Source organism: Blautia argi, from assembly GCF_003287895.1.
Lineage (GTDB): Bacteria > Bacillota > Clostridia > Lachnospirales > Lachnospiraceae > Blautia > Blautia argi.
In genome coordinates this window covers 2,535,122-2,592,792 of sequence record NZ_CP030280.1, presented here as the reverse complement: position 1 = coordinate 2,592,792, position 57,671 = coordinate 2,535,122, and the positions used below count along the sequence as shown (strand labels likewise).

General features: G+C 41.9%; 50 protein-coding genes and 5 pseudogenes (2 of these 55 running past the window's edge). 49 read left to right on the top strand and 6 right to left on the bottom strand.

The genetic code is table 11. From position 1 onward, the window contains the following. The 3 genes in view from DQQ01_RS12545 to DQQ01_RS12535 are tightly spaced (at most 1 nt apart) and all read left to right on the top strand, a layout consistent with a single transcriptional unit that may run on beyond the window. Nucleotides 1-650: the 3' portion of a hypothetical protein gene (locus DQQ01_RS12545; RefSeq protein ID WP_111920318.1), read on the top strand. The gene continues 283 nt to the left of window position 1, outside the view; 650 of the gene's 933 nt are visible here — the last part of the coding sequence; its start codon lies beyond the left edge, outside the window; it ends in the stop codon at nt 648-650. Further along, nucleotides 638-1,618 (top strand): hypothetical protein, encoded by a 981-nt coding sequence (locus tag DQQ01_RS12540; protein WP_111920317.1) that lies wholly within the window; start codon nt 638-640, stop codon nt 1,616-1,618. The genes DQQ01_RS12545 and DQQ01_RS12540 overlap by 13 nt, the downstream gene beginning before the upstream one ends. Before the next feature lies 1 nt (nt 1,619). Then, the gene (locus tag DQQ01_RS12535; RefSeq protein WP_111920316.1) at nt 1,620-2,651 is read left to right on the top strand and encodes a hypothetical protein; all 1,032 of its coding nucleotides are present in this window, start codon (nt 1,620-1,622) and stop codon (nt 2,649-2,651) included. A 29-nt stretch (nt 2,652-2,680) separates the two neighbouring features. Here DQQ01_RS12535 and DQQ01_RS15925 read toward each other — a convergent pair whose 3' ends face one another. Next, nucleotides 2,681-2,908, bottom strand: a complete 228-nt coding sequence (locus DQQ01_RS15925; protein WP_162624313.1) for a hypothetical protein — start codon at nt 2,906-2,908, stop codon at nt 2,681-2,683. Between the two features lie 162 nt (nt 2,909-3,070). On the opposite strand from DQQ01_RS15925, the gene DQQ01_RS12530 reads away from it, so the two are divergent. From DQQ01_RS12530 to DQQ01_RS12500, 8 genes are all read left to right on the top strand, one after another. Then, complete coding sequence (locus tag DQQ01_RS12530; protein ID WP_111920315.1) at nt 3,071-3,442, top strand: hypothetical protein; 372 nt, start codon at nt 3,071-3,073, stop codon at nt 3,440-3,442. Next, complete coding sequence (locus tag DQQ01_RS16950) at nt 3,442-3,543, top strand: CD1375 family protein (RefSeq protein ID WP_278278145.1); 102 nt, start codon at nt 3,442-3,444, stop codon at nt 3,541-3,543. Before DQQ01_RS12530 ends, DQQ01_RS16950 begins: the two co-directional genes overlap by 1 nt. 82 nt (nt 3,544-3,625) lie before the next feature. Then, nucleotides 3,626-3,937, top strand: coding sequence for a branched-chain amino acid ABC transporter permease (locus DQQ01_RS12525; RefSeq protein ID WP_111920314.1), 312 nt, complete (start codon nt 3,626-3,628; stop codon nt 3,935-3,937). A 2-nt stretch (nt 3,938-3,939) separates the two neighbouring features. Further along, entirely contained in the window at nt 3,940-4,251 is a 312-nt protein-coding gene (locus DQQ01_RS12520; RefSeq protein WP_111920313.1) for a phage holin family protein, read from the top strand. 67 nt (nt 4,252-4,318) lie between these two features. Next, nucleotides 4,319-4,507 (top strand): type II toxin-antitoxin system HicA family toxin, encoded by a 189-nt coding sequence (locus DQQ01_RS12515; protein WP_111920312.1) that lies wholly within the window; start codon nt 4,319-4,321, stop codon nt 4,505-4,507. Nucleotides 4,508-4,542: 35 nt separating this feature from the next. After that, nucleotides 4,543-4,941 carry a type II toxin-antitoxin system HicB family antitoxin gene (locus DQQ01_RS12510; protein WP_111920311.1) on the top strand — a complete coding sequence of 133 codons (399 nt, stop codon included), beginning with the start codon at nt 4,543-4,545 and terminating at the stop codon, nt 4,939-4,941. 69 nt (nt 4,942-5,010) lie between these two features. Then, complete coding sequence (locus DQQ01_RS16945) at nt 5,011-6,033, top strand: GH25 family lysozyme (RefSeq protein ID WP_162624312.1); 1,023 nt, start codon at nt 5,011-5,013, stop codon at nt 6,031-6,033. A 76-nt stretch (nt 6,034-6,109) separates the two neighbouring features. Then, on the top strand, nt 6,110-6,817 hold the full coding sequence (locus tag DQQ01_RS12500; protein ID WP_111920310.1) for a BRO family protein: 708 nt from the start codon (nt 6,110-6,112) through the stop codon (nt 6,815-6,817). A gap of 451 nt (nt 6,818-7,268) precedes the next feature. Here the strand turns inward: DQQ01_RS12500 and DQQ01_RS12495 are convergent, their stop codons facing one another. Then, nucleotides 7,269-8,468 (bottom strand): coenzyme F420-0:L-glutamate ligase, encoded by a 1,200-nt coding sequence (locus DQQ01_RS12495; protein WP_111920941.1) that lies wholly within the window; start codon nt 8,466-8,468, stop codon nt 7,269-7,271. 273 nt (nt 8,469-8,741) lie between these two features. Between DQQ01_RS12495 and DQQ01_RS12490 the strand changes: the two genes are divergently transcribed. From DQQ01_RS12490 to DQQ01_RS12440, 10 genes are all read left to right on the top strand, one after another. Continuing rightward, nucleotides 8,742-10,433 carry a M14 family metallopeptidase gene (locus tag DQQ01_RS12490; RefSeq protein ID WP_111920309.1) on the top strand — a complete coding sequence of 564 codons (1,692 nt, stop codon included), beginning with the start codon at nt 8,742-8,744 and terminating at the stop codon, nt 10,431-10,433. 8 nt (nt 10,434-10,441) lie between these two features. Further along, nucleotides 10,442-11,386 carry an ABC transporter permease gene (locus DQQ01_RS12485; protein WP_111920308.1) on the top strand — a complete coding sequence of 315 codons (945 nt, stop codon included), beginning with the start codon at nt 10,442-10,444 and terminating at the stop codon, nt 11,384-11,386. Further along, nucleotides 11,383-12,249 (top strand): nickel transporter permease, encoded by an 867-nt coding sequence (gene nikC, locus DQQ01_RS12480; RefSeq protein WP_199797960.1) that lies wholly within the window; start codon nt 11,383-11,385, stop codon nt 12,247-12,249. Before DQQ01_RS12485 ends, nikC begins: the two co-directional genes overlap by 4 nt. 27 nt (nt 12,250-12,276) lie before the next feature. Further along, nucleotides 12,277-13,860 carry an ABC transporter substrate-binding protein gene (locus DQQ01_RS12475; RefSeq protein ID WP_111920307.1) on the top strand — a complete coding sequence of 528 codons (1,584 nt, stop codon included), beginning with the start codon at nt 12,277-12,279 and terminating at the stop codon, nt 13,858-13,860. A gap of 32 nt (nt 13,861-13,892) precedes the next feature. Further along, nucleotides 13,893-14,675, top strand: a complete 783-nt coding sequence (locus DQQ01_RS12470) for an ABC transporter ATP-binding protein (protein WP_111920306.1) — start codon at nt 13,893-13,895, stop codon at nt 14,673-14,675. Further along, nucleotides 14,676-15,434, top strand: a complete 759-nt coding sequence (locus DQQ01_RS12465) for an ABC transporter ATP-binding protein (protein WP_111920305.1) — start codon at nt 14,676-14,678, stop codon at nt 15,432-15,434. Between the two features lie 381 nt (nt 15,435-15,815). Next, the gene (locus tag DQQ01_RS12455) at nt 15,816-16,490 is read left to right on the top strand and encodes a response regulator transcription factor (protein ID WP_111920939.1); all 675 of its coding nucleotides are present in this window, start codon (nt 15,816-15,818) and stop codon (nt 16,488-16,490) included. Nucleotides 16,491-16,509: 19 nt separating this feature from the next. After that, nucleotides 16,510-17,517: a sensor histidine kinase gene (locus DQQ01_RS12450; protein WP_111920303.1), complete on the top strand. Its 1,008-nt coding sequence runs from the start codon at nt 16,510-16,512 to the stop codon at nt 17,515-17,517. Between the two features lie 137 nt (nt 17,518-17,654). Further along, nucleotides 17,655-18,419 carry an ABC transporter ATP-binding protein gene (locus DQQ01_RS12445; RefSeq protein ID WP_111920302.1) on the top strand — a complete coding sequence of 255 codons (765 nt, stop codon included), beginning with the start codon at nt 17,655-17,657 and terminating at the stop codon, nt 18,417-18,419. Then, on the top strand, nt 18,416-20,434 hold the full coding sequence (locus tag DQQ01_RS12440; RefSeq protein WP_111920301.1) for an ABC transporter permease: 2,019 nt from the start codon (nt 18,416-18,418) through the stop codon (nt 20,432-20,434). The genes DQQ01_RS12445 and DQQ01_RS12440 overlap by 4 nt, the downstream gene beginning before the upstream one ends. Here the strand turns inward: DQQ01_RS12440 and DQQ01_RS12435 are convergent. Next, nucleotides 20,431-21,249 (bottom strand): AraC family transcriptional regulator, encoded by an 819-nt coding sequence (locus DQQ01_RS12435; protein ID WP_111920300.1) that lies wholly within the window; start codon nt 21,247-21,249, stop codon nt 20,431-20,433. The two genes, DQQ01_RS12440 and DQQ01_RS12435, sit on opposite strands and share 4 nt — an antisense overlap. Nucleotides 21,250-21,500: 251 nt before the next feature. Here DQQ01_RS12435 and DQQ01_RS18225 point away from each other — a divergent pair. The 10 genes and pseudogenes from DQQ01_RS18225 to DQQ01_RS12380 all read left to right on the top strand — a co-directional run bounded on the left by DQQ01_RS18225 (nt 21,501) and on the right by DQQ01_RS12380 (nt 34,750). Beyond that, nucleotides 21,501-24,003, top strand: a pseudogene (locus DQQ01_RS18225) (glycoside hydrolase family 31 protein). Nucleotides 24,004-24,024: 21 nt separating this feature from the next. Beyond that, nucleotides 24,025-25,062, top strand: coding sequence for a TRAP transporter substrate-binding protein (locus DQQ01_RS12425; protein WP_111920938.1), 1,038 nt, complete (start codon nt 24,025-24,027; stop codon nt 25,060-25,062). Continuing rightward, nucleotides 25,062-25,565: a TRAP transporter small permease gene (locus DQQ01_RS12420; protein ID WP_111920299.1), complete on the top strand. Its 504-nt coding sequence runs from the start codon at nt 25,062-25,064 to the stop codon at nt 25,563-25,565. Before DQQ01_RS12425 ends, DQQ01_RS12420 begins: the two co-directional genes overlap by 1 nt. After that, nucleotides 25,562-26,863: a TRAP transporter large permease gene (locus tag DQQ01_RS12415; protein ID WP_111920298.1), complete on the top strand. Its 1,302-nt coding sequence runs from the start codon at nt 25,562-25,564 to the stop codon at nt 26,861-26,863. The genes DQQ01_RS12420 and DQQ01_RS12415 overlap by 4 nt, the downstream gene beginning before the upstream one ends. Before the next feature lie 12 nt (nt 26,864-26,875). Next, on the top strand, nt 26,876-29,389 hold the full coding sequence (locus DQQ01_RS12410) for a glycoside hydrolase family 31 protein (protein WP_111920297.1): 2,514 nt from the start codon (nt 26,876-26,878) through the stop codon (nt 29,387-29,389). Nucleotides 29,390-29,602: 213 nt separating this feature from the next. Then, the gene (locus DQQ01_RS12400) at nt 29,603-31,261 is read left to right on the top strand and encodes an ABC transporter substrate-binding protein (protein WP_111920295.1); all 1,659 of its coding nucleotides are present in this window, start codon (nt 29,603-29,605) and stop codon (nt 31,259-31,261) included. A gap of 90 nt (nt 31,262-31,351) precedes the next feature. Beyond that, nucleotides 31,352-32,344, top strand: coding sequence for an ABC transporter permease (locus tag DQQ01_RS12395; protein ID WP_111920936.1), 993 nt, complete (start codon nt 31,352-31,354; stop codon nt 32,342-32,344). 16 nt (nt 32,345-32,360) lie between these two features. Beyond that, nucleotides 32,361-33,197, top strand: a complete 837-nt coding sequence (locus tag DQQ01_RS12390) for an ABC transporter permease (RefSeq protein ID WP_111920937.1) — start codon at nt 32,361-32,363, stop codon at nt 33,195-33,197. 9 nt (nt 33,198-33,206) lie between these two features. After that, nucleotides 33,207-34,140: pseudogene (locus DQQ01_RS12385) on the top strand (ABC transporter ATP-binding protein). Continuing rightward, nucleotides 34,130-34,750: an ABC transporter ATP-binding protein gene (locus DQQ01_RS12380; protein WP_111920294.1), complete on the top strand. Its 621-nt coding sequence runs from the start codon at nt 34,130-34,132 to the stop codon at nt 34,748-34,750. The pseudogene DQQ01_RS12385 and the gene DQQ01_RS12380 overlap by 11 nt, the downstream one beginning before the upstream one ends. Before the next feature lie 13 nt (nt 34,751-34,763). Here the strand turns inward: DQQ01_RS12380 and DQQ01_RS12375 are convergent, their stop codons facing one another. Both DQQ01_RS12375 and DQQ01_RS12370 read right to left on the bottom strand, forming a co-directional pair. Further along, nucleotides 34,764-36,296 carry a response regulator transcription factor gene (locus DQQ01_RS12375; protein WP_111920293.1) on the bottom strand — a complete coding sequence of 511 codons (1,533 nt, stop codon included), beginning with the start codon at nt 36,294-36,296 and terminating at the stop codon, nt 34,764-34,766. A gap of 26 nt (nt 36,297-36,322) precedes the next feature. Continuing rightward, nucleotides 36,323-38,161 (bottom strand): sensor histidine kinase, encoded by a 1,839-nt coding sequence (locus tag DQQ01_RS12370; RefSeq protein ID WP_207657626.1) that lies wholly within the window; start codon nt 38,159-38,161, stop codon nt 36,323-36,325. 239 nt (nt 38,162-38,400) lie between these two features. Here DQQ01_RS12370 and DQQ01_RS12365 point away from each other — a divergent pair, with 239 nt between their 5' ends. From DQQ01_RS12365 to DQQ01_RS12330, 8 genes and pseudogenes are all read left to right on the top strand, one after another. Continuing rightward, nucleotides 38,401-39,714, top strand: coding sequence for an ABC transporter substrate-binding protein (locus tag DQQ01_RS12365; protein WP_111920292.1), 1,314 nt, complete (start codon nt 38,401-38,403; stop codon nt 39,712-39,714). 87 nt (nt 39,715-39,801) lie between these two features. Further along, nucleotides 39,802-40,927: pseudogene (locus DQQ01_RS12360) on the top strand (glycoside hydrolase family 88/105 protein). Continuing rightward, a pseudogene (locus DQQ01_RS12355) lies at nt 40,928-41,852 on the top strand (carbohydrate ABC transporter permease). A gap of 3 nt (nt 41,853-41,855) precedes the next feature. Beyond that, nucleotides 41,856-42,701 carry a carbohydrate ABC transporter permease gene (locus DQQ01_RS12350; RefSeq protein WP_111920291.1) on the top strand — a complete coding sequence of 282 codons (846 nt, stop codon included), beginning with the start codon at nt 41,856-41,858 and terminating at the stop codon, nt 42,699-42,701. A 16-nt stretch (nt 42,702-42,717) separates the two neighbouring features. Further along, a complete protein-coding gene (locus tag DQQ01_RS12345) occupies nt 42,718-43,752 on the top strand; it encodes a Gfo/Idh/MocA family protein (protein WP_162624309.1) in 1,035 nt (344 codons plus the stop codon). Continuing rightward, nucleotides 43,745-44,911, top strand: coding sequence for a Gfo/Idh/MocA family protein (locus DQQ01_RS12340; protein WP_111920289.1), 1,167 nt, complete (start codon nt 43,745-43,747; stop codon nt 44,909-44,911). The genes DQQ01_RS12345 and DQQ01_RS12340 overlap by 8 nt, the downstream gene beginning before the upstream one ends. 26 nt (nt 44,912-44,937) lie before the next feature. Continuing rightward, nucleotides 44,938-45,780, top strand: coding sequence for a sugar phosphate isomerase/epimerase family protein (locus DQQ01_RS12335; protein ID WP_111920288.1), 843 nt, complete (start codon nt 44,938-44,940; stop codon nt 45,778-45,780). 22 nt (nt 45,781-45,802) lie between these two features. After that, a complete protein-coding gene (locus tag DQQ01_RS12330; RefSeq protein WP_111920287.1) occupies nt 45,803-47,617 on the top strand; it encodes a glycoside hydrolase family 2 protein in 1,815 nt (604 codons plus the stop codon). Between the two features lie 154 nt (nt 47,618-47,771). Here DQQ01_RS12330 and DQQ01_RS12325 read toward each other — a convergent pair whose 3' ends face one another. Next, nucleotides 47,772-48,605: an HAD family hydrolase gene (locus DQQ01_RS12325; RefSeq protein WP_111920286.1), complete on the bottom strand. Its 834-nt coding sequence runs from the start codon at nt 48,603-48,605 to the stop codon at nt 47,772-47,774. Nucleotides 48,606-48,664: 59 nt separating this feature from the next. Between DQQ01_RS12325 and DQQ01_RS12320 the strand changes: the two genes are divergently transcribed. The 10 genes and pseudogenes from DQQ01_RS12320 to dnaK form a co-directional block, all read left to right on the top strand. Further along, nucleotides 48,665-49,633: a M14 family zinc carboxypeptidase gene (locus tag DQQ01_RS12320; RefSeq protein WP_111920285.1), complete on the top strand. Its 969-nt coding sequence runs from the start codon at nt 48,665-48,667 to the stop codon at nt 49,631-49,633. A gap of 276 nt (nt 49,634-49,909) precedes the next feature. Further along, nucleotides 49,910-50,416 carry an SEC-C metal-binding domain-containing protein gene (locus DQQ01_RS12315; RefSeq protein WP_111920284.1) on the top strand — a complete coding sequence of 169 codons (507 nt, stop codon included), beginning with the start codon at nt 49,910-49,912 and terminating at the stop codon, nt 50,414-50,416. Nucleotides 50,417-50,651: 235 nt separating this feature from the next. Further along, nucleotides 50,652-50,987, top strand: coding sequence for a hypothetical protein (locus DQQ01_RS12310; protein ID WP_111920283.1), 336 nt, complete (start codon nt 50,652-50,654; stop codon nt 50,985-50,987). Between the two features lie 9 nt (nt 50,988-50,996). Further along, on the top strand, nt 50,997-51,275 hold the full coding sequence (locus DQQ01_RS12305) for a hypothetical protein (RefSeq protein WP_111920282.1): 279 nt from the start codon (nt 50,997-50,999) through the stop codon (nt 51,273-51,275). A gap of 49 nt (nt 51,276-51,324) precedes the next feature. Further along, the gene (locus tag DQQ01_RS12300; protein WP_111920281.1) at nt 51,325-51,741 is read left to right on the top strand and encodes a hypothetical protein; all 417 of its coding nucleotides are present in this window, start codon (nt 51,325-51,327) and stop codon (nt 51,739-51,741) included. A 346-nt stretch (nt 51,742-52,087) separates the two neighbouring features. Then, nucleotides 52,088-52,927 (top strand): annotated as a pseudogene (locus DQQ01_RS12295) (PDDEXK nuclease domain-containing protein); the annotation flags it as partial. Nucleotides 52,928-52,957: 30 nt separating this feature from the next. Beyond that, on the top strand, nt 52,958-54,946 hold the full coding sequence (uvrB, locus tag DQQ01_RS12290) for an excinuclease ABC subunit UvrB (RefSeq protein WP_111920280.1): 1,989 nt from the start codon (nt 52,958-52,960) through the stop codon (nt 54,944-54,946). A 131-nt stretch (nt 54,947-55,077) separates the two neighbouring features. Then, on the top strand, nt 55,078-56,130 hold the full coding sequence (gene hrcA, locus DQQ01_RS12285; protein ID WP_111920279.1) for a heat-inducible transcriptional repressor HrcA: 1,053 nt from the start codon (nt 55,078-55,080) through the stop codon (nt 56,128-56,130). An 18-nt stretch (nt 56,131-56,148) separates the two neighbouring features. Next, entirely contained in the window at nt 56,149-56,781 is a 633-nt protein-coding gene (gene grpE, locus DQQ01_RS12280) for a nucleotide exchange factor GrpE (protein WP_111920278.1), read from the top strand. A gap of 125 nt (nt 56,782-56,906) precedes the next feature. Continuing rightward, nucleotides 56,907-57,671: the 5' portion of a molecular chaperone DnaK gene (gene dnaK, locus DQQ01_RS12275; RefSeq protein WP_111920277.1), read on the top strand. 1,113 nt of this gene lie beyond the right edge of the window; only the first 765 of its 1,878 coding nucleotides appear in the window; the start codon lies at nt 56,907-56,909; its stop codon lies off the right edge, out of view.

The following is a 57,671-nucleotide window of genomic DNA, read 5'->3' as shown; positions in this document are numbered from 1 at the left end:
ACCTTTCTTGCTTCGTCTATACCAGTGAAAAGACAGAATGGGAATACGGCTGCAATTCCATGGATAACACTCTGGGAATTATAGAAGCAAATTCATTTTGGAGAAGGGAAACTACTCATCGTTATCTTCCACAACAGAAACCAGTAGAAGGGGACGTCCAAAATCCAGATATTTCAGGGGAAAAACTGGAAGGGGAACTGCTCGGGCATGGAGCTGTGGTAAAAGATTTCCCATTTGATTTTTTGAAGCCATCTAATCTAAAAATCACATATCCCCTGTTTGGGTTTCCGTTTGATTTGGTTGGGACGCATGGAAGAAGGACACTAAATAACGAGGCTTTTACAGACACGGATTTCGTCATGATCATCTATGGATTTGTGGATAATCCTAATATCCAGATTGCAGGACACCCGTATACCGTATATGCAACAATTTACGAAGGGGAGCGGCTGATTATCGACAGCGCAGCCGGAACGGTAAAGAAAATCGGACGCTTGGGAGAAGAAACAAACCTGTATAACGCCAGAAGAAAAGACTATTCCGTATTTCGAAAAATACCTCCGGGAGTACAGACGGTTAGCTGGCCGGGAACTTACGGGGTAGATATTATACTTTACGATGAAAGGAGTGAACCGAAATGGAGTTTATAATCTGTTCAGCAGATAAAATGGAAAAAGGAAGGATTTCGGATTCCGCTATACTTGACTTTGACATAGGGGATACCAATGACGTGGAAATTACCTGTGAAAAAGGGCTTTTGGATTTTGGCATGTATCTGATATGTCCCGGGACAGAATACGGCGCTTTAATAGAGGAAACGGACTCCTGGACAAATGAGGCAGAAGAAAAGTGGCTGGGGAATTCTTTCCGAAGGTTCTTACAGGAATTTATCATTGAACCGCCGGCAGGACAGGATTATAGGATTGTCAAAGGGGACGCTCATGACGTTATGCGACAGGTGCTGAATGGTGCCTTTGACGGTCTGTTTACCATTCCGGAAGAACCCAGTGGCGTAGATGTAGGCACTTACCAGTTTGACCGCTATACAGATGCGCTCACCGGCTTCACGAAGATGCTTCTAAGGAGAAATGCCAGGATTCATATAGAGATAAAGCAAGGCGGCTCAAATGAGCCGTTTTCTGTTGTACTTTCTGCTGTGCCTATCCGGAATTTATCCAGCGAGATTGAATATTCACAGGATAGTAAAATTGCAATCAATCTCAAAGAATCCAGACGGGGAATCAATCACCTGATTTGCTTAGGAAAAGGAGAACTGAAGGACAGACAGGTGGCGCATCTGTACGCTCAGTTGGACGGCAGTATACGGCAGGATAAGAAATATTATAACGGGCTTTTGGAGCGTACGGCTGTTTACGATTACAGTAGTGCAGAAGGAATGGAGGACTTAATTGAAAATGGTACGGAAAAACTGCAGGAGCTGATGGGCAAAAAGACCATGGGTATGAGTGTTCAGGAGGCCGACCTGCAGATTGGGGATATCATTGCCGGACGGGATTACGAAACAGGTGTATATCTGCAAAAGCCGGTTGTGCAAAAGATTGTAAAAGTGGAAAATGAAACTCTGACAATAGAATATAAGGTGGAAGGAGAGAGTTAGAATGGCACTGAATTTGGTAACCGGATATAAAGGCCGGGACCATATCACTGCAGAACAGTGGGCAGACTTTAACCGTGGTATTTTTGGGGAAGCAGCTATTCTGCCGGTAGGAAATAAAATGGCGGTGGCAATCCAGACCGCGAACCAGATTACAGTCAAAGACGGGGTGGCGGTTTTTGACGGAAGAGAGGTATATATTGGATACGGGGAATCTGAAAATATTACCATACAGTCCGGAACGCAGGGCATGCAGCGAAGAGATATCGTAGTAGTAAAATATACCAGGAATGAAGAAACAGGAGTTGAGGAGGTAGCTTTTGAAGTGGTGAACGGGCTTCCTGCATCTTCAAACCCTGAGGACCCGGTTTATCAGAATACGGATATCAGAACAGGGGTGTTTGTATCACAGAAGCCGTTTTGCCGCGTAAGGATTAATGGAACAGCGATTGAGGGCATTGATATGCTGGTTGCTGAAAAAAAATTCAAAACAGTAGCTTTTACCGGAAACTATAACGACCTTTCAAACAGACCGGCGTTAAAGGCGGTTGCGACAAGTGGAAGTTACAACGATTTAACGAATAAACCTGCCTCTTTGCCTGCGGAGGGAGGAAATGCTGCTACAGTAGGTGGAAAAAACACGGAAACACTGCAAAATTACAACAATCTTACTAATAAGCCTAAATTAGGTAGTGCAGCATCTCAGGGAGTGGCAAATAACTTCACGACAAATACGGCTGGATATGTTGCAGATGCCAGGACTGTTAAGCAGTTAAAAGATGGTTTGTCCGCGAAAATAGTAAGCGAATCCGGAAATATCTCTTTCAAGGACGGCGGGAATGGTGAATCCTACGGATATATAACCATTCCGTCCGGTTACGAAATGCTTGCCGTATATATGCAGGAAGTATCTGGTAATGTTAAACTACGCTGCAAAGGATTTAATAAAAATGCCGGGACAGGGGGATATACGGTATGGCTGGATTTTGCGATAAACAGCAATGTTTTTATGCATTGGATTTATGCAAAAATATAAAAAAGTATCCTTGCACCTCCAACCCGGCATTATTGAGTGATATAAGTAAAACCGGTTTTAACATTAACGCCTGAAGTTGGCTTGTGGTACCAATTTTCGTGGATCTCTCCAGTTACACCAATCTCTAAATTTCCGTTTTTGCAATTACCGTTTGAATCTGTTGCAGGGAAAAAGAAGTTTTGATTGTATGCAGCTTTCGGCAATCCAGAAAAAAGTAGTGCATAATCGGTTAAAATCGTCTTTGTTGAAAAAGTCATTTCAACCTGGCATATTTTTCCACATTTATGCCACTTGTACCACTATTTAATACATTTGTATTAGCGTTTCCGCTGCCCTCTGAGTATGACATTGACGCGGACAAATCATCTTTTAACGGAGAAACTAATACCTAATCATTTTTTAGAAAGGAAAGAAAAATTATGGAAAAAATTATTTTTGCAGACAAGACAGAATTTGAGCTCCTCCCGGGAGCAAGCCTGGGAGAAAACAAAGTAATTGTACCAGACTTTGCAGATTTAAAGGCAGTAGCGGAAGCGCTTACAAAAGCAGGAAATCTGGATGCCGTACAGTACAAGAGCAATGAGCAGGTAACCGGAGATTACAAGGATATGAAACTGGAAGCGCCCCTGTTTAAATCTGTGGACTACACACAGGAAAAGAAAGTAATTGCGGTATTCGGAATTCGGGAAAAAACAGAAATGGAAAAAGAAATCGATGAAATTAAAGCGCAGCAGGCAGTACAGGACGGGGCGATTTTAGATCTGGCAGGAATGGTAGGGGGTGAAGCGTAATGGTAGCATTTTATGCCATGAAAATCAAAGACGGTACCATCACTATTGAGGACGTACCGAAATTGTGGAGAAACAAAGTGGAAGCAGCGCTGAAAGAGTAGGCGAAAAACATATGGAAATCAGGGCAGGACCTTAACGGGTCTTATTTTTATGAAATCATAAGCAAAGCAGAGGAAATAAAATATGTATATTGATATCGAAACAATTTTAAAGCTTGCAAGCCTCATAGGTGCTATAGGTGTTATCGGTGGTCTTTTAGTTGCCATCTATAAATTTTACCAAAAGCCCCATGAAACAGAGAAAAAACTAAAGAAGCTGCAAGAACAGCATGAGGATGATATACGCAAAATAAACGAAGAACAGTGCCTGATTACGTATGGATTGCTGGCATGTTTGAAAGGTTTGCAAGAAAAGGGGTGCAATGGGCCGGTAACGGAAGCGATTAACAGAATACAAAAACACCTAAACAAACAAGCACATGATATGGAGGAATGAATATGGAACAGATTATGACTTATGTAAAACCAGAACTGATTGTAGTAACCATTGTCCTTTATTTTATCGGTATGTGGCTAAAACAGTCCCAGACAGTAAATGATAAGTATATCCCCCTGCTTCTGGGAGGTATTGGCATTGTAATCAGTGCAGTGTATGTATTCGCTACCTGCCAGTGTAGCAACGCCCAGGAAATCGCTCTGGCGGTATTTATAGCAGTGACACAAGGCGTACTGGTGGCGGGATTGAGCACCTATGTGAACCAGATGGCAAAGCAGTTAAAAAAAGAAAGAATGATACGTAAAAATACGTGATAAAATATTGACATACGTAAGAATACGTGATAAAATAGAAACATGATAAGGAAAGGAGTTACATAAAATGCCAATGACACCAAGAGAGATGGTCAAACATCTCAAGCAAAATGGGTTTGAGGAAGTCAGGCAAAACGGTTCTCATATTACCATGAAGAACCGGTCTACTGGAAAAACAGTGGTGGTTCCTTATCACTCCAAAGCCATGAAAAAAGGATTGGAGCAGGCAATACTCAAACAAGCGGGGCTGAAATAAGCCCTGCGCCTGAAATAGAAACGGAGGTATTACGTATGGGCAAATTATTTTATCCGGCAATTTTTCACAAAGCAGAAGAAGGCGGTTTCTGGATTTCATTTCCAGATATTCCTGAATGTCTGACTGAAGGAGATGATATGCAGCAGGCATACGAAATGGCAGTAGAGGCTTTGGGTCTTGCCCTGGTAAATCGAAAAGAAGAGAAAGAGGAAATTCCAGTACCTTCTGAAATAGATAGAATCCAGGAAGAAGATGGAACGCTTGTGATTGTGGAGTTTGATATTCAGGAATATTTACGGAAACATAATTCAAAAGCAGTGAAAAAGACATTGAGTATACCGGAATGGCTGAATGAAGAAGCAACAGCAATGGGGGTGAATTTTTCCCAGGTACTTCAGGAAGCATTGATGAATAAATTGAATATTGGAAGATAAAGCAAAGAGAACTTGGAAACAGGTTCTCTATTTTGTTGCGCCGGCGCAACCGGCAGAAAGGAAGATAATATGAGTTTAAGAGTTATTGACGCAGCATCACATCAGGGAGATATGGCACAGGGAAACATGAGTTTTGATGCATTAATTGTAAAGGCGACAGAAGGTTGTACTTATGTGAATCCTTATTGTGAGGGGGAATTTCAGGAAGCCTTGAAACTGGGGAAGAAGCTGGGAGTGTACCACTTTGCCAGAAATGCCAATGGAAACACTCCGGAAGCAGAGGCGGCGTTCTTCATCAAGAACACAAAGGGCTATATTGGAAAAGCCATTCCCGTTTTGGACTGGGAAGACACGGATCCGTCAAATGTAGCCTGGGCGCTTAAATGGCTGCAGCTTGTAGAAAAAGCGTATGGCTGTAAGCCTTTAATCTACATGAGTGAAAGCGTAGTGAACAGATATGACTGGTCTGCTGTGGCAGGTGCGGATTATGGGCTCTGGTGTGCGAAGTACAAAGATAGTGTTCCAGATTATAACTGGGATATGGCAGGCGCGGGACCGGCACCGTCTGTAAAATATTGGAAAACTATGGCTTTATGGCAGTGGACGTCTGCAGGTCGTATTGACGGCCACGGTGGAAATCTGGACTGTTCTATTTTCTATGGAGATGCAGCAGCATGGGATAAATATGTAGGCAAAGGTAATACTCCAACACCGAAACCACCAAAGCCCGCAACCCCTACCCACAAACACAAAGTAGGAGAGCATATTGTGTTTAGCACCTGCTATGCAAGTTCTTCAGACCCAATCAGCAAAGCAATTCAGGCAAGCAAAATGGCAAGAAACCATGGTGTAATCACTAAAATCCAGTCCGGTGCAAGGAATCCGTATCTCCTGGATGCCGACTTGTGTTGGGTAAATGACGGAGATATTCGCGGAGCATACCAGGCAGAGCAGTATTATACAGTAAAATCCGGAGATACTCTTTCTGGTATTGCTGCCAAGTATGGTACCAACTATCAGCATTTAGCACAACTTAATGGGATTGCAGACCCAAACAAAATTTACACAGGGCAGAAAATCAGAGTGAAATAAGTTTTTTTAAAATAAGGCATGGCATAACGCTGTGCCTTATTTATTTTTTGTGAACGTCAGAAAGGAAAATCAGAATATGAAAGAATTGCAGATTTTTAATAACAGGGAATTTGGGCAGATACGGACAATAGAACTGGAAGGGAAGCCATATTTTATGGCGAGTGATGTAGCGAAAGCATTAGGATATATAAGACCAAATGATGCAATTAATCAGCATTGTAGGGCTACGGTAAAACACAGTACCCTTATCAGTGGTAAAATGCAGGAAGTTAATTTCATTGGAGAAGGGGACATGTACCGCCTGATTACTCATAGCAAATTAGAATCGGCAGAAAGATTTGAAACCTGGGTATTCGATGAGGTGCTTCCTTCCATTCGTAAACACGGAATCTATGCTACGGACAACGTAATAGACAATATCCTCAACAATCCGGATTTTGGAATTGAACTGTTGACAAAATTAAAAGAAGAACGTACTGCCAGAGTAGAGGCAGAAAAGAAAAATGCAATTCTTACCCACATAAACAAAACCTATACCATGACAGAAATTGCAAAAGAATTAAACATGAAATCTGCGGTTCAATTAAATAAAATGTTGTCAGAAAAGAAAATCCAGTACCATATCAATGGAACGTGGGTTATGTATTCTAAATACAGTAACTTAGGATACGAGGAGATTAAACAGGAAGTCCTTGATAACGGTAGAGTAATTTATCATAGAAGAATTACACAACTAGGGAGAGAGTTTATTTTGGGGCTATTCTCTGGAAATGTTATAGTTTAAAATACTTCCCCGGTTGCCAGCCGGGGAAAATATTGTATCATCTTTGGAAAAATTTCTGCTGTAGTTATGTAGTGTAATGTCTTATAATATTTATGTTTGTCCCCTTTTTGTCCCCTTTTTCGCATTTTTAACATTATGCAATGCTTAAAACCCTTGTAAATAAAGGCTTTCTTGAAAATACAATGGTTTTGGAAACTATTTGTAAAGAGGGAAAATCGAATAAAATAGCAGCAATATAGTCCTCGTATGTACTCATAATAATTACCGCTGTCCGGGTAAGTATATTATACTGTCATAAATATAATCATGTGAAAAATAGTGAATTGCAAAGAAGTGAAAATAGGAATGCCATTGCAGCATTTTTGAAGAAGCTGTCACATGAAATACGCTCAATCTGTATCCAATGTGACAGCCTCGATAGGCACATGACAGTTTCTGTCACCTCGTGCCTTTATTTTGCATAATTGTCAAAGTATCCTTGAATGTAAATAATCGGAGTACCTTTATCTCCAGAGCCGGAGGTTAAGTCAGCTAAAGAGCCGAGCAGGTCTGTTAAGCGTCTTGGAGTTGTTCCCTGTGTTACCATGGTACCCTTTAAGCTGGCAGCCTTTTCGTCCTTTTCTGTGATATAGTTTTTGATTGCATCTTTTAATTCTGCGCCGGACAGGTCTGCAAAATCATTGTCAGCCAGGTATTTCAGCTTCACTTCATTTGGCGTTCCTTCCAGTCCCTTTGTATAAGCAGGAGAAACAACCGGGTCAGCCAGTTCCCAGATTTTTCCCACAGGATCCTTAAATGCACCGTCGCCGTATACCATAACTTCCACATTTTTTCCTGTTTTTTCCAATATGGAATTGTGGATTGCAGATACCACTTCTTCACATTTAATAGGGAAGAGTTTTACCGTGTCTTCGGTTGCCTTGTTGGAACCCAGAAGTCCGTAGGCGTCATTGTATCCACTGCCATTGATGCTTTTTGTCATAATGTCATCTAAAGAGTAAACCTTTTCAGCGCCATTGGCCTTTAAGATACGTTTTGTTCTCTGACGTGTATGAATATCGCAGGTTAGCACACTCTTTGTATAGGAAAGAATTGCTTTTGGATTGTTGGCAAAAATGATTTCCACCTCTGCGCCAGCTTCCTGGATTAACTGTTTATAGTATTCTACATAGTCTACACCTGTAAATACATGCTTTTCATAGCCGAATAATTCTCTGTATTTTTCTTCTGTGAGAATGTCAGACCATGGATTTACATTTTTCTCATCTAAAAGGTCTAAGTCTACCAGGTGGTTGCCCACTTCATCAGAAGGATAGCTGAGCATCAACACGATTTTTTTGCAGCCCATAGCAATTCCCTTTAAGCAGATAGAAAAACGGTTACGGCTTAAAATCGGGAAGATAACGCCTACCGTATCATCACCAAATTTTTCCTTTACATCGGCTGCAATATCCTGTACACCGGCATAATTGCCCTGAGCTCGTGCAACAACAGCCTCTGTTACAGCAATCACGTCTTTATCGCGGATTTCAAAGTTTTCGCTTTCGGCGGTTTTTAATACACAGTCCACAACGATTTCAGAAAGGTTGTCGCCCTTACGGATAATCGGCGCTCTGACTCCTCGTGATACAGTTCCCACCATGCGGTCTATATTTTCCATAGTATGTACCTCCATTGGATTCTTACAAATTCCGGGCAGAATTTCCTGCCTATTTTATAATACGTTGAAATCCCTTTGTATGCAAGGGAAAACTGTAGGTTTTATGAAAAAAAACCGGATTTTTGTGAAAAATACAGGAATCCCGGCTTTTTGCCTGGTGAAATCCCCCTGGGGGGCTTGTGATACAGAGGAGAATTTGATAAACTGACTCCGCAGAAAGAATACGAAGAAAAGAGAAAATTGACAGATAGAGGATATAGAGAAATGAAAGAAAACAAGACCTTTTGCCTGGGAAATTTCCGGGCAGAGCCGGGAGAGAAAAAAATAGGGTATATTTGTATTGGAAACGGGGAATTCGAGCTTCCAGTTACCGTATTAAACGGGAAAGAAGCCGGAAAGACGGTGCTGGTGACTGCAGGAATCCATGCAGCAGAATATGTGGGGATTCAGTCAGCTATAGAATCGGCTGACCATCTCCAGGTGGAAAAAATTGCAGGTACAGTGGTCATTGTAAAGGTGATAAACCGCCAGGCATTTGAACAGCGAAGCGGCAGTGAGGGCTTTGAAGATGGTGTAAATCTGAATCGGGTTTTTCCGGGAAAGCCAGATGGCAGCCAGATGGAGCGCCTGGCTTATGCCATAGAAAAAGAACTGTTTCCGGGCGTAGATTTTTATATTGATCTGCACAGTGGGGACAGCTATGAACGGTTGACGCCTTATGTATATTATGCAGGTGTTGCCAGGGAGAGTGTGGTAGAACAATCAAGGGAAATGGCAGAACAGACAGATGTACCTTATATGGTTCGTTCCTGTGTGGCAAAAGGAGGTTGTTATAATTATGCAGCAAGTCTTGGAATCCCTTCGGTATTGATTGAAAGAGGACAGATGGGAGGCTGGACTTTGGAGGAAAGCCATTCTACCAGAAGAGATGTGCGGAATATTCTCTGCCATCTGGGGGTTTATCTGGGACAGAAGGATTACCGGAATTATTATCCTCTGGAAGTAAAGGACGTCAGCTATCAGGCGGCAAATCAGGCAGGACTCTGGTATCCCAGCAAGATGCCCGGAGATATGATCCAGCAGGGCGAAATACTGGGTATGGTAAAGGATTATAATGGAAATATTCTGGAAATATGCCGGGCAGAGTATGAAGGGGTGATTCTGTTTCAGACAGGAAGCCTGCAGGTTACAGAAGGAGGTTCTGTTATTGCATATGGAAGGATTTCCAGAGAAGCGGACAATCGGAAGAAAAGGATAGCAGGATACTGGACAAAGAGAAGCAGTAGTTTTAAGGAACAGAGAAGGGCAGAGCTGCACAGCTCTATGGCAGACCGCTGGCTTACAGAAATCAAAAAATACCTGCCGGGAAAGAAGCTGAAAATTTTAGACGTGGGCTGTGGAACTGGATTTTTTACCATTTTGCTGGCAAAGCAGGGACATGAAGTGATTGGGGTGGATTTAACACCTGATATGATAGAGAAGTCAAAGGAGCTGGCAAAGGAAGAAGGGGCAGACTGCAGATTTCAGGTCATGGACGCAGAAAATCCGGAGTTTGCGGACGAAACCTTTGATATGGTAATTTCCAGGAATTTAACCTGGACACTGCCGGATGCAGGACATGCATACAGAGAATGGCTGCGAGTATTGAAACATGGCGGTATTTTGCTGAATTTTGATGCCAATTACGGGGCGAGTGACTGTGCAGATACCTCCCACTTACCGGAGAATCATGCGCATAATCAGTTGGGAGATGCGCTTTTGCAGGAATGCGAGGCTATTAAACGCCAGCTTCCTATCAGTTCTTATAGCCGTCCTGCCTGGGACGTGGAAACTTTAGGAAAACTGGGAGTTGCAGATCTTTCCCTGAATTTTGGAGTAAGTGGGCGGATTTATATTGAAAAAGATGCGTTTTATAATCCAGATCCACTGTTCACCCTGTGTGCGAGGAAAGAATGAGGAAGACTATGGGAAAATATGCAGCGAAACGTTTTTTACAGTTAATTCCGATTCTGTTTGTCATTACTTTTTTATCTTTTGGTATGATGCGGCTGGCAGGAAGTGATGCAGTTCTGCAGAAAATGGAGAATACGGGTATGGTGCTTTCCCAGGAAGCTATAGACCGTGCAAGAGCAGAGCTGGGACTGGACAAGCCGTTTCTTACCCAGTATTTTGTATGGCTTGGAAATCTTTTACAGGGAGATATGGGAACCAGCTATATATCGGGAAAAGAGGTTTTTCCCACCTTTCTTTCAAAACTGCCGGCAACGTTACTGCTTACCGGGGTTTCCATTTTGCTTACTATTGTGATTTCCATTCCTTTGGGAGTGCTGGCAGCGGTAAAACAGAATCGTTTTACTGATTATCTCATAAGAGCAGGAAGCTTTCTGGGGAACAGTATGCCGAATTTTTTTGTGGCGTTGCTTTTAATGTATTTTCTGGCAATCAGGCTCAATGTATTCCCGGTTATTTCCACAGAGGTGAGTATCCAAAGCGTAGCCCTTCCCAGCCTGACGCTGGCGATTGCCATGTCCGCAAAATATTTGAGGCAGGTGCGGGCAACGGTGCTTGATGAATTGAGCAAAGATTATGTCATAGGAGCAAAGGCAAGAGGGGTACGATTTTCTGTTACTTTGAGCAAAAGCGTGCTTCGGGCGTGTCTGGTAACGATTCTTACCCTGCTTACGCTTTCCATCGGAAGTCTTTTAGGCGGAACCGCCATTGTGGAATCTATTTTTTTGTGGGATGGAGTAGGAAAGCTGGCAGTTGATGCCATTAATATGAGAGATTATCCCATGATTCAGGCGTATGTTATGTGGCTGGCAATTATTTATGTCTGTGTCAACCTGATTACAGACCTTTCTTATCGGGTCTTAGATCCAAGAATACGCTTAGGGGGTGAGGAAGCATGAAGGAAGAAAAGGCTATCCCGTCTGTTCGGAAACAGAAGGTGAAGAAAAGCCATATGAAGGGCAGATTTCTTTTTTTTCTGATTCTGGCGGGATTGTTGATGCTGGTGGTGATTTTTGCACAATATTTCTGTCCTTATGACCCCAATGCCCAGAACATGGGAATTTCTCTTCAGCCGCCAAGTACGGAACACCTGGCAGGCACGGACCGGTTTGGACGGGATATGTTTTCCCGCATTTTAGTGGGACTTCAGACCAGCGTTTTGGCAACCTTGTCTTTGGTGGTTATCATTACGGTTGTGGGAACCATTGTGGGGATTCTGTGCGGATATTTCGGAGGCGTGACCGATGCGGTCATTATGAGAATATCTGATGTGTGTCTGGCATTTCCGGGTCTGGTGTTTGCATTGGCAATCGCGGCCCTGCTAGGCGGCGGTCTGGACAATGCCGTTTTTGCTCTGGCAGTGATTAGCTGGCCCAAGTATGCCAGGATTGCAAGAAGTCAGACTCTGGCGCAAAAGAATACAAATTATATAGCGGCGGCGCAGCTTGCAGGAAACCATTCGCTTGCAATTCTTGTAAAGCATATCCTTCCAAACTGCATGGGACCGATTTTGGTCACTTCGATGCTGGATATCGGCACAATGCTCATGGAACTGGCAGGTCTGTCCTTTTTGGGACTGGGAGCGCAGCCTCCCACAGCAGAACTGGGAAATATGATGAGCGGCGGGAGAAGCATGCTGCAAACCTATCCGTGGGTCATTATCGGACCGGGAATTGCGATTTTTATTGTTGTGGTAATATTTAACCTTCTGGGGGATACGGTGCGGGATTATTTAGACCCTCGCAACAGCCGCAGAAAATAAAAGAGAAATCATTTTAAAGGAGAAAACATGAGAAAAAATTTCAAAAAAATATCGGCAATGGTTATGGCAATCTGCCTGGGAATGGGGCTTTTGACCGGCTGCGGAGCAGAGGAGAAGAAAAAGGCGGATACAAAGCAGGAAGCAGATACAGGGAAAAAAACGTTTGTATTTGGTGACACTACCTTTAATCCTGAAAATGAAGAACCGGATATAAACCCTCATAATATGTATTCAGGCTGGGCATGTATCCGATACGGAGTGGGAGAAACACTTTTCAAGTATTCAGACAGTATGGAAATCCAGCCATGGTTGGCAAAGAGTTATGAAAATGTAGACGAACTGACCTGGAAAATTACCTTGCAGGATAACGTGAAGTTTACCAGTGACCGGGCAATGGACGGCGAGGCTGTGAAAGAATGTCTGGAGCATTTAGTAGAAGTCCATGACCGTGCAAAAGGCGATTTGATGATAGACACCATTACGGCAGAAGGGCAGACTGTAACCATTAAAACAAAAGAACCTAAGCCTACTTTATTAAATTATTTAAGCGACCCTTATGGCTGTATTATTGATATGGAAGCCGGGGTAAGTGAAGACGGCATTGTGGCGGGAACAGGCCCTTACAAGGCAGAAACCCTGGTGTCCGGTGAGGAATTGCAATTAGTGAAAAATGAGGATTACTGGAATGGCGACCCGGGCTATGACGAGATTACAGTTCGCACAATTTCAGATGGAGATACTTTGACCATGGCGCTTCAGTCAGGAGAGATTGACGCAGCATATGGTATGCCTTATGCCAGCTATCCGTTATTTGAAAACGAAAACTATACTTTCTCAAGCTGTGCCACCAGTCGTACATTTTTTGCACATATGAATTTTGAAAGCCCTGTGATACAGGATAAAGCAGTGCGCCAGGCGATTGCCATGGGCATTGACAAAGAGGGCTTTGTAGATACTCTTCTGCAGGGAAACGGCTATCCGGCAGTTGGCGCTTTTCCGGAAGAATTTGCCTTTGGCGGAAATCAGGTGAAAACAGAAGCTTATGACCCGGAGGGAGCAAAAGAGGTTCTGGAAAAAGCAGGCTGGGTAGATACAGACGGAGATGGAATCCGGGAGAAGGAAGGACAGGATTTGAATATCCGCTGGCTGACGTATCCGAGCCGTCAGGAATTGCCGCTGCTTGCAGAGTCTGCACAGGCAACTTTAAAGGAAATCGGCATGAATGTGGAAATTAACAGTACTGCAGACCACAACAGCATACGGGCAGATTCTTCTGCCTGGGACGTATATGCCAGCGCTATGGTAACAGCGCCTACCGGAGATCCGGAATATTTCTTTACTACCCATTGTCTGGACAGTTCTGCGGTAAACAACGGACATTATCACAGCGACAAGCTGGAGGAACTGGAAGCAGAGATGGCAAAGACCTTTGATACAGAACGACGCAGTGAACTGGCTGTGGCGATGCAGCAGACCATACTGGACGATTATGGATTTGTTTTTTGTTCTCACTTGAAAATGAGCATGATTAGTAAGTCTACCGTTACCGGCTTAACGGCACACCCGTGTGATTTTTATGAAATTACCGTGGATTTGGCGCCGGCGTCATAAGGCAGGATTCCGGTTGGAGGGAAGATAAATTTATGGAAGAAATACTGGCATATCAGTCGGTGGAGGTTTGTTTTGCAGGACAGGCTGTGGTACACGATGTGAGCTTTTCCCTGCATGCGGGAGAAATCCTGGGAATTGTAGGGGAGTCAGGAAGCGGCAAAAGCACGATTTTAAAAGCCTGTATGGGACTTCTGGGAAATAGCGGAATGGTGACAAGGGGAGATATCTGGTTTCAGGGAAAAGATATCCCCGATTTGTCTGAAAAGGAACTCAGAGGGTTGAGAGGAAAAGAAATCGGCATGATTTTCCAAGATGCAGGGGCTTCTCTTTGCCCGATTCGTACCATTGGCGACCAGATTTATGAAAGTGTTGCCGCGCATAAAAAAACAAAGAAAGAAGAAGTACAAAAAGATGCGCTGGAACTCTTTGAAAAACTGCATTTTCACAATACGGACCGTATCTGGAGCAGCTATCCTTTTGAACTTTCGGGAGGTATGAATCAGAGAGTCGGCATTGCCATGGCAATGCTGATGCAGCCTTCTGTTCTTTTGGCTGATGAACCTACCAGTGCGCTGGACGTAGCGGTGCAGCGTCAGGTTGTGGAGGAAATGCTTCGCCTCAGAGAACTATTCGGCACAGCTATGATACTGGTCAGCCATGATATCGGCGTTGTATCCGCCATGGCAGACACCGTGCTGGTGCTTAAGGACGGACAGGTTATGGAATATGGAAAAACGGCGCAGGTACTTCAGACGCCGAAAAGTGAATATACACAGAAATTATTAAAGGCAGTGCCGAGATTGCGGAGGATATAGATGGAGCCTGTTTTAAAAGTAGAGGGTGTAACAAAGGTTTTTAAGACAGCGGGAAAGCCGGACTTTAAGGCAGTTGATAAAGTGGATTTTGTACTTTATCCGGGAGAAACCCTTGGAATTGTAGGAGAATCCGGCAGCGGAAAGAGTACTCTGGCAAAACTGATTACCAGATTAGCTGATGTGACGGCGGGAAGCCTTTCTTTATGCGGGGAGGATATTACCCATGCAAAAGGCAAGAAATTGCGGAATGCATATCAGAATATACAGATGGTCTTTCAGAATCCGGTCACTTCTTTTGACCCCCGTCAGACTCTGGGAAAGGGGATAGGAGAGAGTCTGAAGAATCGTGGCGTGTCCGGTTCAGAAAGAAAACAACAGGTTCTGGGGCTGTTAAAGCAATGCGGACTTTCAGAGGAATTTTACAATCGGTATCCCCATGAGGTCAGCGGAGGGCAGTGCCAGAGAGCCGCCCTTGCAAGAGCATTGGCAATTGAGCCACGAATTGTCATCTGTGACGAAGCCACCAGCGCGCTGGACGTAACGGTACAGCAGCAGATTCTGGAACTTTTGCAGGAGTTTAAAGAGAAAAAGAAGCTGTCTTATCTTTTTATCTGCCATAATCTGGCGCTTGTGCAGATGTTCTGCGACCGTGTCCTGGTAATGAAGGACGGGAAAATTGTGGAGCAGGGAACACCAAAGGAGATAATCTTCAATCCTCAGAATGCATATACAAAAATGCTGGTGGAGTCTGTGTTTTAGAAAAAAAACAAAAATGTATCCCCCGGGCAGGCTTGCGCAAGCAGGCTATTTGAGATAGGATATAAGTACAGTTACCGTTTCAAATAACTGTAGGAATTCACTGCATGAATATGCAGAATATATGCAGTATAAAACCTCCGCACACTGTATTGCATATAAAGAGTTTGAAATCCCATAAAAAAGAAACTTGTCGTTGGCAGGGCAGGTTTCTTTTTTTTTGCGTGCGTGGTATAATGAATATCAGCTTGCTGCCACATGGTGGCAGATTATATTTGGGAAGGACTATGGAACTTCGTAGATACCGGTTATCAGACTGCCGGGAAGGTGGAAAGGCAGGGCGTGTTTCTGAGGAATTTTGTTATGGAAAAAGGAGAGAAACCCATGTATCGAATTTTTATTGTAGAAGATGACCCGGGTATTTCCGGAGCTATAGAAAAACAGACCAATGCCTGGGGCATGGACGCCAGGTGTGCAGAGAATTTTCATGAGGTTATGGCAGAATTTGCAGCGTATGAACCTCATCTGGTTTTAATGGACATTTCCCTTCCCTTTTTTAACGGATATTTCTGGTGTCAGAAAATCAGAGAGGTGTCCAAGGTTCCGGTGATTTTCATTTCCTCTGCTTCTGATAATCTGAATATTGTTATGGCAGTGCAGGCAGGGGCAGATGATTTTATTGCAAAACCCTTTGACTTTGCTGTTTTAATGGCAAAGATACAGGCAGTTTTAAGAAGAACCTATGATTACGGCAGCCAGGTGTCTGTGTTGGAACACAGAGGCGCGCTTTTGTCAAAAGAGGACGCCCTGCTGCATTTTCAGGGAGAGAAAATAGAACTTACGAAAAACGAATATCGGATTTTACTCACCTTAATGGAGCAAAAGGGAAAGATTGTAAGCAGAGAACGGCTTATGGAAAAGCTGTGGGAAAATGACAGCTTTGTAGATGAAAATACCTTAAGTGTGAATGTAAACCGCCTTCGCAAAAAGCTGGAAAAATCAGGACTTACGGATTTTATTACCACAAAGGTGGGAATGGGCTATCTGATTGCCGAATGAAAGGCAGGAGTTGAGAGGAATGACAAGAGCGTTTTTAAAAGATTTAAAAGATTATTTGAAGCAGCATAGCAGGGTGGTGTTTTTATATATAGCGTTTTCCTGTATTTTTATTCTGTTCTTTGTTCTGTATCAGATACCGGCAGCAGCAGCGCTTTATGCCAGTGCAGTTTGCGGATTTCTGGGATTTGTGGTGTTGATTCCCCATTTCAGGAAGTTTCGTCAAAATCGCAGACAGCTTGGAAGGCTTTGCACACAAAAGGAGTTTTTTGTGGACAGTCTGCCCCTTACAGAGGGAATTTTAGAACAGGATTATCAGGAATTAATCAGGGAGCTGGACAGAAGATATCGGGAGTTAGAAGCAAGGGACAGTCAGAAATACCGGGATATGATAGAATATTACACTCTTTGGGCGCATCAGATCAAAACCCCCATTGCTTCCATGCATCTGAATCTGGAAAATGAGGATACCACGCTTGCCAGAGATATCAGAAGCGATCTGATGCGGATTGAACAGTATGCGGACATGGTGCTTTGCTATCTTCGTCTGGACAGCGAAGATACGGATTATGTGTTTCGGGAATATGCCACAGACAGCATTGTGAAACAGGCGCTGCACAAGTTTTCCTCCTTCTTTATCCGGGGAAAAATCCGTCTGGAATACAGGCCCATAAAGGGTTGTGTACTGACAGACGAAAAGTGGATTCTGTTTGTTCTGGAGCAGGTATTGTCCAATGCCCTGAAGTATACCAAAGCCGGAGGGAGCATCTCTATAGAAGAAACAGAACCCGGCGTTTTATGTGTCCGGGATACGGGAATTGGTATTGCGCCGGAGGATTTGCCCAGGATTTTTGAAAAGGGGTATACAGGCTGTAACGGAAGGCTGCAAAAAAAAGCCAGCGGAATCGGACTGTATTTATGCAAACGCATCTGTGAACGTCTCGGACATAAAATCCGGGCAGAATCCTGTATTGGGGAAGGAACTGCCGTGTATCTGGATTTGAGAAAGGCACAGCTGGAAACCGAATAACAGAAAATTACAGCCATCTTACAAAAATGTAAGACGAGAGCAGGGAAATGTAAGCCGAAGTTATGGCAGGACATTTCCCTGTTTTGTTACAATGGGGTTGTAAGTTAAGAAGAAAGAAACAGGAGGAACAAAACGAGATGACAATTTTGGAAGTGAAAAACCTGAAAAAAACCTATACCACCCGTTTTGGAGGCAATCAGGTACAGGCATTAAAAAACGTAAACTTCAGTATAGAAGAAGGTGAATATACAGCAATCATGGGGGAATCCGGTTCCGGAAAGACCACGCTTTTAAATATTCTGGCAGCTCTGGACAGACCCACAGGGGGAAGCGTGCTTTTAGACGGCAGAGATATTTCCAGAATCAAAGACGCAGACCTTTCCGTATTTCGGAGAAATCATCTGGGCTTTGTTTTTCAGGAATTTAATCTGCTGGATACCTTTTCTATCCGGGACAACATTTACCTGCCTCTGGTGCTTGGGGGAAAGCATCACAGGCAAATGGAGGCACTTTTAGAGCCTCTGGCAGCAAAGCTGGGTATAAAAGAGCTGCTGGATAAATATCCTTATGAGGTGTCCGGCGGGCAGAAGCAAAGAGCTGCTGTGGCAAGGGCGCTGATTACAAATCCCCGCCTGATTCTGGCAGATGAACCCACCGGAGCGCTGGATTCCCGTTCCACAGACGAGCTGCTGCGCCTCTTTGGAACCGTAAACGAAGACGGACAGACCATTTTAATGGTGACGCATTCTGTAAAGGCAGCCAGTCATGCCAACCGGGTTCTGTTTATTAAGGACGGAGAGGTCTTTCATCAGATTTATCGTGGAAAGGACACGAACCAGCAGATGTATGAAAAGATTTCCAGCACTCTGACCATGCTGTCAGCAGGAGGTGAAGAGCAGTGAAAAGAGGGTTTTATTATAAAATTGCCTGGACGGGGATAAAGAAAAATAAAAAAATTTATCTGCCGTATATTCTGGCAAATATTGGCATGATTTTTATGTTTTATATCCTGATTTTCTTATGTACCAGCCCTACTGTTCACGCCATGCAGGGCGGGGCGACCATGCAGTCTGTTTTATCCCTTGGCTGTGGGATTATGGGAGGATTTGCACTGATTTTTATTTTTTACACCAATTCTTTTCTCATGCGAAGAAGGAAGAGAGAGTTTGGCCTATACCATGTATTGGGTATGGGAAAGAAGAATCTGGCAAAAGTGATTGCCTGGGAGTGTGTGCAGGTGTCTGTAGTTTCCCTCCTTTTGGGAATTTTTACAGGGATTCTGTTTTCAAAGGCAGCAGAGCTTGTCATGGTTTCTCTTCTGAACGGAGAAGCAGATTTTGGTTTTACAATCAGTATGCAGTCCCTGGCTCTGACCTTAAAGGTTTTCGGAGGAATTTTTCTTTTAATTCTGATAAAGTGTCTGATTCAGGTTTCCAATTCCAGACCCATTGAACTTTTAAAAAGCGAGGCGGTGGGAGAAAAGCCTCCAAAGGCAAACTGGTTGGAAGGAATTTTGGGCGTTGTGATTCTGGCAGGAGCCTATTATATTGCCGTATCTATTGAAGAACCTCTGGCAGCCATGATTTGGTTCTTTGTGGCAGTGGCAATGGTTATTGTCAGCACCTATATGCTGTTTCGTGCAGGTTCTGTACTGCTGTGTAAAATTTTAAAGAGAAATAAAAATTATTATTACAGACCAGGACATTTTATTTCCGTTTCTTCTATGATGTATCGTATGAAACGAAACGGTTCCGGACTGGCGTCAATCTGTATCTTGTCTACTATGGTGCTGGTTATGGTGTCTGCGGTTTCCTGCATGTTTATCGGTGTGGAAGACCAGCTGCGTGCCAGGTATCCAAGGAATGTTGAAGTGTATACCTACTCCGGGGACACGCAGATCGTACAGGGCGTACATGAGATGATTGAAAAAGTACTGGCGGAACAGGGACAAAAAGAAGAAAACACCCTGCATTATCGATTTTTTGCGGCAGCAGGACTGGCTGATGAGGAGAATATTTTTCTGGAAAGGGAAAACTTTGCTGCTTTTAATACGAATACGATGGACAGTATCCGTCAGCTTTTTATTGTGCCTTTAGAGGACTATAACCGCATTATGGGAAAAAAGGAAACGCTAAAGAAAGATGAAGTGCTGCTTTATCAGACAAAAACAGAGTATGGATATGATGAAATCTGTTTTGATGATGGCACAAAGTGGAAAGTAAAGGAGGAAGTGCCTGAATTTATAAAGAATGGCATTGACTCCATGCAGGTGATGCCTTCTATGTTTATTTTTGTAAAGGATATGGATACGGTACAGGAGTACTATGAAAAATGGAAGGTAGTGCAGGGAGAGCCTTTACTGGAAATAAATGATTATTACGGCTTTGATCTGGACTGCAGTTATAAAGAAAATATGAAGGTGGCGAAACGTCTTCAGGAGGAAAGGGATAAGCTGTTACAAGAAGGATATGTACGGATAGATATTGAAGACAGTACCTCTGCCCGGGCAGAATTTTATGCGCTCTATGGCGGTATGTTTATTCTGGGAATCCTGCTGGGACTGGTGTTTATTGTTGGCATGGTTCTGATTATGTATTACAAGCAGGTAACAGAAGGATATGAGGATCAGAAACGGTTTGACATCATGCAGAAAGTGGGAATGACAAAACGGGAAATCCGTAAGAGTATTAATTCTCAGGTACTCACCGTATTTTTCCTGCCGCTTCTGGCAGCAGGAATCCATACAGCTTTTGCTTTTCCGATGATACAGAAAATCCTGCTTCTTTTAGGAGTTATGAATACAGGGCTTCTGATTGCGGTTATGGTGGGCTGCTATCTGCTGTTTTCTCTGTTTTATATTATTATGTATCTGGTAACCTCCAAGGCGTACTATGGCATTGTCAGCAGCAGGGACTAAATGGTTTTATACTGTTTGCGCTTTTCGCTGGGGGACATGCCGGCAATGCTTTTGAAAATCCGGTTAAAATGGGTGAGGTTGGAAAAGCCGGTTTCTTTGCTGATGCGGGTGATGTTGTAATCCGTTTCCAGAAGCATGCGCTGGGCATGGAGGACCCGGGTCATATTTAAATACTGGACAATGGTTTTACCGGTTGCTTTTTTAAATTCTCTGCACAGGTGGTAAGGACTGACATAGAGCATCTCTGCCAGCTCGGGAATGGAAATTTCCTCGGCATAGTGTTCATGGATATAGTTTACCGCCTGTGCAGGTCTTGTTTTCGGGGTGCTTTGCACAGGGGTGTAATCTGCTCTTAAAATTGTGAGCAAAAGCTGGTTTAACAGAGATTCCAGATATTCCTGCTGGAAAATTCCTTCTTCTTTGTCCCACTCTGTATCAAGCATGGACAGAAGGAAATACAGCAGAGATTTCTTCGTTTTTTTTAAAGAAAAAATCCGGGGCTTTTTCTGAAGATAGGTACAGGGTTCAGGATAAGCAATCATATCCGGTGTAAAATAAAGAACAATTCGTTTAAAGGGTACGTTCTTATCTCCGTAGGAATGGTGCATGACATTGGGAGGAAAAATGACAACCTCATTGGCTGTGAGATGATACAACTCACCCTCTATCAGGTGATACCGTTCCCCGGATTCTAAATAATACAATTCAAAAAAATCATGGAAGTGGGACTGACACATATTGTCATTGACCCCTTCCGCATATCCATAAGCAAGTTTTTTTCCATGTGACATTACGATGGCGGCAGTGTCCAGCATGAGAAGGCCTCCTGTGTAAAATTTGAAAGGGACGGGGGCATCGCTGCAAATACACAGATATCCCAATGGTACGTTTTCGATGCCCCCAGGTTTTAAAGGCAGGATAGCATGAAAGAAAAAGAAAAGCAAGAAAAAAGATAAAAAAGAGAGCAAGATAAGTAAAAAATATAGCGATTTTAAGCAAATTTTGTCTATGAAATTCCTTTTCGTTTTCTTATAATGTGGGCATGAAAGAAAAAAGGAGAGAACCAATGAAAGTATGTTTTAAGGCAGAAGATGTGAAACAGGAAAACGGATATGTTTCTGTCCGGACAAATTGTGTGGAAATCCGGGTGCTTTTTCTGACAGATTCTATTGTACGAATTCGGGCGGGATTTGACGGGGACTTTGCAGAGGAATCTTACAGTTTGGTTATGACAGGCTGGGAAGACCGCATGGATGGATTCCTGGAAGGGAAAAGAAAGCGGGTACAGCTTGCACAGGCGCTTCTGGAAGACGGAGAAGAGAAGGCGATTATCCGGGGAAAAGAACTTCGGGTAGAGATTGAGAAGAATCCGTTCCGCATTTGTGTGTATGATGCAGAGAACACACTGCTGCATGCTGATATTGTGGATTTGGCTTATATGGAAGACAGCAATCACCGCAGAATCCATACCAGTGAAATTACACCGCAGGACTGCTTCTATGGATTCGGAGAAAAGAGCGGAGAATTTAACAAGGCACAGAAGTTTATGAACATGAGTCCAAAGGACGCCATGGGCTACAACCCAAAAGAAACAGATTCTCTTTACAAGCACATTCCTTTTTATATCAAGCTGAATCGGGAACATAAAAAGGCTGTGGGATATTTTTATCACAACACCTATGAATGTGATTTTGATATGGGAAAGGAAAAGAGTAATTACTGGAAAATGCACAGCCGTTACCGTGCAGACGGCGGAGATATTGACTTATTCCTTATTGCAGGACCTTCCATAAAGCAGGTGGTAGAGCGCTATACAGATCTGACCGGAAAATCTGCCATGCTTCCAAGATACGCATTGGGATACCTGGGTTCTTCCATGTATTATCCGGAACTTGAGAAGGATTGCGACGATGCAATTCTGGAATTCATTGATACCACAAAAGAAGAGGGAATTCCGGTGGACGGTTTCCAGCTTTCTTCCGGCTATTGCGCCATTGAAACAGAGGAAGGCATTAAGCGTTGTGTATTTACCTGGAATGACAAACGTTTTAAAGACCCAAAAGACTTTTTTAAACAGATGACAGACAGAGGCGTGTGTGTTTCTCCAAACGTGAAACCGGGTATGCTGCTGGTACACCCTAAATTAAAAGAAATGCAGGAAAAGGGCATGTTTGTAAAGGACAGCCAGAGCGAAGAGCCGGGAATCGGAACCTGGGTGGGGCGGAAAAGGCATGTTTGTGGATTTCACCAGCGAAGATACCAGAGAGAACTGGAAAGAAATGCTGAAGGAAAATGTTCTGGAATACGGCACCAGCTCTGTGTGGAATGACAACTGCGAATACGACAGCATGGTGGATAAGGACTGCCGCTGCAGCTTTGAGGGAAAAGGCGGTACCATCGGACAGTTAAAATCTGTGATGTCTAACATCATGTGCCATATTACCGACGAGGCAGTACATGAAACCTTTGACAACACCCGTCCGTATATTGTGTGCCGTTCCGGTCACTGCGGAATTCAGAGATATGCACAGACCTGGGCAGGAGATAACCTGACCTGCTGGGATTCTCTGAAATACAACATTGCCACCATTTTAGGTATGAGTTTATCCGGTGTGGCAAACCAGGGCTGTGACATCGGTGGATTTTACGGACCTGCACCGGAAGCGGAATTGTTTGTGCGCTGGATTCAGAACGGAATTTTCCAGCCCAGATTTTCCATTCACTCTACTAATATTGACAACACCGTGACAGAGCCGTGGATGTACAGCAACTGTAAGGAATATATCCGGGAAGCCATTTCTTTCCGTTATCAGATGATTCCATATCTGTATTCTCTTATGGAAAGAGCCCATGAATCAGGTCTTCCTATTATGGAACCCATGTGCAGCGCTTTCCAGCAGGATGAAAACTGCTATGACGAGGGCGTGGACTTTATGTTCGGAGATTCCCTTTTAGTAGCAAACGTGGTGGAAAAAGGTGCGAAGACAAGAAAAGTTTATCTGCCAAAGGGTGAAACTTTCTATGATTTCTACACAAGAGAAGCCTATGAAGGCGGACAGATTATTGAGATTCCGGTAGATTTGGGAAGCATTCCGCTGTATGTAAGAAGTGGTGCTATGATTCCTATGGCTCTTAACAAGATGGATAACCTGATGAAGCAGCAGACAACAGGAATTTCTCTTCTCTGTGCAGCAGATAAGGACAGTGCGTTTACTCTTTACGAAGACGACGGCGCAACCATGGATTACGAAAAAGGGGTTTATTTAAAAACCAGAATCTCCATGAAAGCAGGAGAGAAAACTGTACTTACCTTTACAAACGAAGGCAGCTATGAAACAAAGGTAGAAGACATGCAGATTGACATGATTCACAGAGAAAAAGCGCCTTACTGGGTAAAGGTAGACGGACAGGAACTTCCTCATTTCCTGCACAGAAGAAAGTTTGAAGAAGCAGAATGCGGCTGGTATTACAGTCAGAGACTGAAATCTGTGCAGATAAAATATAAAAATCCAAAGAAGGATTACGAAGCAATCGTTTCCTTTGAACAGTTTGACATGATTGGAATGTAAAAAAGAGAAAGGAATGTGAAAATGAAAAAGTTAGCAGCAATAGCAGTTCTTGCGAGCCTGTCTTTGAGCATGCTCCCAGGCTGCGGAAATGAAAGCGCGGCAAGCAGTAAGGAAGCCACCGCAGAAAATCCCATGGTGCTTACCCTGTCCCACGGGCTCAGTGAAACCCATACCGTACACATTGCCATGGAGGAATTTGCCAAAGAGGTAGAGGAGAAAACGGAGGGGAGAATCCAGATTAAGATTTTCCCAAACGGACAGCTTGGCTCTGAAACAGAATCCATGGAGCAGTTAAATGCCGGAGTAATTGCCATGACAAAGGTGGCGGCTCCCAACCTGGCAACCTTTGAAGAGGGATATAATGCTTTTGGTATGCCATATATTTTTGATGACGAAGAGGATTTCTATCATGTTATGGACTCTGACGCCATGCAGGATTTCTTCTTGTCCACAGAGGACGAGGGCTTTGTAACATTGACTTATTACACATCAGGCGCCCGTTCTTTTTACACAAAAAATACTCCAATCCGTACACCGGAAGATTTAAAAGGACTGAAAATCCGTGTGCAGGATATGGAATCCCAGACGGATATGATGCAGGCACTGGGGGGAACTCCGGTAGCGATGTCTTATGGTGATGTTTATACCTCTTTGCAGACCGGAATCATTGACGGTACAGAGAATAACGAAACCGCTTTGACTACAGGAAAGCACGGAGAAATCTGTAAGTACTATTCCTTAGACCAGCATGCCATGATTCCGGACGTTATGGTTATGAGCAGCAAAATCTGGAATCAGATCAGTAAGGAAGACCAGGAAATCATTCTGGAGGCAGCCCACAATTCCACAGATAGCCACAAGGTTCTGTGGGAGGAGGCCATTGAGGATGCCATGGAAGAGGCAGAAACAGAAATGGGCGTTACCTTTGTAAAAGATGTGGATAAAGAGGCTTTCCGCCAGGCAACCGAAGGTATGGTAGAGGAATATTGTGAGCGTTATCCCGGTGTGGATAAGCTTTTAGATACCATTCACGCAGTACAGGAAGGGAGTGAAAAGTAATGCTGGAAACATTGACAAAAATTAAAAAGGGCATGAACTTTGTTTTGTCCAGAATTGCGGCAGTGCTGTTATCTGCCATGACACTGTTAGTTTTATACCAGGTCTTTACCAGATACGTTTTAAACAGCCCGGCGGCGTTTACAGAAGAAGTGGTGCGTTATCTGCTTATCTGGACAGGCTTTATCGGTGCGGCTTATGCCTTCAGCACCAGACAGCATATGGCTCTGGTGATTGTAAGAGATAAGGTATCTCCAGGGGCGAAAAAAGGTCTTATGGTTTTTGTAGATGCCCTGATTCTGTTGTTTGCAGTGTTTGTTGTAATTATCGGCGGAACCAAGCTGGCGCTCAGCGCTGTGCATGAATATTCTGCGCTTCTGGGCATTTCCAGAGGTCTGGTATATGCCATGGCTCCTGTAGCCGGTGTGTTTATTGTACTGGCACAGGTGATTAACCTGTACGAAGATGTAACAGGAAATGTGATTGAGGAGGGAGAAGAAGCATGAATATAGTACTGACAACCATACTTTTATTTGCAGTTTTCGGAATCCTGCTGTTTATCGGCTGTCCGATTTCTGTAGGAATTGTAATTTCTTCGATTGTAACGGCAGTGTCTACACTGTCCTGGGATCAGATTACTTTCATTACCATGCAGAAAATGAACAGCGGTGTGGAGAGTTTCTCTCTTCTTGCAGTGCCTCTGTTTATCCTGGCCGGTAATATTATGAACAACGGCGGTATTGCCAGACGACTGGTAAACTTTGCGAAGCTGTTCTGCGGCTGGATTCCGGGTTCTCTGGCACAGGCAAACGTTCTTGGAAACATGTTGTTCGGCGCTCTGTCCGGTTCTGCAGTTGCAGCAAGTTCTGCCATGGGCGGTTGTATTTACCCGATTCAGGAGGAAGAGGGTTATGACCCTGCATTTGCTACAGCAGTCAACATTGCTTCTGCGCCTACCGGACTTCTGATTCCGCCAACCAGTGCATTTATCGTGTATTCCACAGTAGCAGGCGGCGTGTCTATTTCCGCCTTGTTTATGGCAGGCTACATACCGGGGATCCTGATGGGTCTGGGTACTATGGTGGTTGCATTTATCTATGCAAAAAAGCACAAATACCCTACTTCCGGACGTGTGCCAATGAAGGACGCTTTAAAGATTACCTTTGAAGCCCTTCCAAGTCTGCTTCTGATTGTGATTGTTATCGGCGGTATTGTTGCCGGTATCTTTACTGCAACAGAAGGTGCAGGTGTGTGCGTACTGTACTGCCTGATTCTGTCCATTCTTTACAAGAGCATTAACATGAAATCTTTTATGAAGATTCTCTTAAACAGCGCGGCAACCAGTGGAATTATCCTGTTCCTGATTTCTGCTTCCTCTGCCATGAGCTGGGTTATGGCATACTCCGGTATTCCGGCAGCTATCAGTGAAGGACTGATGTCCATTTCCACAAACAAATATGTAATTCTTTTATTAATGAACATTATTCTGCTGGTAATTGGTATGTTTATGGACATTACCCCTGCGATTTTGATTTTTACACCGATTTTCCTGCCAATCGCAGAAAGCCTTGGCATGTCTTCCATTCAGTTTGGTGTTATGCTGATTTTCAACATGTGTATGGGAAGTATGACTCCGCCGGTAGGTTCTGTACTCTTTGTATCCTGCGGAATCAGTAAAATTACCATTGAGCAGGTAACCAAAACCCTGCTGCCTTACTTTGCAGTGCTTCTGGGAATCCTGCTTGCCGTAACGTATATTCCGGCGCTGTCTATGGCAGTACCTACTTTGTTGGGCTTGATATAAAGGAGAAGAAACATGCTTTTTGGAAAATTTCAGGGAATCGAAAAAACAGAAAACGGATATCTGGTACAGGGAGAAAACGGAGCCATCAAGCTGATTTTTTTAACAGACGATATTATCCGTATCCGCGTATCCTTTGACCGTATATTTAAGGAAGCGTCCTATGCTCTGGTGACAACTGCCTGGGAGGACGAGTTAGACGGACTTTTGAAGGAAGAGAGGCAGCGTATTGCTGCCCTTGCCCTTCCTTATGAGGAAACAGAAGAGCAGCTTGTCTTTCGGACAAAAACCCTTTGCCTGGTGATGCAGAAAAATCCGTTAAACTTCCGTCTTTATGATAAGGAAGGAAATTTGATTTATGCAGACTTAAAGGAAAGAGCCTTTGACAAGGACCAGCTTGGCAGAATCACCCATTATTCAGAAGCGGATATGGAAAAAGACCATTTTTACGGTTTTGGAGAAAAGACCGGACATCTGGATAAAAGAGGAAAGCGTATGCGTATGTCCCCCAAGGACGCCATTGGTTTTGACCCGGAATTCGGAGAGCCTTTATACAAACACATTCCCTTTTATATCCGCGTAAACGAAGAAAAGCTTCATGCTCTGGGACTGTTTTATAACAATTCCTATGACGCTGTGTTTGATATGGGAAATGAGAGAAGCGGTTACTGGGATTGCTACTGCTATTATCAGGCAGACGGCGGGGACATTGATTTGTTCCTGATAAACGGACCGGATATGCCCTCTGTGTTAAATCGCTACACCTTCCTTACCGGGCGGCAGGCAATGCCTACCAAGCAGTCCCTGGGCTATACAGCTTCCACCATGTACTATGCAGAGCTGGAAAAAGACTGTGATGAGGAAATTTACAAAGTCATTCAGAAGCACTTTGATGAAAACATTTATATAGACAACTTCTGGCTGGCAAGCGGTTATTCTTCAGGAGAAAAGGATAATCTGCGCTATACCTTTAACTGGAACAAAAAGAGATTTCCGGATCCGGAGGGCTTCTTTGAGAAAATGGAAGGCATGGGAATCAATGTGATTCCAAATATGAAGCCGGGAATTCTGGAAAACCACCCCTATCGGGAGGTCTTTGAAGAAAACGATGTGTTTGTGAAAACCCCGGATAAGAAAGACGATTACCGCGGACGCTGGTGGGGCGGAGAAGGACGCTTCGTGGACTTTACAGGAGAAAAGGGAAGAAATACCTGGAAGGAACTGTTAAAGGAAACTCTTCTGAAAAAAGGTTCAAAGACGGTGTGGAACGACAACTGTGAATACGACGGCATTGAGGACAGAGATGCCTTCTGTGAATTTGAAGGCATGGGCGGAACCATGGCGGAACTGAAGATTATTCACTCCAATATGATGGCATACACTGCCAAAGAGGCGCTTGCAGAGGTTTATCCTGAGGAACGCCCCTATATCATCAACCGGGCAGGCTTTGCAGGTATTCAGCGTTACGCCCAGGTATGGGACGGAGATAATCTTACAGACTGGCGTACCGTGAAGTTTAACATTGCCACGATTTTAGGCATGGGACTGTCCGGCATTGCCAATACAGGCTGCGACATCGGCGGATTTGCAGGACCGGCGCCGGAGGCAGAGCTTTTGCTGCGCTGGATTCAGAATGGAATTTTCCAGCCCAGATTCTGCATTAATTCTGCAAACAGTGACAACACAGTGACACAGCCGTTTATGTACGAGGAAACTCTTCCTTATGTACAGGAAGCCTATGCCCAGAGATACCGCATGATTCCGTATCTGTATTCCCTTATGCGGGAAGCCCACGAAAACGGCATGCCTGTGATGCGGCCTCTGTTCCTGGAATTTCCGGAGGACAAAAATTGTTACACAGACGAGCATCTGACATTCCTGTTTGGTTCTTCTGTTCTGGTGGCAAACGTGGTAGAAAAAGGAGCAAAAACAAGGGAGATTTATTTGCCCAAGGGTTCTGTGTGGTATGATATGAATGACCATTTTAAAGCCTATGAAGGCGGACAGACCATAGAAGTCCCGGTTACTTTGGCGTCCATACCTATGTTCTTCAGGGACAGTGGTATCTATGTTACCAGCGAAGATGTCACACAGATTAAGAGAGATACGCTGAAAACTCTGAACTTCCTTGTAAGCTGTAAAAACGATGTAGAATTTACTTATTACGACGATGACGGCTGGTCTAAGAAGTTTGAAGAAGGAGAATATGCTTCAACCTGTATCGAAGTAAAGGCAGGGGACAGAAAAACCATTACCTTTACAAAGAGCGGCTCCTTTGAGGAAACCTGGGACAAGTTGGAACTGAATCTGGTAAGTAAGGAAAAAGGCGCTTACTGGGTAAGCGTAGAAGGTGAAAAAATTGCCAGATTCCTGACAAAAGAAAGCTTTGAGGAAGCGGAGAGCGGTTGGTATTATGATATGTCTGACCGCATTATCCGCGTAAAATGCCCGAAACCGGAAAAAGACAGCTTTACGGTTGTGATAAGCTGCGAGAAATTTGATTTGATTGGTATGGAATTTACGGATTAAAGGGCAGAAAAATCCCCCGGATAGGGATATAAACCTGATTTTATCTACAGAAATCCGCAGAACAATCCAGTATTTACACGCGGAAAAGAAAAGAAAAAAGAAGAAAAGAAATAACCCCCAGGGTGGCTTACCCCGGGGGATTTTTTTGTCTATAATAGGCGTTGTCCAAAAGGAATATTGAAAAAATAGAAAAAACAGGGAGGAAACAGTCAAATGAGAAAGAGAATGAAAGCACTGGCAGCGCTGTTGTGCGTGACTGCCATGGTAACCGGGTGCGGAAGTCCTGCAGCAGATTCCGGTACTTCTTCTGCAAAAACAGAGATACAGAAGGAGGAAGGTGCAAAGGAAACAGAAAAAGACGGAGAGAAAAAATCAGAGGTTACCATTGGTTTTTCCAGTGAGGGAGATTCTTTTGACCCATGTACAGGGTTTGGATATGTTGGTTCCCCTATATATTCTAATTTAGTAAAAGTAAATGGTGATGACCAGCTGGAAAATGACCTGGCAACCGATTATACAGTCAGCGATGACGCCCTTACCTGGATCTTTACCATTCGGGACGATGTAAAATTTACAAACGGAGATTCGCTGAAAGCCTCCGATGTGGCATTTACCTTTAACACAGCAAAAGAAAAGGCAACCTACATGGATTTAACCATGATGGAAAGCTGTATTGCCAAAGATGATACGACCGTAGAATTTAAGCTGACAAAGCCATGCGTCACTTTTATCTATACGGTTGCACAGATGGGAATCGTACCGGAGAAGGCGTACAGTGACAAATTTGGACTGGAGGCAGACCAGATCATCGGTTCCGGTCCGTACAAAATGGTACAGTGGGACAAGGGACAGCAGTTTATTTTAGAGGCAAACGAAGATTATTACGGCAAAAAGCCGGAAATTGAAAGAGCAGTTTTCCTGATTCAGGAGGAAGATGCCAGATTTGTAGCTGCAAAGGCAGGAGAAGTGGATATCGCCCTGACCTCTGCAACGCTTGCAACCACAGAAATCGAAGGCATGCATGTAGAAGAGGTAGAATCTGTAGATAACAGAGGCATTACCCTTCCTATAGTTCCGGACGAAGGCAAGAAAACAGAGGACGGATACAAAATCGGAAACAATGTTACCTGTGATGTAAACGTGCGAAAAGCTCTTTGCTACGGTGTAGACAGACAGCAGATTATTGACGAGGCATTAAACGGACTGGCAAAACCGGCATATTCCGAGTGCGACGGCATGCCGTGGTGGAATGAAGAGGACGTTATTGAAACAGATGTGGATTACGCAAACGAACTTTTAGAGCAGTCTGGCTGGAAAGATACAGACGGGGACGGTATCCGGGAAAAAGACGGCACAAAGCTGGCATTTAATTTAATGTATTTTGCGGGAGATTCCATGCGTCAGGCAGTTGCCATGTCTGTGGCAAATCAGGCAAAGGAAAACATGGGATTTGACATTACCGTGGAAGGTGTAAGCGAGGACGATACCATTAAGAGAATGTTCTCCGAGCCTATGATTATGGGCTGGGGTTCTGATAGTCCTATGACCTCCTACATGCTGTTCCACAGCAGCAATGCAGGAAAGAGAGACTGGTATAACCCGGAATTCTATACCAGCGATAAAACCGATGAATATCTGGATAAGGCAATGAATTCTTTATCCATTGAAGATTCCTATGAATGGTGGAAAAAGGTGCAGTGGGACGGTGAAACCGGTACGTCCATGAAGGGAGAAGCGCCTTGGGCATTCTTTGTAAATATGACACACCTCTATTATGTAAAAGACGGATTAAATATTGGAAACCAGAGAATTCACGCACACGGACAGGCATGGCCGCTGATTGCAAATCTGGCAGAATGGACCTGGGAATAAAGAATCCGAAGTGACAGACAAAAGAGGAGCTGCTGCGCGTTTGCGGTAGCCCCTCTCCTTGTGCTTAAAAGAGAAAGTGGAGAAAAAACAATGAAAAGTAAATATTATCTGAAATTCACAGGGAAATACCTTGTGCGTATGGTAACACTGCTGCTTGCAGTCAGTGTGGTCAGCTTTGTACTGGTGAGTCTTTCACCCGTAGACCCGGTGCAGCAGTATGTGGGTTCTGTTCCCAATGTCAGCGTGGAACAGAGAGCCAAGATTGCAGAATACTGGGGATTAAACGATCCGCCCGTAGAGCGGTTTGTGGCATGGGGAAAATCTATTCTTCATGGAGATTTCGGCGTATCCCTGTTATATCGCCGTCCGGTTCTGGATATTATCAAAGAAAAATTTGCAGCTTCTTTAGCGCTTATGCTTACTGCCTGGTTTTTTTCCGGGGTTATAGGCTTTGCCGTGGGCTGTATCATGGGTATCTGGAACGGCAAATGGCAGGATAAAATCTTAAAAAAGCTGTGTCTGATTCTGTGTTCCATTCCTACTTTTTGGATAGGAATTGTATTCCTGATGATTTTTTCCGTACAGCTGGGGTGGTTTCCCATGGGTATGAGCGTACCAAAAGGAGTGCCCGCAGACCAGGTAACTCTTTTGCAGAGAATTCATCATCTGATTTTACCTGCACTGACTTTAAGTTTTCTCTCCTTTGCCAACGTGGCGCTACATACCAGGGAAAAGCTGGTAGACGTACTGGAAAGCGATTATGTGCTGTTTGCAAGGGCAAGAGGAGAGTCCAAATGGAGTGTGCTGAAGCGTCACGGCTTTCGGAACATTATGCTACCTGCAGTGACCATGCAGTTTGGTTCTTTCAGCGAGCTGTTCGGAGGTTCTGTTCTGGCGGAAAATGTATTTTCTTATCCGGGACTGGGTGCGGCGGCTTCTGCGGCAGGTATGGCGTCCGATGTACCGCTTCTTCTGGGGATTACCCTGTTTAGCGCATTGTTTGTATTTATAGGAAATATGTTGGCAAATATGATATATGGAATTGTAGACCCGCAGATAAGGGAGGGATATCGAAATGAATAATACAGCGGCAGTGAGAATGGGAACCGCAAAGATAAAGCTGAACAGAAGGACAAAAACCATAGGGATTGCAGCGCTGATTTTTGCTGTATTGTTTTCCATTTATCTGGCAGGAGCGCTTCTTAGCGACGAATTGATTCAGGCAGATTTTTCACAGAAAGGCCTGCCGCCTTCTCTCTTGCACCCTTTTGGCACAGACATGCTGGGGCGGGATATGCTGGTGCGTACCATGAAAGGGCTTTCTGTCAGCATTGTCGTGGGCGTGGTAGCGTCTACAGTCAGTGCGGTCATTGCCTTAATTGTAGGCGTGGTGGCAGCAACGGGAAGTTCCTGGCTGGATCATTTTATCAACTGGCTCATTGACCTGGTTATGGGAATTCCCCATACCGTACTTTTGATTCTGATTTCCTTTGCCTGTGGAAAAGGGCTAAAGGGAGTGCTGATTGGAGTGGCAGTGACCCACTGGACCGGGCTTGCCCGTATTATCCGCAGTGAAGTGCTGCAGATTCGTTCCCAGCAGTATATAGAAGTATCCAGAAAGCTGGGAAAATCCAGTTGGTGGATTACGGTCCATCACATTCTTCCTCATATGATTCCCCAGTTTTTAATCGGACTGATTTTAATGTTTCCTCATGCCATTATGCATGAATCCAGTCTGACTTTTCTGGGCTTCGGTTTGCCGCCGGAACAGCCGGCTATTGGAATTATCCTGTCAGAATCCATGAAATATCTGTCAGCCGGTATGTGGTGGCTTGCCTTTTTCCCGGGACTTATGCTGGTTATTATTGTGCTGTTGTTTGACCGCCTGGGAGAAAATGTAAAGAAAATCGTGGACCCGTACAGCGCCCATGAGTAGGAGGAAAAAATGAAAAGCGAGAGCATTTTATCAGTAAAAGATTTATCTGTATCTTTTCATATGTATGAAAAAGGCCTGGAACAGTATGATTTAAAGGTTATTTCCAATATGACGCTGGACGTGCGTCCGGGAGAGATTGTGGCAATCGCCGGTTCCAGCGGTTCCGGAAAAAGTCTTCTTGCCCATGCGGTTATGGGACTTTTGCCGGATAACGCTTCCGTAAGCGGTGAGATTTCCTATAAAGGGAAGGTGTTAAGCCAGAAGGATAAGGAAGCATTAAGAGGGAAGGAATTTGCCCTGGTGCCCTCAGTCCGTGTCCTTTTTAGACCCATTGATGAAGGTAGAAGCGCAGGTCAGGGGACCGAAACCGGACAAAGCGAAAATAGAAGCCCAGAGAAAGATTTTTAAGCGGTTTCAGCTGGACGAAAAGACGGAAAAGCTGTATCCTTTCCAGCTTTCCGGAGGCATGGCGAGAAGAGTGCTGGTTTCCACCGCGGTGCTAAGCGGCGCAGAGGTTATTATTGCAGATGAGCCGACGCCGGGGCTGGATCTGGCAATGGCAATGGAGGCTTTAAAAGTATTTCGGGAGCTGGCAGACGAGGGAAAAGCGGTTATTTTAATTACCCATGACATTGATTTGGCTTTTCATATTGCAGACCGCATTGCTGTATTTTATGCGGGAACCACAGTGGAAATGGCAGATGCAAAGGACTTTTTAAAGGGGGAGAAGGCTCTTCGCCACCCCTATTCCAAGGCTCTTTGGAGGGCTTTGCCACAGAATGGTTTTGAACCCATTCCCGGCTTTCAGCCATATGCAAAATATCTGCCGAAGGGGTGTCTGTTTTCGCCCAGATGTCCTTATAAGACAAAGGAATGCGAAGAAGGAATACCTGCCATGAGCAAGGTGCGCGGGGGATATGTGAGGTGTATTCATGCAGATTGAGGCAAAAAATATCAGTTTTCGTTACAGGGAAAATACCCCTTGGATTTTAAAAGATGTCAGTTTGAAAATAGAAGAAGGAGAGCGTGTGGGGCTGATTGGACCCAGTGGATACGGAAAAAGTACGCTGGTAAAAATTCTGGCAGGGTATCTAAAGCCTGCAAAGGGAGAAGTGCTTTTAGACGGTAAGCCGCTGCCGAAAAAGGGCGTCTGCCCGGTGCAGTTGATTTATCAGCACCCGGAGAAGGCCATTAATCCCAGGTGGAGAATGAAAAAGGTTTTAGAAGAATCCGGTATGTTCCGGGACGAGGTTATGGAAGCTTTGGGGATAGAAAGGGATTGGCTTGACCGATATCCAAGAGAACTTTCCGGAGGAGAGTTGCAGCGATTCTGTGTGGCGCGTTCTTTGTTTGAGGGTACCCATTTTCTGTTTGCCGATGAGATGAGTACCATGTTGGATGTGATTACCCAGGCGCAGATTTGGAATCTGATGCTAAAGGAAGTAGAGGAGCGTCGGCTGGGACTTCTTATGGTTACCCACAACAGCAGCCTGGCAGAAAGGATTTGTACCAGAACCATTAATCTGGCAGAAATAAATTCCAGGGAGGAATAGAAAAGGACGCAAATTAAAGCGTCCTTTCTCTTTGTACTTTTCTGATATAGGCAGAAGGTGTCATACCTGTGCATTTTTTGAAAATTTTAGAAAAATAATAAGGGTTGTTGCCACAGCCTACTAATTCTGCTACATTTTGAATCTTATCCGGATTTTGATCGGATAAGATTTCTTTTGCTTTTTGTACACGCAAATTCATCAGATAGGTGGAAAATTTCTGGTGCGTTTCATTGACAAAGCAGCGGCTGACATAATTTACATTCATATACAAATGATTTTCCGCAATCCACTTTAAAGTCAGGTTAGAATCGGAAACGTGAGTTTCCAGATAGTGTAACAGTTCTTCGATAAAAGGACTGTAGGAAGCAGAGGTATGCTGGGATAATCGCACAAGCTCATCAACTTTTTGCATAACCCGATTTAGGATAACAGAGAGTTCAGATTCCTTTTGAACATCAGATAAAAATTCGGTGATATAAGCTGCATTGCCCGAGGAAAGGCGTGTACTGACAGTTAAAAGAATCTGTGCAGAAAGTTGTAACAGGAAATCTCTGCCTGAAGCAGCCTGCAGAAGTTCCTGAAGTTTTTGGCGAGTCTGCTGCCGTATAGAACTGTCAGGGGATAAAAGAGCGGGGCAAAGCTCTTTTGCCTGTGCAGTAAGCTGTTCATAATTAAAATTTGGCAGAAGGCGGTGTTCTACTGCAAAATAGAAGACATCAAATCGTCTTAATCTGGAAATAAGATATTCCAGCAAAGAGCCTAAATCGGAATAAATGGTACGGTCATATTCTATAGCGGTCTTCTGATTGGGAAAGGATAAGGCTGAAAAAAAGCAGTCCATTGCCCGGTAGTCTGAACGAAAGTTCGGGAAGAACAGGAGTAGAACATTGGAAATATAAATTTTATAAACAGGAAGATGAGGAGCCTGTTTTTCAAAAAAAGTATCCGCTATGTGAACGGCATCGTTCATATACTCTTTTTCCAGATAGAAAATCCGGCAAAGCTGATAAGGAGTACCTGTAAAATCCAGATATTTTTCATAAGAAGACCAGGAAATGGATTCTCCTTCCGGAAGCGCAATTCCTTCATCAATGACATTTTGAATCAGAGCATAATGGAGATTTTTCAGCAGTTGATTGTCAGAAGTAAAAGATTCCTTTTGGGAATAAATTTCCTGGCAGTCTTTTATCACAGCGTTCAGACAGTCGATAATAGAAGGATTATCGCAAGGTTTTAACAGATAATGACGAACACCGCATTTCATGGCGCGTTTGGCATAGTCAAATTCGCCGTATCCGGATAAAATAATAAATTGTGTATTCAGATTTGTATGAGAAATTCTTTCAATTAACTCAAGACCTGAAATACCCGGCATGCGAATATCGGTCATAACAATGTCCGGAGATTCGTCCAGAATCGTATGGTAGGCTTCTACTCCGTCCAGACAGGTTCCGATTAGCGTTATTCCAAGTTCCTCCCAGGGAATTACTTTTGCAATCGTATTACAGACAATTTCTTCGTCATCTACAATTAATAGTTTTAACATCAGGGTACTCCTTTCTAAAGACCGTATTATTTAGGATTTTTTCTTTCCGCATTTTCATTTAAAATGCTCTGAGAAATATGCTCTTCTGTTTCAGATAAAATCGCAGGAAGCGCAATTTGGACAATGGCATATTCTTCTCCTGTCAGTTCATCTTCTGCATTGATAAGTCTTAAACCGTAATCGTTACCATAAGCGAGAAGCAGTCGTTTATGAATATTTAAAAGTCCGATACCAAACCCATGAGGCTGAATTTCTTCTGTTTCCAATTTTTCTAAAAGATGTTCTTCAAAAGAGGAACCATTGTTTTTTACTTCAATTAGCAAGGTAGTTTCTTTTATAGAAGCACGGATAGAAATATAGCAGATTTCAGACATTTCTTCCAAACCATAGCGAATGGCATTTTCTAAAATGGGTTGTATGGTAAACTTGGGAATCTGCAGATTGTAACATTCCTGAGGGATTTCCACAGTATAATTTAGCCGCTGCGGATAACGCAGTTTCTGAATCACCATATAGTTTTCTAAAAGATTTATCTCCTTTGCAAGAGTAAATGGCGTGTGTGTGCGGTCAAGGGAAATCCGAAGCAGATTTCCGAGGGCTGTGGTAATCTGCACAATATCTTCTGCTTCTAAAGCTTTTGCTCTCCAGTTAATAGAGTCCAGCGTGTTGTAGAGAAAGTGTGGATCCATCTGGCTTTCCAGGGCTTTTAACTGAGCTTCCTTTTTGAGAAGTTCGTTGGTGTAGTTTTGACGGATTAAAGTATCGAGTTTTACAGTCATAGAATTAAAAGCAGTATGCAAATGACCGATTTCATCAAAGCGATTCTGATAACAGAGGTCTGCTTCAGAAAGTTCGTAGTTTCCATTTCCCACTCTCTTCATTTTTTGAATCAAATAATAAATGTGATATAAGATAGCTTCCAAAAGTCTGGAAGAGGCAAAAAAAGCAAATAGGATTGCAAGTATGATAGAGAGCAGACACAGATTTCTGGTAATAAAAACAGTATTGGCAACGGATTCATAGGAAACAACGGAAATGTAATCCCAGTCATAATTGGGAATTCTATCCCTTACGGCAAATACTTTTTTTGCACCGAGTGAAAAAATACCATATCCCTGTTTTAAATGCTCTTTTAAATACTGTGCGTCAGAAATAGATAAGGCCTTTCCGTGATAAAAAACATGATTGTTTTCCAGTAAAAGATAATTTGGATCTTCATATTTTGTGCTGAGTCCGTTTGTTCGGAAGATTAAATTCTGAAGATCAATGTTAATCACCAGAACACCTAAAGAATTAAAATCAAGATTTTTTATCTTTTTCATTTCTTTCACTAGAAAAATACCATAATCCTGACAATAATCAGTAATCCATACCGTCTTTCCATTAGCTTCTTTTGCAGTGTGGTATAGAGTTTTTCGTATTTTATCTGATAATTTTGAACTTTCGGTAGAATAGGTACTTACAAGTTCGTTTTCACTCTGCAGAATAGAAATATACGGAATATCATTCATATTTGTTCCGGAAGTCAGATAATTGAATATTTGATTATAAATATTATTTTTATAAAATTCTTTTTCTGCACGGATCTTTGTTTCTATTAACAAAGGGAGTTGCTCTTGAATTAAGCTGTCAGAAAATATAGAGTCTGCTAAATCATCGATTTGCTTCAAATGGCTTTCAATATTAGAGGCTGAATAGGAGAGCGAAGAGGAAGCAGAATGATAAAGTGCATTTTCAAAAGAATTTGAAACACAGTAAATACCGATAAAGGTTACTATAAATAAAAACAGGATACAAGAAAAGAGAATCAGTTGGATTTTTACTTTTAAAGAACTGTTTTGAAATTGTTTCTTAAGTGTTTTCATAGTTATCTCCAATTGTGCATATAAATCTATATTTATATTATACAGAACAGAGCAAAAACTCAATAAAAGAATTGTTTTACAGAAGGAGAAGTGGATTCTGTGCAAAAAAGAGGGTTTTTTACTGTAGAGGGTGGGAATAGTGCTAAGGGAAGTGGATTTTATTGATTTTATTTGAAATATGTTTTTTATATAATATAGACACAACAAAGAGATAGGAAGCAAAGATAAGGAGGAAAAAAATGAACAGAAAAAAAATGAAAAAATATGCTGCGTTATTTTTAGCGGGAACACTTGCAGCAACATCTCTGGCTGCCTGTGGAGAAAAGGAAGAAGGGAAAGCAGAGGAGAAGAATGGGACGACATTGTCTATGGCATGGTGGGGAAATCAGGTAAGAAATGAACGTACCCAGGAGGTATTAAATAAGTATCATGAAGAAAATCCTGAAGTAACCATTGAAGGACAGTTTTTCCAGTGGGCAGATTATTGGAATAAGATGGCAACGTCAGCGGCAGGAGGAAATATGACAGACTTATTGCAAATGGATATATCTGCCATTACCCAGTATGTAGAAAAAGAGCAGCTTTTAGATTTGACGCCATATATTGAGAGTGGAGCATTGGACGTTTCGAATGTTCCGGAGAATGTTTTGATGATGGGAGAAGTCAAGGGAGGAAATTATGGAATTGCAGCTGGAGTAAACTCTCCCTGTCTCTTTTATAATAAGACTTTGACAGACGAATTGGGAATTACAATAAAAGATAATATGACCTATGAGGAATTTACAGAGATTGCAAAACAGGTAACAGAAGAAACCGGATATCGTGCGAAAATTTTTTATGATGGATACCTGATTAAAGAATGGCTGCGGGGAGATGGGATTGAAGTTCCGGCAGACCGTATGCCGTTAGAGAAGGCAGAAGATTATGTCCCATATTTTAAAATGTTGGAAGACGGAGTGAAAGAAGGATATATTATTACTCCTGATGTGATTGAGGGATTTAATGTAGAGCAGGATCCTATGATTTATGGTTCAGGACCGGAAACAATGGCCTGGTGTACCATGAATGGAGGCAGCAACTTGTATTCTGCATTTGAAGCAGCAGCGCCGGAAGGTATGGAAATTGGTCTTACTACTATGCCTACTGTCAACCCAAAGCTTTCCAATTACTTAAAACCGGCAATGTTTTGGTCTATCAGTGCGGATACAAAGTATCCTGATGAAGCGGTAAAAGTGTTAAATTATTTGATTAATTCGGAAGAGGCAAATAATATTTTGTTAAGTGAGAGAGGAGTACCTGCTTCTACCGTTATTTCAGAAGCGATTTATGATAAACTGACACCGGGCGAACAGGTTGCCATGGATTTTGTAAACCATGTAGTAGCGGAGAATTGTTCTCCTATGTCACCGCCAGATCCAGATGGAATTTCCGAATGGTCAGATACTTTAAAGAAAGTTCAGGAAAAAATAGGTTATGGAGAAATGACTGCGGAAGAGGCAGCAAAAGAATATTTTGAAAAAGGAACAGAAATTTTTTCCAAAATAGAAAAATAGAAGATAAGGGGCTGCCGGTTTCATTTATCAATGGGGCGGCAGCTTTTCCTTTAAGAAAAAATAAGATATTTAACAGGAGCATTACATATGGAGTATATAAATAGAGAAGAAATACAGGAAAAGCTGGACTTAGTCATTCAAAAATTAATGCATCTGGGGCTTCCTGAAAATGAAGAAAGTTTAAAAGAAGGCGGAGAGCACATAGGATTCTTTAAAAGAGATTTCGGTATTTCAGAATGGGACTGGCCACAGGGAGTTGGGTTATATGGAATCTTAAAAGTGATGAAAATTCAGAAAAAGGAAGAATATAAGGAATTTTTGTATCAATGGTTTCAAAGAAATATAGAGGAAGGCATTCCTTCCAGAAATATTAACACGACAGCGCCATTGCTTACTTTGGCAGAATTGAATGAGTTATACAAGGATAAGGAATTTGAAGCATTGTGTCTGGAGTGGGCAGACTGGCTGATTCATTGCATTCCAAAGACCAGAGAAGGGGGATTTCAGCATGTTATCAGCGCCAACGGAGACCGGCAGGGAGTTCGACTAAACGATAATCAGATGTGGATAGATACCTTGTTTATGGCGGTTTTATTTTTGAACAAGATGGGACAGAAATACAAACGTCAGGATTGGGTGGAAGAATCCATTCATCAAGTTTTAATACATATTAAATATTTATATGACACAAACAGTGGATTGTTTTTTCATGGCTGGTCATTTGAACGTATGGACAATTTTGGAGGGATTTTTTGGTGCAGAGGAAACAGTTGGTTTACTTTGGGAATCCTGGAGTATATAGAAATGTTTAAAGGCACTTTAGGAACAGGAGTAAAAACATTTTTTGTGGATACTTATAAGGCTCAAGTGGAGGCTTTAAAGAAATTACAGGGAAAAAGTGGATTGTGGCATACCGTTTTAACAGACCCGACAAGTTATGAGGAAGTATCCGGCTCTGCAGGAATTATAGCCGGAATTTTGAAAGGAATCAGGTGCGGAATTTTAGACGATAGCTATTTGCCGTGTGTGAAAAGGGGAATACGGGGAATTCTAAAAAATATTGACAAAGACGGAACCGTTTTAAATGTATCAGGCGGAACCGGTGTGGGAAACAATGCGGAATATTATAAAAAAAATTCTCATTGCGCCTATGGCATATGGACAGTCCCTGGTTATTTTAGCTTTATATGAAGCATTACGCTTCAATGAATAAATGAACATAGAAAGAGGAGAGAGGACATTGAATTTTAAACTACGCAAATTCTTAAATAAAGAAAGCAGTGCAGGTGTGGTATTTTGTATGCCGTTTATTATTGGCTTTCTGGTGTTTCTGATTATTCCTATGGGAATGTCACTTTATTATTCATTTTGTGATTATGATATCTTATCACCGCCTGTTTTTACCGGTCTGGATAATTACATAGAAATATTTACGGCAGATGAAACTTTTTGGCATTCTGTGAAGGCAACGTTTCTTTTTGTATTTGTATCGGTTCCTTTACGTTTGATTTTTGCTTTGATTGTTGCTCTGATTCTTGTGAAATCAACGAAAGCAACCGGGTTTTATAGAGCGGCATACTATTTGCCTTCTATTTTAGGCGGTTCGGTAGCGGTCGCAGTATTATGGAGAAGAATTTTTGCTACAGATGGGGTGCTGAACAGTATTTTGGGAATGTTTGGATTGGATACACAGTTTGCCTGGCTGGGAAATACAAAGACTGCAATCTGGACTTTGGTCTTATTGGCAATCTGGCAGTTTGGCTCTTCTATGTTGATTTTTTTGTCGGCATTAAAACAGATACCACGGGATTTATATGAAGCTGCAGACGTAGATGGGGCAAATAAATTTGTGAAATTTTTTAAGATTACGTTACCATTATTGACGCCAACAATTTTCTTCAATCTGGTTATGCAGATGATAAATGGTTTTCTTGCTTTTACGCAGAGCTTAATTATTACAGATGGAAAGCCTATGGACAGTACCTTGTTTTATGCAGTTTATATGTATAGACAGGCGTTCTCTTTCAATCATGCGGGGATATGCATCTGCAATGGCGTGGATTATGCTGTTATTTATAGGATTGTTAACCTTGCTTTTATTTAAAACAAAAAAATATTGGGTATATGAACAGGAGTAAAAGATGAAAAAGAAAAGAAGAGCAGGAAAAATTATTTATCATGTGCTGGTATGTGGTGTTGGACTGCTGATGTTGTATCCTTTAATTTGGATGTTGATGAGTTCTTTTAAAGATACAAATACTATTTTTTCTACGGCAGAAAGCTTACTGCCAAAACCATTTACATTAGAGAATTATGAGAATGGCTGGAAGGGATTTGCAGGTGTTAGTTTTGGAACATTCTTTAAAAATTCGTTATTTATTACTGTAGTGGCAACCATTGGAACTTTGTTTTCTTCTGCCTGTGTTGCATATGGATTTTCAAGATGTAAATTTAAAGGAAGAAAAATATTGTTTACTGCAATGTTAGCCTCCATGATGCTGCCGGGACAGATTCTTATGGTACCGCAGTATTTATGGTATCAGAAGTTAGGGTGGATTGGAAGCTTTGCGCCGCTTATTGTACCGTTTTGTTTTGCAGTACAGGGTTTCTTTATTTATCTGATTATGAACTTTATTAATGGAATTCCGAGAGAACTTGATGAGGCGGCGAAAATTGACGGGTGTTCTTATTATGGAATCTTCACAAGAGTGATGCTGCCATTGATTTCACCGGCTTTGATAACAGGAGGAATTTTTTCCTTTATGTGGAGATGGGACGATTTTATGTCTGCATTGTTATATATTGATGATGCGAAAAAATATCCGGTTGCATTGGCATTGAAACTTTTTGCCGATCCAAGTTCGTCTTCCGATTATGGGGCAATGTTTGCAATGGCTGTTTTATCATTGATACCAATTGTGACAATTTTTATTATATTTCAGAAATATCTGGTTGACGGAATTGCCACTTCAGGATTAAAGGGATAAGAAAAGAGGGGTGACGGTGTTAAAAACAGGAATTGTTGGCTGCGGAAATATTGCGAAAATACATTTTGCAGCATTAAAAGGCTTAGAAGATGTGGAAATCGTGGCTGCAGCAGATATAGATTTGGAAAGAGGAGAAACCTATAGCGAGGAATATGAAAATAAAAAGATTCATCTGTATTCATCTTTTACCACAATGTTGGAAAAAGAGCAGTTAGACGTTGTGCATATTTGCACACCGCATTATTTACATGTTTCTATGGCTCTGGAAGCAGTGAAAAAGGGTGTTCACGTATTTATGGAAAAGCCGCAGGCCATTTCAAAAGCGGAATTTGAAGCGTTGAAAGAAGAGAAGAAAAAATGGCAGAAAGAAGTAGGAATCTGTTTCCAAAACCGATATAATCCAGCGGTCAGAAAAGGAAAGAAACTATTGGAAAGCGGATACTTAGGAGAGCTGAAAGGGGCAAGGGCTTTTTTAACCTGGAATCGGGAAAAAGCATATTATGAGCAAAGTAAATGGCGGGGAAAATGGAGTACAGAAGGTGGCGGCGTATTGATAAATCAGGCGATTCATACCTTGGATTTGCTTGTCTATTTATTAGGAAAACCGGAGAGGGCAGAAGCCTCTATTCAAAATCATCACTTAAAATCCATCATTGAGGTGGAGGATACAATGGAAGCCTATATGGAAATAAAAGGACGTCCGGTTTGTTTTTATGCTACCAATGCTTATGCAGAAGATGCTCCTGTTTTTCTGGAAATTCTATGTTCTCGCGGGAAAATTTGTATAGAAGGAGAATATTTGGAAGTTTACTCGCAGGAAAAGGGAAGAGAAGTGTATAATTTTGAGATAGAAAGACAACAATTTGGAAAAAAATGTTGGGGAAGCTCTCATTCCATGTGTATTCAGGATTTTTATGAATGTCTTAAGAGGAAAAAGATTTTTTGTAATAGTCTTGACTTGACGGAGGACACATTTGAGCTTATGTTAGGGCTATATGATTCAGCAAAAAACAATCGTGTGGTAAGATGGGAGGACAGTGTAAATGAATAAAGTAAAAATCGGAATTATCGGTATCGGAAATATGGGAACCACACATGCAAAAAATATTCTGGAGGGCAAGGTTCCGGCATTAGAGCTTGCAGCAGTAGCAGACCGTCAAAAATCCAGACAGACCTGGTGTCGGGAACATATGCCCTCATCAGTACAGATTTTTGAAGAGGGAAGCCAGCTTTTAGAAAGTGGCTGCTGTGAGGCTGTATTGATTGCAGTACCGCATTATCAGCACCCATCACTTGCTATGGAAGCCTTTGAAAAGGGAATTCACGTATTGTGTGAAAAGCCGGCAGGTGTCTATACGAAACAGGTACGGGAAATGAATGAGGCAGCGGACAGAAGCCAGGTAGTTTTTGCTATGATGTTTAACCAGAGAACCAACTGTATTTATCGGAAGATGCACGAAATGGTAGAAAATGGAGAATTGGGCGTGATTCGGCGTGTCAACTGGATTATTACAGATTGGTATCGAACCCAGAGCTATTATGATTCCGGCAGTTGGCGGGCAACCTGGGAAGGAGAAGGCGGAGGTGTGTTGTTGAATCAGTGCCCTCATAATCTGGATCTGATACAGTGGATTTGTGGTATGCCTGCCAAGGTACGGGGTTTTTGCAGAGAAGGACTGTGGCATGATATTGAGGTGGAAGATGATGTAACCGCTTATCTGGAATATCCGAATGGCGCTACAGGGGTCTTTATTACTTCTACAGGAGATGCACCCGGAACAAACCGCTTTGAAATTACAGGAGAGCTGGGAAAACTGGTATGTGAAGATGAAAAACTGACCTTTTACAAGTTAAAGGAAAATCTGTCACAGCATTGTGCTTTCTGTAAGGGGGGCTTTGATAAACCAGAATGGGAGGTTGTGGAAGTGCCTGTAGATGGGCAGAATGAACAGCATGTGGGAGTAATGAAGGCTTTTGCAGATGCTGTGCTGCATGGAACTGCCTTGGTAGCAGATGGAAGGGAAGGAATCCGTGGACTGGAACTTTCCAATGCCATTCATCTTTCCAGTTGGCTTGGAGAAACGGTAGAGCTGCCGATTGATGAGGAATTGTTTTTAGAGGAATTAAATAAGAGAAGAGGCAATTCCAGAACAAAGACAGAAGCAGAGAGTGTAGTTTTTGATACTGAAAATTCTTATGGAAGCAAGTAGAGGGAGAAAGAGTATGGAAAAATAAAATTGAAATCAGCGGATTTGCAGATGAAATTGCAGAAGATTTAAAGACACAGATAGAAGTTATAAAAAAATTGGGTATCTCTCATATTGAAATGCGCGGGGTAAATGGAAAACCACTGGTAGAGCATAGCCTGGAGGAAGTAAAAGAAGTTAAAAGACAGTTGGATGAAAATCAAATTAAGCTGTCTTCCATAGGATCGCCTATTGGGAAGATTTTAATTACAGAGGATTTTGAGGAACACTTTGAATTGTATAAAAAGACCGTAGAAATTGCAAAAATTATGGAAACACCATATATTCGTATGTTTAGCTTCTTTATTCCGGAAGGGGAAGAGCCGGAAAAATATAAAAGCCAGGTTTTTGAAAGACTGCAGAAATTTGCAGATTATGCCAGAGATCATCAAGTTGTTTTGCTCCATGAAAATGAGAAGGAAATCTATGGAGATAATGCCAAGAGATGTCTGGAAATCATGCAGGAGTTTTATGGGGAACATTTTAAAGCAGTGTTTGATTTTGCTAATTTTGTTCAGTGTAATCAGGACACCAGAGAAGCGTATCAGTTGTTAAAGCCTTATATTTCCTATATCCATATCAAGGATGCGAAAGCAGAGTCAGGAATTGTAGTGCCTGCCGGATATGGCGATGGGAACGTAGAGGAAATTTTAAAATCTCTTTTAGAAGAGGGATATGAGGGATTCTTATCTCTGGAACCCCATTTGACAGATTTTACAGGTTTTGGTACGCTGGAACAAAACGGAGAGCTGGAGCAGAGGAAAATGTCAGGAGAGGAAGCTTATACAACTGCTTACAGGGCTTTGAAGGAAATACTGAATAAATGGTTATAGTACATAGGAGAGAGGAGCATATATGGAAGTAAAGCAGGAATATCCACGTCCGCAGCTGGTCAGAGAAAAGTGGCAGAGTTTAAATGGATTTTGGGATTTTGCCTTTGATGATGCCGATCAGGGGATTTTACAAAAATGGTATAAAAGAGATAGGAAATTTGAACAGGAAATTTGTGTACCCTTTGTTTATCAATGTGAAAAAAGTGGTATTCACAGGAAGAAAGTACATGAGATTCTCTGGTACAAGAAAAAATTTACTCTGTCTGAAGAACTGTTAAAAGAAAAAACGGACACAGAGATATTTTTGCACTTTGAAGCTGTAGATTATGAGGCAAAAGTGTATTTGAACGGACAATATATCGCACAGCATAAAGGCGGTTATACCCCTTTTTCTGTAAATATTACTCCATATCTTGCGGATGGAGAGCAGGAGCTGACAGTGCGTGTATATGATCCTGCGTTTGATGAAACGATTCCAAGAGGAAAACAGTTCTGGGAAGAGGAGTCGCGCAGTATCTGGTATACCCCAAGCAGTGGAATCTGGCAGAGTGTGTGGCTGGAAGGTGTACCGAAAAAGAGATTGGAATGTGTAAAATTTACATCTTTGTATGATGAGGGTAAGATAAATATAAGCTGTAAGGGGTACCAGGTAACACCAGAGGATAGTATCCGGTATAAAATTTCTCTGAAAAAGGAAACAATCGCCAAGGGAGAAATCTTTTGGAACACAGAGAAGTTGGACTTTTCTGTAGATTTGATACAGGAAAAAATTTTCCATACGAATTACCATGAAGCCGGATTTTCCTGGACGCCGGAAACCCCCACGTTGTTTGATGTGGAATTTGAAATGATAAATGGAGAAGACGGAAGAATTACAGATAAGGTTTCTTCGTATTTTGGATTTCGTAAAGTTCACACAGAGCATGGAATGGTATATTTAAATAATAAGCCTTATTATCAAAAATTGGTGTTAGACCAGGGGTATTGGCCGGAAAGTCTTTTGACTGCGCCGGACGATGCTGCCTTGATACAGGATATAGAGCTGGCAAAAGCTATGGGATTTAACGGATGCAGAAAGCATCAGAAGGTAGAGGAAAGCAGATTTTTGTACTGGGCAGATAAAATGGGATTTCTGGTATGGGGAGAATGTGCTTCTGCTCCTATGTACAGCGACCAGACAGTAAACAGGACGCTCAAAGACTGGGGAGAAATTATAGAAAGAGATTATAATCACCCCTGTATTATAACCTGGGTTCCCCTAAATGAAAGCTGGGGAGTGCCGAATATTCGTACTGATATCAGGCAGCAGAGTTTTTCCATGGCATTGTACTATTATATTCATGCATTGGATACGACCAGACTGGTGATATCAAATGATGGTTGGGAGATGACAAAGACAGATATCTGTGCCATACATAATTATAGTCATGGGCAAAAAGGGGAATGGCAGATGTATAAAGACTATCAGAAAATGCTTTCTGAAAAAGCAACATTGTTACATAATCCCCCTACTTGCCATGATATTTATGCCAGTGGGTATTCACATGAGAACGTCCCCATTTTGCTGACAGAATTTGGCGGGATTGCCTTTGCTGTGTCAGAAGAAGAGGGCTGGGGGTATACTGCAGTACATTCTCAAAATGAATTTGTAGAGGAATATGGCAGAATTATGGAAGCCGTTTATGCATCGGAAGGACTTTGGGGATATTGTTATACGCAGCTTACAGACGTAGAACAGGAAATTAATGGCTTGCTTACTTATGACAGAAAACCAAAATGTGATTTGGCGGAAATAAAGAGCATCAACGATGGTTATCACAGCAGTAGAATCGGATAAAATGGAAATAAAAATTTTTCTATAGTCTGACGGGGACAGAGAAAAGAAAAAGACTGCGGCAGAAAGCGAAATCAGGAACAAATAGTTACTTTTCCTTTCGTCTTTCTGCCGCAGTCTTTTCTATATTACCATATCATATAATTTTTTGTGCTGGTCATTTTACACCGAAGTCAGCCAGCTGCTGTACAGCGCTTTTTCTGCCGGTGAAATGTATGGCGTTTAAGCCCTGCGCTCTTGCCTCTGCCACATTATCCATGTAGTCGTCAATAAACACTGCCTTTTCCGGCGTAATTTGAAAATCCTGAATCAGTTTCCGGTACATTTCCGGTTCCGGTTTTAACAAATGTACCTGCCAGGACATATAGCCCCCGTCCATAAGTTCCAGAAAGTTCAGCCTGTCTAAACAGCGTCTGTACAGGGGTTCCGGAAAATTGGAAAGAAAATACAGCTTATAGCCCCGTTTTTTCAAATAAGCAAGCCAATCCTTTGTATAGGAATAAACGGAAATGGTATCCTCTATTTTAGAAAATGTAGCCCGTATTTCCTTTTCATAGGAAGGGTTGTTGGCAATAAAGGACTGCAGAATTTCTTCCTCTGTGCGGATACCCCGGTCAGCCTCGGCCCAGTCTTTACTTAAAAACATAGCGTCAGCAACTGCATGCGTTGTCTTTTCATCGTAGTTCATTTCTTTTAACAGTTTCTTCCAGTCATATTTTGCAAGCACATTCCCAATATCAAAAATGACAGTATCAACATCAGAAGTGTTCTCCAGAACTCTGGAAATTTCTTCCTTCTTGGGGTGTGTCCATTTATGTACAAGCAAAAAGGCATACAGCAAAACAGGAATCATCACAGTTGCATATAGAGATGCCATAACCATATTGCCGGCAGCAGAATTATCTGTCAGGGCAAAAACAAGAGTCAGGACATACATACCTGCTAACAGGATAATTCCAATGACTGCGAGAAGTCGCTTTAAATTCTTCACGTCTTAATCTCCCTTGCTTAGAATATTTATTATTATAATGATTTTAGGGGAAGCCGTCAATGTATACTTGGAAAGCGCATAAGGGAAGAGTTTTAGGTTATACCTACGAAAATATGCAGACAGATTTGGCTATTTTTGCAGAGATATTTTCAGAATATGTGCAGGTACAGTCATTGGGAATGTCTGCTGATTTCAGGAGCATAGATTGTCTGAGAATAGGAAAACAAAATGCACAAGAAAAAGTTTTTATTTTTGGGGGAATTCACGGAAGAGAATATATGACCAGTCAGTTAATTATGGAACAGGCTGTAAAATTTCTTTTGCATCTGAAGCAGAGTGATGTATATCAGGGGATTTCTTATGGAACTTTGTTGGAAAACAGAGCAGTTTATGCAATCCCTATGGCAAATCCGGACGGGGTAAGTATTTCTCAGTTCGGACTGGAGGGTATCCGAAATCGGGAACTGCGAAAAGATTTGCAAAAGATTGCAGATAGGGAAAGGGAAAACCTGTCCTATAAGAGTTATTTCAGAAAGTGGAAAGCAAATGCAAAGGGTGTGGATTTAAACCGGAATTTTCCGGCTGAATGGGGAAAATGCAAAACCGGAAAGGAAACGGTTTCCTCAGAAGGGTATAGAGGAAAGTATCCGGAGTCGGAAAGAGAAACACAGATTTTGACGCAGCTGACAAGAGAAAACAGCTTTCAGCGAACCATTTCTTACCATTCCTCAGGGCAGGTGATTTACTGGAATTTCGGACAGGAAGGAAATTTAAAGGCTGTTACAAAAGCGTTTGCCCGGAGAATTTCAAATGCTACCGGATATGCATTAGATGGAAATTTCAAAATTCTTGCCGGAGCCGGATATAAGGACTGGGCGCTGCAGAGCATGGGGATACCGAGTCTTACCGTAGAAATCGGAAAGCAGGATTCACCGCTTCCATGGCGGTGCTTTGAGAAAGTTTATCAGGAGAATCGAAATGTGTGGGAAGAAGTGTTGCTGGAACTGGAAGAATCCGAATTTACATAAGAGAACAGGGACTGCCCATGAAGTTCATGTGACAGCCCCTGAAAAGGGGAGGATAAAGTATTTCTACTTTTTCTTTGGTTGTCTGCAAAAAGCGTTTCGTATTTGAAACATCTCTTTGTGGACTATCTGTAGTATGGGCAGAAAATCGGAACTTATACACAGCCGGAATTATTTTATTTGATTTTAAAGATTGAAAAAATCTGTGTTTTCGTATATACTATACCTGTTAAACCGAAACGGTAAATCAGGAAAATAAATAAAAGGCAGGTAAGATACATGGCATTATTACAGGATTGGAGAGATATGGCGTATTCTCAGCAGGCAGACAGAGTCCAGCTTGAGAAATTCTGGACAAATTACTTCTTAATTGAAAAAGGGATTTACGAAAAGCTTTTAAGCAATCCCAATGAAGTAGTAAAAGGAACCGTAAAGGAACTGGCAGAAAAGTATGATGTAGAAGTTATGACAATGGTTGGATTCCTGGACGGTATCAATGACAGCTTGAAAATCCAGAACCCTATTGAAGAGATGGACGAAAACACAGAGGTAAACCTGGGATTTGATTTGGAAACTCTGTATAAAAACATGGTAGATGCAAAGGCAGACTGGTTATATGAATTGCCACAGTGGAACAGCATTTTCTCAGAAGAAAAGAGAAAAGAGTTATATCTGGAGCAGAAAAAATCCGGCACAGTTGTAAAAGGACCGAAAATCGGACGTAACGATCCATGTCCATGCGGAAGCGGAAAGAAATACAAACACTGCTGTGGAAGAAATAAATAAGAATAAGAGAATGAATGAAAAGGGTATTGCAGGGAATTGAGATTTCAGGCAATATCCTTTTGCCTTTTTATAGAAAGTTTACGGATTTTGAGGTGATAAGATGAAAGATAAGGATAAAGAGTATAAAGACAGGATACTGAAAGGTTTTCGCGCGCTCATTGATTTTTATCGTATGGAATATACAGAGGATTTAATGCCTCTGTTTTAGGATTTCGGTTATTTGCTCATAGGAGCTTTGTGTCAGGAAAATGGACGTGGGAAAGCATATTTTAGAATTGCGGATTTGGATACAGGGGATTGGTTTTCGAAGTTTAAAAATGAGGTATTGGAAGAAATAGAAGGTACGGACTTATATGAAAGCTTTAAAGAATTTCAGCTTTCTACAAAGAAGATTTCTGTCTTAAATCAAATACTGCAGATTCTCATTGAACTTTTAGATATTTGGGATAAAGCAGAAGATGAGCGATTTCTTTATGAAACTGTAAGAGAGATTTATGAACTTTGCATTCATACAAAAAGAGATGTAGGACGTTATGTTTTACCGGATAGCTATGTGAAGCTTTTGGCATAGATTCTGGATTTGGAGAAAAGTTCAGAAAAAGAGAAGGAAGACTTTGCGATTTTAGATCCCCAGGCAGGGGGGACCATGCTGATTGCAGCAGGAGAATATTGGACAAATGGAACTTTATGGGGATATGAAGGGGATAAACGCATGCAGAAAAGCCTGAAAGCTCTTTCTGTGAATGGCATGGAGGTTCTGATTGTCCCGGATAGTTTTTTGTTTTCTACAAAGGTAGAGTTCGTAGATATTCGGAAATGGATTTTTACAAAATATAGAATTTTGTTGTCCAACCTGTAATGAAACTTATAAGGGAAGCAAATCGCCCTTTTATAAAGGAAATAAAGACGTGGAGAAGATTTTTCTTCCCTATTTGGATACTGTATGTGATGAAGTAACTCTGGAATTTGGGCATGAATCAAAACAAGATATAATCAAAATGAAACCCAGGAGTGCAAAATCACCATATATAAAGGAAAAAATTGCTTCTGTGAACCACCTTTTTCAATTGCAAAAGCGCTGGTCCGGACAGTTGGAACGGTATTTTTACACCAGAATGCAAGATTACGAATATCGAGAAATTACCAATATAGGGGAATTGGAAAAAGAAATGCAAAAAGATTTAGATAATGAAAAGAGAAAGGTAAAAAGCTGCCCGGAATTTTATATAGATATGCAGTATTTAAAATGGATTAAGGAAAAACAATTAAAAGCTTTTTACTCCAATCTAAAGCAAACAGGGATAGAACCGGTGATTGAGGAATAGGTGGGACAGATGTGAAATGGAAAAGTGATATAATAAATAAAAAATTGGCAAATAACTTTTTATAGGAAGATGAAAAAGGTAAGGAAATTGTTAAAAAGAAAAGTTGACACTAGATAGTACATAATGTAGAATAAAATAAGAACATTTGTTCTGGCTATGCACTGAAAATGATAAATGCTGCGAAGTAGGGGAAGAGCTTGCAAAAATAGTTAAACAAAATTGCTGATTTGTTAATGCTTTATCTAAGAACGAGAATAAAGAATATAATTAAAGGGTGTGAATATATGGATAACGTTCAAAATGAAAGTTTTTATAACAAAGTAATAGAATTATTCCAGAACGCAAAGAAAAATTTGGACGGGGTTATTCGTACGATAATCTGAAGTTAATGAGGAAGTTTTATTTAGTTTATTCTAAGGATTCAATTGGGGAAACAGCGTTTCCCCAATCTGAAAGATTGCCAATTACAGCAGAGGGAAGAAAGTTTTATTTGAGTTGGTCTCATTATCTTATTTTGATGAGAATAAATAATGTTGAAGAACGTCATTTTTATGAAATAGAAGCATATAGAAATAACTGGAGCAAAAGTGAATTATCAAGACAGTATGGAAGTTCTTTATATAAAAGATTGGCATTGAGCAAAAATAAAGAGAAAATAATGCGTCTTGCGACAGAGGGGCAGATGGTTGAAAAGCCTGAAGATATATTTAAAGATCCGTATATTTTAGAGTTTACAGGACTTCCGGAACTTGTTACTTATACCGAAACAGAATTGGAAAATAGGATTATAGATAATTTGCAAAAGTTCTTATTAGAACTGGGAAGAGGATTTACTTTTGTAGGCAGACAAGTCAGATTCACTTTTGAAGAAGAACATTTTAGAGTTGATTTGGTTTTTTATAATCGTTTACTGCGTTGTTTTGTATTGTTTGATTTGAAAATTGGTCAGTTAAAGCACCAAGATATAGGACAGATGCAGATGTATGTAAATTATTATGATCGAAAAGTTAAATTGGACGATGAAAATTCAACAATAGGTATTATTATCTGCAAAGATAAGAAAGATGCTATTGTAGAAATGACATTACCTAAAGATAATAATCAGATATTTGCCAGTAAATATGAAACAGTACTTCCTAGTAAAGAAGAACTACAAATATCGCTAGAAGATAAAAATTTGGAATAAATGAGGAATAATTGAACAAAGGAGAATTATATGGATCACTTTGAATTAGTATCAGAATACGCTCCAACCGGCGACCAGCCCCAAGCCATCGAGCAGCTTGTTAAGGGCTTTAAAGAAGGAAATCAGTGCGAAACTCTCCTGGGAGTCACCGGTTCAGGGAAGACTTTTACCATGGCAAACGTTATTGCCAAACTGAATAAACCGACGCTTATCATAGCGCACAATAAAACTTTAGCTGCCCAGCTCTACGGAGAATTCAAAGAATTCTTCCCGAATAATGCGGTTGAGTACTTTGTATCCTATTACGACTACTACCAGCCCGAAGCCTATGTCCCTTCCTCGGACACCTATATTGCAAAGGATTCTGCTGTCAATGATGAAATCGACAAACTCCGTCTTTCCGCCACCTCATCACTAAGTGAGCGCAAAGATGTCATCATTGTTTCCAGTGTTTCCTGCATCTATGGAATCGGAAGTCCTGACGATTATCAGAACATGATTATCTCTCTGCGTCCGGGTATGGAAAAAGACAGGGATGAGGTGATTCGTCAGCTTATTGATATTCAGTATGATAGAAATGAAATGGACTTTCACAGAGGAACCTTTCGTGTGAGAGGTGATGTGTTGGAAATTTTCCCGGCAGATTACAGCGATACGGCAGTGAGGGTGGAGTTTTTCGGTGACGAAATTGACCGCATTACAGAAATTGATACCTTAACCGGAGAAATCAAACGCTCTTTAAATCACATTGGAATTTTTCCTGCGTCGCATTATGTCGTACCCATAGAAAAAATCAGGAAAGCAGCTGATGCAATTGAGGAAGAATTAAAGGAAAGGGTAGATTATTTTAAAAGTGAAGACAAGCTTTTAGAAGCCCAGAGAATTTCAGAAAGAACCAATTTTGATATTGAAATGTTAAAAGAAACCGGATTTTGTTCCGGTGTGGAAAATTATTCCCGCCATTTGTCCGGGTTGAAGCCGGGGCAGCCTCCTTTTACTCTGATAGATTATTTCGGAGATGATTTTCTGATTATTATCGATGAGTCCCACAAAACCATACCTCAGATACGGGGTATGTACGCAGGTGACCAGTCCAGAAAGCAGACGTTGGTAGATTACGGTTTTCGTCTGCCATCGGCAAAGGACAACCGTCCTTTAAATTTTGAAGAATTTGAGGATAAGATTGATCAGATTCTTTTTGTATCCGCCACACCGGGGGAATATGAGGAAAACCATGAACTTCTTCGTGCAGAGCAGATTATCCGTCCAACAGGGCTGTTAGATCCGAAGGTAGAAGTGCGTCCTGTGGAGGGGCAGATTGATGATTTAATCGGAGAGGTGCATAAAGAGGTAGAAAAAGGCAATAAGATTCTCATTACCACGTTGACAAAGCGTATGGCAGAGGATTTAACGGAATATATGAAGGATTTGGGAATCCGGGTGAAATATCTGCATTCAGATATTGATACGCTGGAGAGAACTCAGATTATTCGGGATATGCGTCTGAATGTCTTTGATGTACTGGTGGGAATCAACCTTTTGAGAGAGGGGCTGGATATACCGGAAATTACCCTGGTAGCGATTTTAGATGCAGATAAGGAAGGCTTTTTGCGTTCAGAGGTTTCTTTGATTCAGACCATAGGACGTGCCGCCCGTAACGCAGAGGGACGGGTTATTATGTACGCAGACGTTATGACAGATTCCATGCGTCTTGCTATTGATGAAACCATGCGCCGCCGGGCGCTTCAGGAACAATATAACCGGGAGCATGGAATTACACCAAAAACCATTAAAAAGGCAGTTCGGGATCTTATCAGTATTTCAAAGGCAGTGGCAGAAACAGAGGATAAGCTGATGAAGGATCCGGAGTCCATGAGCAAAAAGGAACTGGAGAAGTTGATTGGACAGGTGCAGAAGCAGATGCAGACAGCTGCCGCAGACCTGAATTTTGAAATGGCAGCGCAGCTTCGTGATAAAATGATAGAACTTAAGAAGAACCTGGAGGAATTGGAGAAATAAGAATCTTTTCACCAAAATTCTAAAATAATTATAAATCCCTTGACAAATAAAAACTCTGGTGCTATCTTAAAAACATAGATATTAGCACTCCACTTAAACGAGTGCTAACAATAACGAGAAAGGAGCGAAAGATGGAAGTCATAAGTGAACTGGACGAGAGAAAACGGAAAATTTTAAAAGCTATTATCCAGACTTATTTGGAAACCGGTGAACCAGTTGGTTCCAGAACCATTTCCAAGTACACAGATTTGAATCTTAGCTCCGCGACAATACGGAATGAGATGTCAGATTTGGAGGAGCTGGGTTACATTGTTCAGCCCTATACTTCAGCAGGACGGATTCCTTCGGACATGGGTTATCGTCTTTATGTTGATGAACTTATGAAGGAAAAAGAAAAAGAAACAGCAGAAATTAAAGAGCTGATGATTGAGAAGACTGACAAAATGGAAAAGGTATTAAAGCAGGTTGTAAAAGTGCTGGCATCAAATACCAACTATGCGACCATGATTACAGGTCCTACTTATCATCGAAATAAGCTGAAATTTCTGCAGCTTTCCAGAGTCAGCGAAAACCAACTGCTGGCAGTTGTAGTAGTAGAAGGAAATCTGGTAAAGAATCATATTATTGATTTAAAAGAGCCAATGGACGATGAAACCGTACTCAAATTAAACCTTCTGCTGAATACACAGTTAAATGGACTTTCTATTGAGGAAATTAATCTGGCAATGATTTCCAGACTGAAAGAGCAGGCCGGCATTCACAGTGCGGTCATCGGCAGTGTGATTGATGCTGTTGCACAGGCGATTGCCCCGGATGAAGAAGAAATGGAAATTTATACCAGCGGGGCAACCAATATATTCAAATATCCTGAGCTGGCAGATACCTCAAAGGCAAGTGAGCTGATTTCCGCTTTTGAAGAAAAACAGGCACTGGTGGAATTTGTAAAAGATACGGCAGAACCCGAAGACGGAAAAGAAAAAACAGGAATTCAGGTTTATATTGGAAATGAAAGCCCGGTAAAAACTATGAAGGACTGCAGTGTCGTGACTGCAACCTATGATTTGGGAGAGGGTATGCAGGGTACAATCGGGATCATAGGACCAAAGAGAATGGATTATGAGAATGTAGTAGACAATCTGAAAACTTTAAAGAATCAGTTGGATAATATATTTAAGAAAACATAGAAAGGCGGTATGAGATTCGTGTCAGAAGAAAAAAAGGAGTATAACACCATGGAAGAGGAAACCATTTCTAATAAGGAAACAGAAGAAATTCTGGAAGAAGATGATGTAAAACTGGCAGAAGAAGCTGTTTCCAAAGAAGAACAGGAAGCTTCCGCTGAAGAAGCGGAAGAAAAGACAGACGAAAAGAAAGGACTTTTCGGAAAAAAGAAAAAAGATAAAAAAGATGAAAAAATAGAAGAGCTTACAGATATGGTAAAACGCCAGATGGCAGAATTTGATAATTTTCGTAAACGTACAGAAAAAGAAAAATCTGCCATGTATCAGGTAGGAGCAAAGGAAATTGTAGAGAAAATCCTTCCGGTTGTGGATAACTTTGAAAGAGGACTGGCAACTGTATCTGAAGAAGAACAGGTAACACCTTTTGCAGAAGGAATGCTCAAGATTTATAAGCAGTTGATGACCGCTTTTGATGAAATGGGTGTAAAAGCCATTGAAGCAGTGGGTCAGGAGTTTAATCCGGATTTCCACAATGCAGTGATGCATGTGGAAGATGAGGAAGCAGGCGAAAATGTGGTTGTGGAAGAGTTCCAGAAAGGCTATATGTATAAGGATTCTGTTATTCGACACAGCATGGTAAAGGTTGCAAACTGATACCGGAACAGTGGAAAACACTATAAAAAGTAGGCGATATTCATCTCACAGGAGCAATCCTGGAAGATTTTATCTTATAGATTACAGACAATCCATTATAGAAAAAAATTCAGGAGGAATTTATCATGGGAAAGATTATAGGTATTGACTTAGGTACTACAAACAGTTGTGTAGGAGTTATGGAAGGCGGACAGCCGGTAGTTATCGCCAATGCAGAGGGCGCAAGAACAACACCTTCCGTAGTAGCATTTACAAAATCAGGAGAAAGACTTGTCGGTGAACCTGCAAAACGTCAGGCTGTAACAAATGCAGACAAAACAATTTCTTCTATTAAAAGACATATGGGAACAGATTACAGAGTTTCTATTGATGACAAAAAATATTCTCCTCAGGAAATTTCTGCAATGATTCTTCAGAAGCTGAAAACAGATGCGGAAAATTACCTGGGTGAAAAAGTAACAGAAGCGGTTATTACAGTACCTGCTTACTTCAACGATGCTCAGCGTCAGGCAACAAAAGATGCCGGTAAAATTGCAGGTCTTGATGTAAAACGTATTATCAATGAGCCTACAGCAGCAGCTCTGGCATACGGTCTTGACAACGAACAGGAACAGAAAATCATGGTATACGACTTAGGTGGCGGTACTTTCGATGTTTCCATTATTGAAATCGGTGACGGGGTTATCGAAGTATTATCTACAGCAGGCGACAACCGTCTGGGTGGTGATGACTTTGACCAGAAAGTTGCAGATTACATGATTGCTGAGTTCAAGAAAAATGAAGGTGTAGATTTATCCGCAGATAAAATGGCTATGCAGCGTATTAAAGAAGCTGCTGAAAAAGCGAAAAAAGAGCTTTCTTCTGCAACAACTACAAACATCAACCTTCCA

Excerpts from the sequence above, each read along its gene's own strand:
- DQQ01_RS12540 (WP_111920317.1), top strand. The coding sequence starts at position 638 with ATGGAGTTTATAATCTGTTCAGCAGATAAAATGGAAAAAGGAAGGATT.
- DQQ01_RS12535 (WP_111920316.1), top strand. The coding sequence starts at position 1,620 with ATGGCACTGAATTTGGTAACCGGATATAAAGGCCGGGACCATATCACT.
- DQQ01_RS15925 (WP_162624313.1), bottom strand. The coding sequence starts at position 2,908 with ATGACTTTTTCAACAAAGACGATTTTAACCGATTATGCACTACTTTTT.
- DQQ01_RS12530 (WP_111920315.1), top strand. The coding sequence starts at position 3,071 with ATGGAAAAAATTATTTTTGCAGACAAGACAGAATTTGAGCTCCTCCCG.
- DQQ01_RS16950 (WP_278278145.1), top strand. The coding sequence starts at position 3,442 with ATGGTAGCATTTTATGCCATGAAAATCAAAGACGGTACCATCACTATT.
- DQQ01_RS12525 (WP_111920314.1), top strand. The coding sequence starts at position 3,626 with ATGTATATTGATATCGAAACAATTTTAAAGCTTGCAAGCCTCATAGGT.
- DQQ01_RS12520 (WP_111920313.1), top strand. The coding sequence starts at position 3,940 with ATGGAACAGATTATGACTTATGTAAAACCAGAACTGATTGTAGTAACC.
- DQQ01_RS12515 (WP_111920312.1), top strand. The coding sequence starts at position 4,319 with ATGCCAATGACACCAAGAGAGATGGTCAAACATCTCAAGCAAAATGGG.
- DQQ01_RS12510 (WP_111920311.1), top strand. The coding sequence starts at position 4,543 with ATGGGCAAATTATTTTATCCGGCAATTTTTCACAAAGCAGAAGAAGGC.
- DQQ01_RS16945 (WP_162624312.1), top strand. The coding sequence starts at position 5,011 with ATGAGTTTAAGAGTTATTGACGCAGCATCACATCAGGGAGATATGGCA.
- DQQ01_RS12500 (WP_111920310.1), top strand. The coding sequence starts at position 6,110 with ATGAAAGAATTGCAGATTTTTAATAACAGGGAATTTGGGCAGATACGG.
- DQQ01_RS12490 (WP_111920309.1), top strand. The coding sequence starts at position 8,742 with ATGAAAGAAAACAAGACCTTTTGCCTGGGAAATTTCCGGGCAGAGCCG.
- DQQ01_RS12485 (WP_111920308.1), top strand. The coding sequence starts at position 10,442 with ATGGGAAAATATGCAGCGAAACGTTTTTTACAGTTAATTCCGATTCTG.
- nikC (WP_199797960.1), top strand. The coding sequence starts at position 11,383 with ATGAAGGAAGAAAAGGCTATCCCGTCTGTTCGGAAACAGAAGGTGAAG.
- DQQ01_RS12475 (WP_111920307.1), top strand. The coding sequence starts at position 12,277 with ATGAGAAAAAATTTCAAAAAAATATCGGCAATGGTTATGGCAATCTGC.
- DQQ01_RS12470 (WP_111920306.1), top strand. The coding sequence starts at position 13,893 with ATGGAAGAAATACTGGCATATCAGTCGGTGGAGGTTTGTTTTGCAGGA.
- DQQ01_RS12465 (WP_111920305.1), top strand. The coding sequence starts at position 14,676 with ATGGAGCCTGTTTTAAAAGTAGAGGGTGTAACAAAGGTTTTTAAGACA.
- DQQ01_RS12455 (WP_111920939.1), top strand. The coding sequence starts at position 15,816 with ATGTATCGAATTTTTATTGTAGAAGATGACCCGGGTATTTCCGGAGCT.
- DQQ01_RS12450 (WP_111920303.1), top strand. The coding sequence starts at position 16,510 with ATGACAAGAGCGTTTTTAAAAGATTTAAAAGATTATTTGAAGCAGCAT.
- DQQ01_RS12445 (WP_111920302.1), top strand. The coding sequence starts at position 17,655 with ATGACAATTTTGGAAGTGAAAAACCTGAAAAAAACCTATACCACCCGT.
- DQQ01_RS12435 (WP_111920300.1), bottom strand. The coding sequence starts at position 21,249 with ATGCTGGACACTGCCGCCATCGTAATGTCACATGGAAAAAAACTTGCT.
- DQQ01_RS12425 (WP_111920938.1), top strand. The coding sequence starts at position 24,025 with ATGAAAAAGTTAGCAGCAATAGCAGTTCTTGCGAGCCTGTCTTTGAGC.
- DQQ01_RS12420 (WP_111920299.1), top strand. The coding sequence starts at position 25,062 with ATGCTGGAAACATTGACAAAAATTAAAAAGGGCATGAACTTTGTTTTG.
- DQQ01_RS12415 (WP_111920298.1), top strand. The coding sequence starts at position 25,562 with ATGAATATAGTACTGACAACCATACTTTTATTTGCAGTTTTCGGAATC.
- DQQ01_RS12410 (WP_111920297.1), top strand. The coding sequence starts at position 26,876 with ATGCTTTTTGGAAAATTTCAGGGAATCGAAAAAACAGAAAACGGATAT.
- DQQ01_RS12400 (WP_111920295.1), top strand. The coding sequence starts at position 29,603 with ATGAGAAAGAGAATGAAAGCACTGGCAGCGCTGTTGTGCGTGACTGCC.
- DQQ01_RS12395 (WP_111920936.1), top strand. The coding sequence starts at position 31,352 with ATGAAAAGTAAATATTATCTGAAATTCACAGGGAAATACCTTGTGCGT.
- DQQ01_RS12390 (WP_111920937.1), top strand. The coding sequence starts at position 32,361 with ATGGGAACCGCAAAGATAAAGCTGAACAGAAGGACAAAAACCATAGGG.
- DQQ01_RS12380 (WP_111920294.1), top strand. The coding sequence starts at position 34,130 with ATGCAGATTGAGGCAAAAAATATCAGTTTTCGTTACAGGGAAAATACC.
- DQQ01_RS12375 (WP_111920293.1), bottom strand. The coding sequence starts at position 36,296 with ATGTTAAAACTATTAATTGTAGATGACGAAGAAATTGTCTGTAATACG.
- DQQ01_RS12370 (WP_207657626.1), bottom strand. The coding sequence starts at position 38,161 with ATGAAAACACTTAAGAAACAATTTCAAAACAGTTCTTTAAAAGTAAAA.
- DQQ01_RS12365 (WP_111920292.1), top strand. The coding sequence starts at position 38,401 with ATGAACAGAAAAAAAATGAAAAAATATGCTGCGTTATTTTTAGCGGGA.
- DQQ01_RS12350 (WP_111920291.1), top strand. The coding sequence starts at position 41,856 with ATGAAAAAGAAAAGAAGAGCAGGAAAAATTATTTATCATGTGCTGGTA.
- DQQ01_RS12340 (WP_111920289.1), top strand. The coding sequence starts at position 43,745 with ATGAATAAAGTAAAAATCGGAATTATCGGTATCGGAAATATGGGAACC.
- DQQ01_RS12330 (WP_111920287.1), top strand. The coding sequence starts at position 45,803 with ATGGAAGTAAAGCAGGAATATCCACGTCCGCAGCTGGTCAGAGAAAAG.
- DQQ01_RS12320 (WP_111920285.1), top strand. The coding sequence starts at position 48,665 with ATGTATACTTGGAAAGCGCATAAGGGAAGAGTTTTAGGTTATACCTAC.
- DQQ01_RS12315 (WP_111920284.1), top strand. The coding sequence starts at position 49,910 with ATGGCATTATTACAGGATTGGAGAGATATGGCGTATTCTCAGCAGGCA.
- uvrB (WP_111920280.1), top strand. The coding sequence starts at position 52,958 with ATGGATCACTTTGAATTAGTATCAGAATACGCTCCAACCGGCGACCAG.
- hrcA (WP_111920279.1), top strand. The coding sequence starts at position 55,078 with ATGGAAGTCATAAGTGAACTGGACGAGAGAAAACGGAAAATTTTAAAA.